The 53,027-nt window shown below is 47.6% G+C and carries 36 protein-coding genes and 3 tRNA genes; 28 read left to right on the top strand and 11 right to left on the bottom strand.

Annotation, left to right across the window (positions count from 1 at the left end; translation table 11 throughout):
- Positions 1-71 precede the first annotated feature (71 nt).
- The 4 genes from IKG78_RS11635 (at position 72) to IKG78_RS11620 (ending at position 3,060) form a co-directional block, all read left to right on the top strand.
- Positions 72-1,094 (top strand): FISUMP domain-containing protein, encoded by a 1,023-nt coding sequence (locus tag IKG78_RS11635; RefSeq protein ID WP_290943597.1) that lies wholly within the window; start codon positions 72-74, stop codon positions 1,092-1,094.
- A 72-nt stretch (positions 1,095-1,166) separates the two neighbouring features.
- The gene (locus tag IKG78_RS11630) at positions 1,167-1,619 is read left to right on the top strand and encodes a nucleotidyltransferase domain-containing protein (RefSeq protein WP_290943595.1); all 453 of its coding nucleotides are present in this window, start codon (positions 1,167-1,169) and stop codon (positions 1,617-1,619) included.
- Entirely contained in the window at positions 1,612-2,019 is a 408-nt protein-coding gene (locus tag IKG78_RS20395) for a DUF86 domain-containing protein (protein WP_366075308.1), read from the top strand. The genes IKG78_RS11630 and IKG78_RS20395 overlap by 8 nt, the downstream gene beginning before the upstream one ends.
- A gap of 120 nt (positions 2,020-2,139) precedes the next feature.
- On the top strand, positions 2,140-3,060 hold the full coding sequence (locus IKG78_RS11620) for an NAD(P)-dependent oxidoreductase (RefSeq protein ID WP_290943590.1): 921 nt from the start codon (positions 2,140-2,142) through the stop codon (positions 3,058-3,060).
- A 203-nt stretch (positions 3,061-3,263) separates the two neighbouring features.
- Here the strand turns inward: IKG78_RS11620 and purF are convergent, their stop codons facing one another.
- On the bottom strand, positions 3,264-4,649 hold the full coding sequence (purF, locus tag IKG78_RS11615) for an amidophosphoribosyltransferase (protein ID WP_290943588.1): 1,386 nt from the start codon (positions 4,647-4,649) through the stop codon (positions 3,264-3,266).
- A gap of 301 nt (positions 4,650-4,950) precedes the next feature.
- On the opposite strand from purF, the gene IKG78_RS11610 reads away from it, so the two are divergent.
- Positions 4,951-5,385, top strand: a complete 435-nt coding sequence (locus IKG78_RS11610; RefSeq protein WP_290943585.1) for a dUTP diphosphatase — start codon at positions 4,951-4,953, stop codon at positions 5,383-5,385.
- 5 nt (positions 5,386-5,390) lie between these two features.
- Here IKG78_RS11610 and IKG78_RS11605 read toward each other — a convergent pair whose 3' ends face one another.
- Positions 5,391-8,351, bottom strand: a complete 2,961-nt coding sequence (locus IKG78_RS11605) for a DNA methyltransferase (protein ID WP_290943582.1) — start codon at positions 8,349-8,351, stop codon at positions 5,391-5,393.
- 202 nt (positions 8,352-8,553) lie between these two features.
- On the opposite strand from IKG78_RS11605, the gene IKG78_RS11600 reads away from it, so the two are divergent.
- From IKG78_RS11600 to IKG78_RS11585, 4 genes are all read left to right on the top strand, one after another.
- Complete coding sequence (locus tag IKG78_RS11600; RefSeq protein WP_290943580.1) at positions 8,554-9,537, top strand: diaminopimelate dehydrogenase; 984 nt, start codon at positions 8,554-8,556, stop codon at positions 9,535-9,537.
- 290 nt (positions 9,538-9,827) lie between these two features.
- Positions 9,828-10,328 carry a hypothetical protein gene (locus tag IKG78_RS11595; protein ID WP_290943577.1) on the top strand — a complete coding sequence of 167 codons (501 nt, stop codon included), beginning with the start codon at positions 9,828-9,830 and terminating at the stop codon, positions 10,326-10,328.
- Complete coding sequence (locus IKG78_RS11590; RefSeq protein ID WP_290943575.1) at positions 10,328-11,104, top strand: hypothetical protein; 777 nt, start codon at positions 10,328-10,330, stop codon at positions 11,102-11,104. The genes IKG78_RS11595 and IKG78_RS11590 overlap by 1 nt, the downstream gene beginning before the upstream one ends.
- A 67-nt stretch (positions 11,105-11,171) precedes the next feature.
- Positions 11,172-17,021, top strand: coding sequence for a DUF3320 domain-containing protein (locus IKG78_RS11585; protein ID WP_290943572.1), 5,850 nt, complete (start codon positions 11,172-11,174; stop codon positions 17,019-17,021).
- 20 nt (positions 17,022-17,041) lie between these two features.
- Here the strand turns inward: IKG78_RS11585 and IKG78_RS11580 are convergent, their stop codons facing one another.
- From IKG78_RS11580 to dnaA, 3 genes are read right to left on the bottom strand one after another with little or no spacing between them, the layout of a single operon-like run.
- Entirely contained in the window at positions 17,042-17,479 is a 438-nt protein-coding gene (locus IKG78_RS11580) for a hypothetical protein (protein WP_290943569.1), read from the bottom strand.
- Complete coding sequence (locus IKG78_RS11575; RefSeq protein WP_290943567.1) at positions 17,463-18,131, bottom strand: DUF3990 domain-containing protein; 669 nt, start codon at positions 18,129-18,131, stop codon at positions 17,463-17,465. Before IKG78_RS11575 ends, IKG78_RS11580 begins: the two co-directional genes overlap by 17 nt.
- Positions 18,132-18,148: 17 nt before the next feature.
- The gene (gene dnaA, locus IKG78_RS11570) at positions 18,149-19,474 is read right to left on the bottom strand and encodes a chromosomal replication initiator protein DnaA (RefSeq protein WP_290943564.1); all 1,326 of its coding nucleotides are present in this window, start codon (positions 19,472-19,474) and stop codon (positions 18,149-18,151) included.
- Between the two features lie 307 nt (positions 19,475-19,781).
- Between dnaA and IKG78_RS11565 the strand changes: the two genes are divergently transcribed.
- From IKG78_RS11565 to IKG78_RS11540, 6 genes are all read left to right on the top strand, one after another.
- Complete coding sequence (locus tag IKG78_RS11565) at positions 19,782-20,258, top strand: hypothetical protein (protein ID WP_290943562.1); 477 nt, start codon at positions 19,782-19,784, stop codon at positions 20,256-20,258.
- 410 nt (positions 20,259-20,668) lie between these two features.
- A complete protein-coding gene (locus tag IKG78_RS11560; protein ID WP_290943559.1) occupies positions 20,669-21,757 on the top strand; it encodes a squalene/phytoene synthase family protein in 1,089 nt (362 codons plus the stop codon).
- Between the two features lie 236 nt (positions 21,758-21,993).
- Positions 21,994-22,572 carry a signal peptidase II gene (gene lspA / locus IKG78_RS11555; RefSeq protein WP_290943557.1) on the top strand — a complete coding sequence of 193 codons (579 nt, stop codon included), beginning with the start codon at positions 21,994-21,996 and terminating at the stop codon, positions 22,570-22,572.
- 43 nt (positions 22,573-22,615) lie between these two features.
- Positions 22,616-23,893: an RluA family pseudouridine synthase gene (locus IKG78_RS11550; RefSeq protein WP_290943555.1), complete on the top strand. Its 1,278-nt coding sequence runs from the start codon at positions 22,616-22,618 to the stop codon at positions 23,891-23,893.
- Positions 23,894-23,967: 74 nt separating this feature from the next.
- Complete coding sequence (locus IKG78_RS11545) at positions 23,968-25,014, top strand: hypothetical protein (RefSeq protein WP_290943552.1); 1,047 nt, start codon at positions 23,968-23,970, stop codon at positions 25,012-25,014.
- A gap of 53 nt (positions 25,015-25,067) precedes the next feature.
- Positions 25,068-26,495, top strand: a complete 1,428-nt coding sequence (locus tag IKG78_RS11540; RefSeq protein ID WP_290943550.1) for a Mur ligase family protein — start codon at positions 25,068-25,070, stop codon at positions 26,493-26,495.
- A gap of 318 nt (positions 26,496-26,813) precedes the next feature.
- On the opposite strand, the gene IKG78_RS11535 is transcribed toward IKG78_RS11540, so the two are convergent.
- Positions 26,814-27,815 carry a GGDEF domain-containing protein gene (locus tag IKG78_RS11535; protein WP_290943547.1) on the bottom strand — a complete coding sequence of 334 codons (1,002 nt, stop codon included), beginning with the start codon at positions 27,813-27,815 and terminating at the stop codon, positions 26,814-26,816.
- Between the two features lie 62 nt (positions 27,816-27,877).
- Between IKG78_RS11535 and IKG78_RS11530 the strand changes: the two genes are divergently transcribed.
- From IKG78_RS11530 to IKG78_RS11515, 4 genes are all read left to right on the top strand, one after another.
- Positions 27,878-29,140 (top strand): amidohydrolase, encoded by a 1,263-nt coding sequence (locus IKG78_RS11530; protein WP_290943545.1) that lies wholly within the window; start codon positions 27,878-27,880, stop codon positions 29,138-29,140.
- A 415-nt stretch (positions 29,141-29,555) separates the two neighbouring features.
- Positions 29,556-31,271 carry a family 43 glycosylhydrolase gene (locus IKG78_RS11525; protein WP_290943543.1) on the top strand — a complete coding sequence of 572 codons (1,716 nt, stop codon included), beginning with the start codon at positions 29,556-29,558 and terminating at the stop codon, positions 31,269-31,271.
- Between the two features lie 245 nt (positions 31,272-31,516).
- A complete protein-coding gene (locus IKG78_RS11520) occupies positions 31,517-33,568 on the top strand; it encodes a family 43 glycosylhydrolase (RefSeq protein WP_290943541.1) in 2,052 nt (683 codons plus the stop codon).
- Positions 33,569-33,621: 53 nt separating this feature from the next.
- The gene (locus IKG78_RS11515) at positions 33,622-34,200 is read left to right on the top strand and encodes a hypothetical protein (protein ID WP_290943539.1); all 579 of its coding nucleotides are present in this window, start codon (positions 33,622-33,624) and stop codon (positions 34,198-34,200) included.
- Between the two features lie 160 nt (positions 34,201-34,360).
- Here the strand turns inward: IKG78_RS11515 and IKG78_RS11510 are convergent, their stop codons facing one another.
- Both IKG78_RS11510 and IKG78_RS11505 read right to left on the bottom strand, forming a co-directional pair.
- A complete protein-coding gene (locus IKG78_RS11510) occupies positions 34,361-35,956 on the bottom strand; it encodes a bifunctional anthranilate synthase component II/anthranilate phosphoribosyltransferase (protein ID WP_290943536.1) in 1,596 nt (531 codons plus the stop codon).
- A 130-nt stretch (positions 35,957-36,086) separates the two neighbouring features.
- On the bottom strand, positions 36,087-37,541 hold the full coding sequence (locus IKG78_RS11505) for a chorismate-binding protein (protein WP_290943533.1): 1,455 nt from the start codon (positions 37,539-37,541) through the stop codon (positions 36,087-36,089).
- A 524-nt stretch (positions 37,542-38,065) separates the two neighbouring features.
- Between IKG78_RS11505 and IKG78_RS11500 the strand changes: the two genes are divergently transcribed.
- Both IKG78_RS11500 and IKG78_RS11495 read left to right on the top strand, forming a co-directional pair.
- Complete coding sequence (locus IKG78_RS11500; RefSeq protein WP_290943531.1) at positions 38,066-40,201, top strand: HD domain-containing phosphohydrolase; 2,136 nt, start codon at positions 38,066-38,068, stop codon at positions 40,199-40,201.
- A gap of 30 nt (positions 40,202-40,231) precedes the next feature.
- Positions 40,232-40,304: transfer RNA gene (locus IKG78_RS11495), tRNA-Arg, on the top strand.
- Positions 40,305-40,395: 91 nt separating this feature from the next.
- Here the strand turns inward: IKG78_RS11495 and IKG78_RS11490 are convergent.
- Both IKG78_RS11490 and IKG78_RS11485 read right to left on the bottom strand, forming a co-directional pair.
- The gene (locus IKG78_RS11490; protein WP_290943529.1) at positions 40,396-40,983 is read right to left on the bottom strand and encodes an L-threonylcarbamoyladenylate synthase; all 588 of its coding nucleotides are present in this window, start codon (positions 40,981-40,983) and stop codon (positions 40,396-40,398) included.
- 236 nt (positions 40,984-41,219) lie between these two features.
- Positions 41,220-42,155, bottom strand: a complete 936-nt coding sequence (locus tag IKG78_RS11485) for a tyrosine recombinase (protein WP_290943527.1) — start codon at positions 42,153-42,155, stop codon at positions 41,220-41,222.
- A gap of 90 nt (positions 42,156-42,245) precedes the next feature.
- Here IKG78_RS11485 and IKG78_RS11480 point away from each other — a divergent pair.
- From IKG78_RS11480 to IKG78_RS11470, 3 genes are all read left to right on the top strand, one after another.
- A tRNA-Lys gene (locus IKG78_RS11480) sits at positions 42,246-42,318 on the top strand.
- 129 nt (positions 42,319-42,447) lie between these two features.
- Positions 42,448-42,520: transfer RNA gene (locus tag IKG78_RS11475), tRNA-Lys, on the top strand.
- Positions 42,521-42,722: 202 nt separating this feature from the next.
- Entirely contained in the window at positions 42,723-43,646 is a 924-nt protein-coding gene (locus IKG78_RS11470; RefSeq protein ID WP_290943524.1) for a sugar phosphate nucleotidyltransferase, read from the top strand.
- Between the two features lie 256 nt (positions 43,647-43,902).
- Here IKG78_RS11470 and IKG78_RS11465 read toward each other — a convergent pair whose 3' ends face one another.
- Positions 43,903-46,314: a DUF748 domain-containing protein gene (locus IKG78_RS11465; RefSeq protein WP_290943522.1), complete on the bottom strand. Its 2,412-nt coding sequence runs from the start codon at positions 46,312-46,314 to the stop codon at positions 43,903-43,905.
- Between the two features lie 52 nt (positions 46,315-46,366).
- Here IKG78_RS11465 and IKG78_RS11460 point away from each other — a divergent pair, with 52 nt between their 5' ends.
- From IKG78_RS11460 to IKG78_RS11445, 4 genes are all read left to right on the top strand, one after another.
- Positions 46,367-48,136 carry a glycoside hydrolase family 9 protein gene (locus IKG78_RS11460; protein ID WP_290943520.1) on the top strand — a complete coding sequence of 590 codons (1,770 nt, stop codon included), beginning with the start codon at positions 46,367-46,369 and terminating at the stop codon, positions 48,134-48,136.
- A gap of 328 nt (positions 48,137-48,464) precedes the next feature.
- The gene (locus tag IKG78_RS11455; protein ID WP_290943519.1) at positions 48,465-49,199 is read left to right on the top strand and encodes a thioredoxin domain-containing protein; all 735 of its coding nucleotides are present in this window, start codon (positions 48,465-48,467) and stop codon (positions 49,197-49,199) included.
- Between the two features lie 110 nt (positions 49,200-49,309).
- Entirely contained in the window at positions 49,310-52,471 is a 3,162-nt protein-coding gene (locus tag IKG78_RS11450; protein WP_290943516.1) for a carbohydrate binding domain-containing protein, read from the top strand.
- 215 nt (positions 52,472-52,686) lie between these two features.
- Positions 52,687-53,027, top strand: a 341-nt coding sequence (locus IKG78_RS11445; RefSeq protein WP_290943514.1) for a hypothetical protein, incomplete at its 3' end; no start/stop codon positions are given.

Genomic DNA, 53,027 nt, shown 5'->3' with positions numbered 1-53,027 from the left:
TTGTTCTTAAAAAAGGAGCTTTTATGCATTGGAGTGAGAAGTTACGTGTTTTCGCATGTTTGTGTGTCCTTATGACTCTGTCCGCCTGCGGCGACGACAGCGGAACATCTGCAAACGATGATGATTTGTCTTCAAGTAGTGTCACCCTGAGCGGTCGCTCGTCCGACACTGTCATCCCGGACTCTGTTCCGGGATCGGCATCTAGCTCTAGTAAAAAAGCTGAGTCTAGTTCTGGTCAAAAGGCTGTTTCGTCCTCTTCCGTCAAGAAGGAATCCTCTTCTTCTGTCATCCTGGACTCCGTTCCGGGATCGGTTTCTAGCAGTAGTAAAACTGATTCCGGCACTTCGGCCGGAATGACAAGTAGCAGTAATACACCCTCCTCCAGTAGTGAGTATGTTCCGTTCGATCATTCAAAGACGCATGCGGCTAGCTGGGAAATAGGAGAAAATCGTTATAAGACTTTTGTTGACCCGCGTAATGGCCGGAGTTACTATTACATAACAATAACTTCTAGCAAGACGGGAAAATTCGTAACTGTAATGGCTGAGAATTTAAATATCGGTGAAATGGTTCTTGGTGAAAATAACCAAAATGACGATACTAAAATTGAACGCTATTGTTATAACAACGATACGACGAAATGCGACGAGTTCGGTGGATTATACCAGTGGGCTGAAATGATGCAGTTGCCAAGCCGTTGTAATACTGAAAGTTGTGCTGATTTAATACAAGAAAATCATAGAGGAATTTGTCCTGAAGGTTGGCGCTTGTTTACATGGGACGATTATGTCGTGGTAAGAGGATATGAAGATAAATACAATGATGGCGTAAAAGGTTTGCGCTCGATGTATCGTTTTCTTGGAACCAATCAAAGTGGATTTTCTCTTACTGGGGCTGGATATAGAGATTCTAGAGGGAAATTTAAGCAACAAGAACAGACTGTTTCATGGTATTATCCTGAAGAACATGAATATGATGTTGATTTGTATGCTCGTGCTAATTATGTTTCTGCCAATACGAGTCATGCTCCTACAAGGGATGATGGTGATGAAAAAACGAATGGTTTTTCAGTCCGTTGTACAAAATTAGAGTAAAACGCAAGGCTATTATTGAATGTCTTGTAATGCGGGCAAAAAAATGTATATTATTGAAAAATAGAGGATTACATGTCCCAATCGGTTGCGGTAGATTTGCAAGGTTCGTCCATACAAGACAAGGCTAAAGAGAAGCAGGCAATTGTTTCCCTGCTTTCGGATTATTTTGCCAACCGTGACGATATTGACGCTGCAATCCTTTATGGTTCGTTCGCAAGTGGGAAATTTCACGCTAAAAGCGACATTGATATTGCAATCCACTCAAAATCGCCACTCTCTTACGATACCATTGCAGAAATTCAGGTGGCATTGAGTTTACTTTGCCACAGAGAAGTTGATGTTGCCGACCTCGCCCGTGCAGAAGGGCTTTTCTTGCACCAAATCATGACTAAAGGTGAACGCGTCAAGTTCAATCACGATGTCTTTCACAAGTACATCATGAAGGCCCTTTATTTTTACGAGGATTATTTACCCATTCAGCGGGCATGCCGTGCCGAAGCCATCAGGAGAATGTTTCATGGATAAGGATTTACTGCAAACGAAGTTGCAAATGCTCTCGCGTTGTTTGGAGAGAATTAAATCGCAGCATGTTGAATCGCTTGAAGATTTGGAAACAAATCTTGACAAACAAGAAATTATTATCCTGAATTTGCAACGTGCGGTCCAAGTTTGCATAGACATTGGAAACCATATACTGCTTGATTATTCTGTAACGCCTGCAACAATGGCGGACACTTTCAAGTTCATGTATGAAAAGGGGTTGATAACGGAATCCTGCTCTATAAATCTTGCACATGCGGTTGCTTTCAGAAACATTGCTGTACATCAGTATGACGTTCTGGATAATTCGATAATCTTTTCGGTAATCAAGGAGCATCTTTCCGATTTTACGGACTTTGCCCAAAGCGTGTGTAAACATGCGTAAAATCCATAAAAAAATAAAATTACAGTTCTAAAGGGCGAAAAAAGCAAATAAATAAGAGAAATTTTTTTGCGATGCATGTTGATATAATCTATATTGAAAGTACGCAAAAAAGGAGATCTTATGCGAGTCTTTGTAACGGGTGGTACAGGCTTTATTGGTCATTACGTGGTCAAGGCCCTTTTGGATAAGGGGCACGAGGTTGTCGTTGCGACGCGCCATCCGAACAAGATGCCAACTTTGAGAGCGAACCCGAACGTCTCGTTTGTCGAAGCGTCCTTGACGGATTTCGAGAAGATGGGCGAGGGCTTGGTAGGGTGCGATGCTTGTATCCATATCGCTCTTGGCTGGGGCGATACTCCGACGGCGATGCTCATGAACGATACGCGTGCGACGGTTTCGCTTTTGGAAATGTCGGCTCGTGTCGGTTGCAAAAAGTTCATCATGACGAGCAGTACATCGGCGATGGGGCGTGTCCGTTCCGAAATGCGGGAATCGACAAGCAATCTGCCCATTGATTTGTACGGGGCGACCAAGGCGGCTGGTGAGGCGTTCGTGCTCGGGTTCAGTCACGGCTACGGGAGCCAGTTCTCCGAAGTCAAGATGAAGCGCAACATCATTCGTCCGGGCTATACGTTTGGAAATCCGGCGTTCCCCGATGGTTGTTCGCAGCCGGACCGCAGGTTCTTTGACATGGCCTACGCCGTCAAGGAAAATCAGGATATTCACATTATCAAGAACGACGGTACGCAGTTTATCCATGCTGCCCAGCAGGCTGAAATTTATATGAAACTTCTGGAATCGGACTTGAACGAAGAAATTTTCCTCGGGCTTGGTTCGGAATGGATTAGCTGGAAAGAAATCGCCGAGAAAATGATTGCCTTGAAGCCGGGCTGCACATCCAAGATTGTGGAGACGGATATGGGCTGGGGCGAAAATCCGATGCTTTACAGCGTCCAGAAAATCAAGGATTATTTCGGTTTGGCATTTGACGCTCACGACTTTTTGGATGACCACATCCGCTGGACGTTTGAAAACGTTTGATTAGTTGATGGTAGAGTGGTTAGGCATTGGGCAATAGAAAAAGGCGGGCTTATGCTCGCCTCTTTTGTCTGACGCATTTGGCGTCTCTCGTCTAACTTCACTGGATCCCCTCCCTGACGGTCGAGGATGACGGCTTCGAGGGCCGTGGCTGCGACGTCACCCCTTCCTACCGCCTACTTCCTACTGCGGCAACGCCGCCGCCCTTACCCGCATCGAGTTTTTTCGGCGTGTGCCCCGATGTAATCGGGGTAGTTGTTGTCGAAGCAGGCGGCGCAGTAGTTTTCGCCTTCGCCGGTGCAGTTTTTCATGCCTTCGACGCTCAGGTAGCCGAGGCTTTCGACTCCGAGCATTTTTGCGATTTCGTCGGGAGTCATGGAGCTTGCTGCAAGTTCGCCTTGGCTCGGGAAGTCCATCCCGAAGAAGCAGGGATGGGCCACGGGTGGCGATGCGATGCGGATGTGCACTTCGAGGGCACCTGCGTCACGCAACATTCTGGAGAGAATGCGGAGCGTGGTTCCGCGAACGATGGAGTCTTCGACAACGCAAACGCGTTTGTTCTTAAGCACGCCTTCGATGGGGTTGAACTTGAGGCGGACTTTTTGTTCGCGGACGTTCTGGGTCGGGTCGATGAAGGTGCGGCCCACGTAATGGTTGCGGAGTAGCCCGATTTCAAAGCGGATGCCGCTAGCTTGTGCGTAACCGAGCGCGGCGGTCGTTGCACTGTCCGGCACGGAAATGACGATGTCTGCATCGACGGGGCATTCTTTTGCGAGCTGCTTGCCCATCTTGCGGCGGATCTTGTCGCAACTTTGTTCGAAAATCTTGGAGTCCGGGCGGCTAAAATAAATGTATTCGAAAATGCAATGGGCGAGCCTGTCTTTTTGCGTAAAGCGTTCGGAGTGGAGACCGTTTTTCGTGACGGTTAAAAATTCGCCGGGCTGGATATCGCGAACGTAGTTTGCTCCAAGCAAGTCAAAAGCGCACGTCTCGGAGGCGACGCACCAGGATTTCCCCATGCGGGCAATTGAAAGCGGACGGAATCCGTAGCCGTCTCGGGCGACGAACATCGTGTCTTTGCTGAGGAATACGAGGCAGAAACTCCCCGTGAATTTTGAAATGGCGATTTTAATGGCTTCGCCTAGCGAGTCCGCCTTGGTGCGTGCGATTTCGTGCAAAAGAATTTCGGAATCAGATGTTGTCTGAAATATGTGGCCGTCGGCTTCCATTTCTGCACGGAGTTCTGGGGCGTTCGTGATGTTTCCGTTGTGCGCTACTGCGAGTTGCCCCCATTTGCAGCTCACCAAAATTGGCTGTGCGTTGGCGAGAGTGCTTGCACCAGTCGTACTGTAGCGGACATGGCCGATTCCTGCGAAACCTTGCAGTTCATCGACATTGTAATCTCTCAGGAGTGTGGAAACTAGACCCATGGATTTGCGGACGCGGACTTTGTCTCCGTCTGTTACAGCAAAGCCGGCACTTTCCTGGCCTCGGTGCTGTAATGCGTATAGTCCCATGGTAACATTGCGGACAACATTATCGCCATTGTAAATTCCGATGACGCCGCATTCTTCGTGCAGTTCTTCGAGCATAACGCCTCTTTGAAATGTGGACTTCCCGTGCCTCGAAGGCCATAGCCCATCCGTACGGATGCAAGCGGGGAAGCGGACGTGCAAAATATAGGAATAGGGCGTTAAAGTTGCTAGTTGTTTTTAAAAATTTTTTAAGGGGTAAATGCGCTGAATCCCTTGATTTATAAGGGTTTGAACGGGTTTGTTTTTACAAAATTTGTAATTTTAAGAAAATGCGTTACAGAAAATGTAAATGCTGTTGCGTTGGTCTTTTTATGAAGTTTGCGTACTTGGGTTCTGTTAGGTTTTATATATTTTTTTCATGAGCAACAAAAAAATAAAAATTCAGTACCTCGACGATTCAATTTCTAAACTCACTTATGTGGGAGGCAAATCCGATTGGATTGATTTGGCGGCTGCTGAAACCGTGACGCTTAAGGCGGGGGAGTTCCGCATGATTCATCTAGGTGTTGCAATGAAGCTTCCGGATGGTTACGAAGCGCATATTGCTCCGCGCAGTTCTACATTCAAGAACTTTGGAATATTACAAGTAAATTCTGTAGGCGTGGTGGATTCGAGCTACTGCGGTGCGAATGATTGGTGGAAAATGCCTGTTTATGCCACCCGTGACGTGGTAATCGAAAAGGGAAGCCGCATCGCCCAGTTCCGCATCATGGAAATCCAGCCGCGTCTCGAATTCGAAGAATGCGTGTTGGACGGTGCCGACCGCGGCGGATTTGGAAGTACGGGGATTTAGGGAAATTATTTCGTAAGTTCCTCGTACATCTTGAATAGTTCTGCCACGATTTCGTCTTCGGTCATTTTGAGGTTGAATCCGTATGCTTCCATGACTGCACGGTCGTTTTCGGCGTGCACCTTGCGAAGATCGGCGGGCATTGTCAAATCGTCGTAAAGGTCGGCAAGGCTTGCGTCAGGATATTTTGCGCGAACATCGAGAATCGCCTGTGCGGTTGCTTCAATTTTTGTTTTTTGAGTATCGCTTGGATTGCTCCATGGGAAATTGTTATAGACGATGGTGTTGCTATAACGATATCGCATTTCAAGGCGACCGCATACCATTCTCATCCATGCATTGTGAACTTTGGATGCTAGTATTCCAAAATGATAAAGAGTGGCCCTTTGCATGACAAAAAGATTATCGCCGGGAATAATTTTATGCGAAAGAAAATCAATTGGAATATACTGTCGTTTTTCTGAAGAAACTTTTGGAATGGCGATATAGTCACTTTCGCATTCAAAAGGCGCTCCAAATAGATACGGCATTTCAGCGGCTCGTAACGTACTTGAACGGTCGCTTTTGAGACGGAATTCCCTAACCTTTTCGATTCGCTTCATAATTTCGCGATTTTTGCGAAATTCAGCGGGATTTGCACCTTGTAGCCAAATACAGTAACGAGGTTTCCTGTCTATAAAGTCCTTTCCCATCATGTAATGACGAATGAATTTTGCTATCTGCGAATCTTTTTTGATGATTTCATCTTTTTCTTCTGACGTTAAAATTAGATTTCCATCATCAATTGGTTGCCCTCCTAAGCAAATTTGTGGAACGTCACAAATGGGTTTGGAGCGTTTTTCAATGAAAGTATTCGGAGCGTCAAGCAAATAACCGTTGATGTTTTTTGCGATGGTTACTGAACCATCGGAACTGTAGATATGCTTAGGAACTGAGGATTCTTCGACAGAACATCCGATAATGACACAATGAACATGTGCCATAGAATTTGATTCGGATGCCCAACGGAAAGTGCGATACGCAAAATCAATGCGTAGATTGTCTTTTTCAAAGAGAGGCTTCCATAAGTTGCTTACGGAACCACCTTGAACAATTGAATTTGTGGAAACGAATGCCGTTTTTGTATGTCCATTTTGCAATAACGGTGCCGCTTTTTTGTACCATGCGCATACAAAATCCAGATCTCCAACACCTTGCCATTTTTTCCCAAATACGGAAATTAGGTCATCCTTTTGATCTTTGCTCATGTACCTTGCACCCACGAACGGCGGGTTGCCCATGATGTAATCGTAATGGATTTTTTCAATCTTTTGAGGTTCTAGTTTACCTTGTTCCACCTGTTTTGTGGCTACGTGCAGTTCGTTTGGTGCTTCGTACTTCGCGGATGCTTCGTGCAGATTACTTTTGTCGAAATCTTTTGGGACAATGTAGTATTTTAATTTATCTGTGTAGAGCAAATCAAGGTGTGGTTCATCGCTCAGATATTCCCAATCCATACGGAGAGCATTACCCTCCACGATGGTCGCATGATTTTTGAGAGGCAGGAAATCAAGTGGACGATTCAAAATTTCGGCAGTTTCTTCCATCATCTGGCATTCGGCAATCCAAAGAGCCGCTTTCGCTACCGCCACGGCAAAGTCGTTTATTTCGATTCCGTAGAACTGGTTGATGGACACTTTTACGGAATTATCAAGCAGATGAATCGCCAACTGACCATTATTCAAGAAACGTATAATATCGTTTTCGAGATGGCGTAGCGAAATGAATGTTTCGGTAAGGAAGTTGCCTGAACCACAGGCGGGATCAAGAAATTTTAAAGAAGCTATTTTACTTTGAAGTGTTTGAAATTTTTGGTTTTGAGCTTTCGAGTACGGCATACTCCTGATGGTCTTGAATTCTTTTCGTAAATCATCCAAGAACAATGGGTCAATGACCTTGTGGATGTTCTCGATGCTGGTGTAGTGCATGCCGCCTTTACGACGTGTCTCGGGGTTCAAAGTGCTTTCAAATACAGCTCCGAAAATGGTAGGACTGATTTCACTCCAGTCAAAAGGAGCGCAATAGTTCACGATGACATCAACGATTTCCTGAGAAAAATTTGGAATTTCAATGTCTTCATATGCGAAAAGTCCGCCGTTTACGTACGGAAATGGATTTAATTTTGTGTCGTACTTGTCGCGATTCTCGATTTTTGTATCGAGAGCCTTGAACAACTTGTAGATCCCGTCGCGAAGATTTTCAATCTTGAAACTTTGGATATAATCTTCGAATGCTGTTTTTGTTTCGAAGAGTCCGGCGTCTTCGGCATAGAGGCAGAATACGATGCGGACGCAAAGAATGTTCAAACTGCGTAAGCTGTTGTCATCTGGATTGATGTATTCCTTGTAAAGTGCGTCGTAGAGCTTGCCTACGAGTTCGCCGGCTTTTAAGGAAATTTCTTCTTCGCGGTTGCTATGCTCGTTTTGTGTATCGACCAAAAATTGGAGTCTGTAGTGTTCCTTTTGCAGGTCCTTTAGAAAAATTTGTTGTGGTTCGCCATCAGGGCGTTCCATGTCATAGATCAGGAACTCGTCAAAATTGCAGGTGACAATCCAGCGGGGACGCTTGGAATAGGGCAAGTTGGCCGAATTGTTCTTTGCTTGCTGGAACGGGGTAAGGAATGCTCCGTCTGACTGTTTATTCAGTTCGTGTAAGTCTTTGCCGCTCGACTTTTGCTCAATTATAACATGTGTCGAGGGAATGTAGGCGTCAATAAAGTTTGTGACTATTTTGGCTTGTTTTGTTTCATTTTCAACGAAATATTTCTTGACCTGTTCCTCGAAAAGTATAAAGCTTGCAAAATCTTGAATGCCGAACACATTGCATAGCAAATCAATCCAGAATTTCTGGCATTCGCCTTTCTCGTAGCCTTTGCCGGACCATTCCTTGATGAACTTTTTTGCCGCTGCCTGTCGTTCGATTTCCTTCATCAACTTCTCCAATTCATTTTTCTCAAATATACAATCTTAAAATGGCAGAAAGTGTCGTACATAGTTTGCAATTTGAAAATAAAAAAATAACACAACCTACTAATTTTACATGAAATTCTTTCGTCTTTCTAACCACTAACCACCAACCACTAACCACTTTTCCTATATTTTCCAAGCAAAAAATTTTAACAAGGACATTGTTATGGCAAAGATTGCTATTCTCGGTTATGGGAACCTCGGTCGCGGTGTGGAATGCGCTGTGAAGCAGGCTCCGGATATGGAACTCGTCGCTGTTTTCACTCGTCGTGACCCTTCTACGGTCAAGATTCAGACGGCTGGCGTTCCGGTGTTGAACGTTTCTGAAATGGAAGCTTGGAAGGACAAGGTGGATTTGCTCATCATTTGCGGTGGCTCTGCTACGGACCTGCCGGTGCTCACTCCGAAGTACGCTTCTATGTTCAACGTGATCGACTCTTTCGACACGCATGCCAAGATTCCGCAGCACTTCGCTGCTGTTGATGCTGCTGCCAAGGGTGCTGGCAAGATCGCTATGATTTCTGTCGGGTGGGATCCGGGTATGTTCAGCTTGAACCGCGTGTATGCTCAGTCCATCCTCCCGGAAGGCAAGGACTACACGTTCTGGGGCAAGGGTGTTTCTCAGGGCCACAGCGATGCTGTCCGCCGCATCAAGGGCGTGAAGAATGCTAAGCAATATACGTGCCCGGTCGAAGCTGCTCTCGAAGCTGTGCGTAGCGGTTCCATGCCGGAACTCACGACTCGCCAGAAGCACACTCGTCTCGTTTACGTTGTTGCCGAAGAAGGTGCTGATAAGGCCTACATCGAAAACGCCATCAAGACGATGCCGAACTACTTCGATGAATACGACACTACGGTCAACTTCATCAGCGAAGAAGAATTCAACAAGAACCACAGCGGGCTTGCTCACGGTGGTTTCGTGATTCGTACCGGCAAGACCGGCATGAACAAGGAACACACGCACGTGATCGAATACAGCCTCAAGCTCGATTCCAACCCGGAATTCACGACGAGCGTTCTCGTGGCTTACGCCCGCGCGGCTCTCCGTATGAAGGCTAACGGCCAGACCGGTTGCAAGACCGTTCTCGACGTTCCGCCTGCATACCTCAGCACTTTGAGCGACGAAGACCTCCGTGCTCATTGCTTATAAGACCGCTCGCGTCTAGAATCATATAAAATATTGTGATTGACGCTCGCTCTCGCCTTCGGCGACTCGTTGATACGAGTCGTCTACGGCTCACAGCTTGTAATTGAGCTGGCCCCGGAACAGAGTCCGGGGTGACATTGTAAAAATTTGCCTCGGGTAAAACCGGGGCTTTTTTTGTTTGTATTGGTATAGTTGTAGATAAATTGTTGTAATTTGTTTTGTTACAAAATGTCGAAGTTGGAAAAATGTATTATATTATGTTAGATAAACGATTTTAAGACTTTTGAAAAATAATGAAATTGCGTAGAAATAAATTCACAACATTTTTGCTGCTTGCGTATGCGTGGCTGTGTTGTTGTTGTATGGATTGTCCTTTTGATGAGGGATATGGTTTCTTTCAAGGTGTTGAAGCTCGTAAACCTGTTGGCGTCGATTCTTTGGAAATGCGGGTGATGTATAAGGATTCTTTGCTTGCAAAAGAGTTCAGCCGCCCTATTGAGAATGGGGATGCTGCTTATTATGATTATAGCGTGTGTGATAGTTTGGTTTTCGATGAAGTATGCAATTTAGATATAACCATTTCGTTCTATTGTGGAGGCAAGAAAATTGAATTGCCTCCCTATACGGCTCAAATCAACGTAAATAAAAGTGGTTCTTTGGATTATATCTTGTTTGTTTTCACTGAGTTTGACGAACGAAATATTAGTGGTCATTATTCTGTTGAAAAATTCCTGCCGCCACAAGATACTTCGTGTGGCAAGTTCGTAAATTATGCTGTACTTAAGGTGGATTGATGTTGTTGCGTGTTGCATTCTTGATACTTTGTTTGGTCGTGTACTCCATAGGGGCTGTTAGCGACTCAACCCAGCAAACCAAAAGAAAAAGGTCTCGTGCACGTAATATCGTCTATCCGTATTTTGAATTGACCCTTGGTGGTATGTATTCTACATCGGAGTACAAGACGAAATCAGAAAAAAATTTTTATCACGATTTAGAACGTGGTGAAATGGTTTATGATAAGGGACTTTATTATGACCTCTATTCTTTTGATGGCGGAGGACCATCGATTGATTTCCGTGCAGGAGTTCTTTTTGTAAAACGATTTGCCATATTTCTCGATTTCGGTTGTTTTTGGTCAATAGGAGATTATCGCTATAAATATTATTCGCTTGACAAAGAAGAATTTGTTGAAAAAGCTGCTAGGACGAGAATCCAGTATGGTTTTGGTTTTCGGGTATATCCGTTTGCAAATGAACTGTCTAAAATGTATGGAACCTTTATTGGCACGACTATAAAAGGTGTTGAATTACTAAATGACGAAGATGCGTGGGAAAAATATGGAATGACTTATGTCGGTTCGGAATCGGGTTTGCAATTCGAGATGGGGAAGGTTTGGAAATTATCGGAGCATTATTTTATCGGTGCTGCGTTGAATTTTATGTTCTGCTGGAGTGAATATCAAAAAGAGGACAAGGATGTTTTTCGTATAGGGGAAAACCCGCGCCGTGAAGATGATATTACGCTAAATAGCCTACATTTTGGTCTTGCTGTTACGATTGTTCGAAAATAGGACCGTACAATCTAATTTCTTGAACCGTTCTTCCCTGCATTGTTATATATTTCCTATTGAGGTTTTTATGGGCAAGCTAATAGATGTCAGGGCTGATTTTTCTAGTGTCGTGAATTTTGCAATGCAGCAGAACGGTGTTCCGGTAATCAGTTCATTGCAGATTGCGAACAAGACGGGAGAATTGTTGCAGAATGTAACGGTTGAAATTTTTGCAAAACCGGAATTTTCATCTCCAGCGAAATATACGATTGACTGTCTTGGTGCTTGGCAACAGGTGGATGCCACACAGCTCGACGATCGGCTGACTTTTTCGCAGGTCGCTGACTTGCATTTGGATCCCAATTTTTTCATGGGCATCACGGAGCGGTTTGCTGGGCTTCTCGAAGTTGTGGTCTCTGTGAATGGCGTTGAAGACGAACGCTTTGTGCATGATATTAATTTACTTGCGTACAACGAATGGGCGGGCGATGTGGTGTTGCCAGAATTGCTTGCCGCTTATGTCACTCCGAATCATCCGCTGGTGGCTCAGGTGTTGCGTCGTGCTTCGGAAAAGCTGGAAGGGTGGACGGGTGATGGCTCGTTGTGCGGCTACCAGCGGAAAAGCGAAAATCATGTGCTGAAGCAGATGGCCGCTATTTTCGCTGCGTTGGAAGAGCTGGATATCCATTACTCCATGCCTCAGCAGGGCTTTGAACTTGTCAGTCAGAAAATTCGTACCTGCGACGAAATCGCTACGCAAAAATTGGGAACTTGCCTTGACCTTGCAATTCTTTATGCGTCGTGCTTGGAACAGGCGGGCCTCCACCCGATTGTCGTTTTGATGAAAGATCATGCGTTTACGGGGTGCTGGCTTATTGACGAGACGTTCCCGAGTGCGGTTCAGGACGATTCGAGTCTGTTTTCGAAACGGTTTAGCGATGATGTCGGTGAAATATCTGTTGTCGAATGCACTTTGTTTGCACAAGGGACGATGGTAGATTTTGAAACGGCTGTAAATGCTGCGAAAAATAATCTTTTGAAAGATGATGATTTTCGATTTTTTGTCGATGTCAAGCAGGCTCGCCTTGGAAATTCCATTCGCCCAATTCCTCAGAGAAAATATGATGCGGAAGGCAATTTGGAAAAGTTGCCGGAATCGGATGAAGAACAAGATAAGACGACTTGGAGCGCTCCCGAAGAAATTGATATTGCTGCGAAAGACGAAAGTGAAGGTCCTGTAAAGCATAGCAAACAGCGGCTTTGGCAAAATAAACTCCTGAACATGACTCTCAGGAATTCGCTTTTGAATTTTAAGCCGACCGGCAAGTCTATACAGCTGATTAGCAACAACCTTGGAACGTTGGAAGATGCTCTTGCCGCCAAAGAAGAGTTTAGAATTGTCGAATTCTTTGATGGACGTAAAAAGGATGTCGAGGACAACTTTGTTTCTATCGCCAAGGATGCGGATGTCGATGAACTTCTGGAACATGAATTTCAGAATAAACGTCTCCGCACGTTTATGGGGCAGAAGGAAACCGAAGATAAAATTTTGGCCTTGTACCGTGCCGCTAGGGTGAGCCTCGAAGAAAACGGCTCCAATACGCTTTATCTTGCACTTGGATTTTTGAAATGGTACGAAACGGACTTGAGCGAGCGTGCTCTTTATGCGCCGCTTGTTCTTTTGCCGCTTGAAATTGTGCGAAAGTCGGCCCGTCAGGGATTTGTCATTCGCGAACGAGACGAAGATCCTCAATTTAATATTACGTTGCTTGAAAAACTGCGTGGCGAATATAATCTTGTCATTAACGGTCTGGATCCGTTGCCTATTGACCAAAGCGGTTTGGATATCAAGAAGATTTTTGCAACAGTCCGCCATGCGGTCAAGAATAAAAAACGCTGGGATGTTGTCGATTACGCTTTTATCGGGCAATTCTCGTTTTCGCAGTATATCATGTGGAATGATATTGGACAACGTAGCGACGAGCTTGCTAAAAACAAGATTGTCAAGGGGCTTATTGACGGCGTGTTGCCCGAAGTTTTGCCGGAACTTGTAGCGGCGGAAACTTTGGACGCTTCTTTCAAGCCTTCGGATTTGGCGATTCCGTTGAGTGCGGATTCTTCGCAGATGGCCGCGATTTGCTCTGCGGCGAAAGGTTGCAGCTTTGTGCTGCATGGCCCTCCGGGAACGGGTAAGTCGCAGACGATTACGAACATGATTGCGAATGCGTTGTTCCATGGAAAATCGGTGTTGTTTATTGCCGAAAAAATGGCCGCACTTTCTGTTGTTCAAAACCGTCTCGAAAAGCAAGGGCTTGGTGCGTTTTGCTTGGAACTCCATTCCAACAAGGCGAATAAATCTGCGGTGATGGCTCAGCTGGAATCGGCGTTGGAATTTGGAAAACGACGGGAACCCGAAGAATACAAAGCTGAGGCGGAAACGCTTCACAAGATGCGTGTCCACCTGAACGACTTTATGGAAAAGATCCATAAGGTTCATGATTCGGGCTATTCGCTTTACGATGTGATTGGAATTTTTGAAGAACACCCAGAATTTGTGGGGAAAATTCCTGTTTGTGTCGATATTGCTAAAAATGCCGATGCTGAAAAATTGAAGGAATGGTTCTCGGCGTGCGAACGCTATAGCGTCATGGCGAAACTTTGCGGTGACATTTCGAAGCATCCTCTTTTGGATTGGATGTGCTGCCAGTATTCTGAAACGGAACGCGAAAAGTTGTCGAATCTGCTGAATCAGCTGGATGATTGTGATGTTCGACTTTCGGGGATTCTTTCTGAGTTGCGTCAAAAATTTGCGACGTTGAATGTAAATTCACAAGAAAAGGCCGAAGCTCTAGCATCTTTGAGCGATAATCTTGGAAATATTGATGTTATCCCTGAATCGCTTTTCTTTAGGGATGATGGTGATTTTGGAAATGTTCTTGCGGATGCGTGCAAGAATGGGCAACGTAGAAATGAACTTCAGGAGAAAATTGATGGCGAATTTGAACCTGAAATTTACGATGTCGATGCAGTTTCTTTGCGAGGCGAATGGAAAGAAGTTTCTGTTAAATGGTTTATCCCCAAATTCTTCGGCCAGCGTAAAGTTTTGTCTGCGTTGAGGCGGTTTGCAAAAAATCCGCAAGTCGATAAGGAACGCGTGGGTGGAATTCTAGATAACTTAGTAGAATTTAAACGGACTTCGAAAGTTGTTGACGAATCTTCATTGAAACTTTCGAATGCTTATGGCAACTTTTGGAAATCGTACAAGAGCGATTGGAGTCTGCTTGAGACGCAGTACCAATTGGGAACAACGTTGTATGCTCTGATGTGTCGCCTGTATGATGAAAAATGCGATATTGCGTCATCTTGCAAGGAAATTGCTGATTTGAGGACGTTCCGCGAAAGAAATATCAAGGTGCTTGCTGATTTTAAACGCACTTTTGGCGAAATGCAGAACCTCTGGAAATCTATCCAGGCTATAACGCTGATGGAAAATAATATTCCGTTTGGCGATAACTGGACTCAGAAACTTTTGGATAATGTCAGATTGTGGAAAATAAATCTCGATGGCTTGCGTGACTGGTGCAATTACAATGCTTGCAAGAAAACGCTTGTCGATTTCGGTTTGGATTGTGTTCCTCAAGCGGTCGAAAAAGCGAACGTTTCTGTTGATGATGTTGCTTGTGCATTTAAGACAAATGTTGCTTACCGGTTGATTGTCCTTTACATCGAAGAAGATTCGGAATTGGGCAACACTAATGCAAGTCTCCTTGAACATGAAATCAAACGTTACAAACAGTCGAGCGAAAAGTTTGCAGAACTCACTCGCAAGGAACTTATAGCAAAACTTTCGGCGAATATTCCTTCTTCGGCAATGGTGGCCGCTTCATCGGAAATCGGCATTTTAAAGAAATGCATCGCAAGCAAATGCAAAGGCAAGTCCATTCGCCAGTTGTTCGATTCCATTCCGAATTTGTTGCGTAGGCTTACTCCGTGCATGCTGATGAGCCCGATTTCTGTGGCTCAATATATCGACCCGAAATTCCCCAAATTTGACTTGGTCATTTTTGACGAAGCGTCGCAGCTGCCGACGTGTGAAGCGGTCGGTGCGATTGCCCGTGGCGAAAATCTCGTTGTCGTGGGCGACCCCAAGCAAATGCCGCCGACGAGTTTCTTCAAGAAGGGCTATACCGACGAAGACAACCTCGACAAGGAAGATTTGGAAAGCATTTTGGATGATTGTCTTGCAATCTCCATGCCCGAAATGCATTTGCTTTGGCATTACCGCTCCAAGGACGAAAGCCTTATTGCGTTCAGCAATTACAAGTATTACGAACATAAGTTGTTCACATTCCCCTCGCCGAGTGATATTGAGGGTAGCGTAAAATTCATTCCGGTCAAGGGTGTATATGACAGAAGCAAGAGCCGCCAGAATCGTGCCGAAGCCGATTTGGTTGTTGCTGAAATCGTCAGACGCTTGAAAGATACGTCAGAACGCAAAAAGAGCATAGGCGTTGTCACGTTCAGCGTGGTCCAGCAGAACCTTATTGATGATTTGCTGGAAGCTGAATTCGCCAAAAATCCAAAGCTGGAAGAATGGTCGAAAACTTCGGGCGAAGAAATCTTTATCAAGAATCTTGAAAGCGTGCAGGGTGACGAACGCGATGTGATTATTTTCTCGGTGGGGTATGGCCCGGACCAGAATGGAAACGTTTCGCTCAATTTCGGCCCCATCAACAATGTGGGCGGATGGCGTCGCTTGAACGTGGCCGTTTCGCGTTCGCGTTACGAAATGCTTGTGTATTCGACGTTGCAACCGGAACAGATTGATTTGAACCGTTCTTCGTCCGAGGGCGTTGCAGGCCTTAAAGCGTTCTTGACGTATGCGAAGTACGGCAAGAGTTCTCTCCCAGTATCGCATGTTGCAGGTGGAACGTCTGCGAAAGATTTCTTCAAGATTTCGATTGCGAATGAATTGAAAAAATTGGGCTATAGCGTGGAACTGGATGTCGGCTGTTCCAAGTTTAAAATGGATTTGGCGGTTGTTCATCCCGAAAACGAAAAGAAGTTTATTTTGGGCATCCTTTGCGATGGGGCGAATTATCGAAAAGCCCGGACGGCAAAGGACAGGAACGTTTTGCAACAAAGTATCCTTGAAATGTTGGGATGGAATGTTGTCCGCTTGTGGTCCTTTGAATGGTTCATGAATAGGGAACATCGCGACCGCATTGTGCAAGGGATCAAGCTAGAAATTGACCGGATTCTCGAAAAGGAAAAGCATCCCGTCGAATTAAATGAAGCGGAAACCGTCACTCGCCCGGAAGAGCCTGTGATGCCTGCTAGCGAAGATGTGTTCAAGCCAGCGGACGATTCGGATGGACTTAAAACGTTCCAGTCCATGTTCAAGACGTATGAACTTGCGGAAGTTGCTCGTGTGCCGAAGGGAAGTGACGTTTATGACATGTCGTGTACGGAACTTTTGAAAAGCCAAATCCAGAAAATCGTGATGGTGGAATCGCCTGTTTCTGCGGCGGTGCTCGACGCTCGTTTATCGGATTTGTGGAACGCCAAACGCACTCAGAAATTTGTGAACCGGATTCATGGCGTTTGCAAGTATCTGCATTTTATAGAAAAGCAAGAAAACGGCAAAACGTTCTTCTGGAATGCGGAGTGCAATGGGCCTGTCGAATTCAGAGTCCCGTCGGATGGCTTTAAACGCAACGTGGACGATATTTCGATGCAAGAAATTGCTTATGCGGTGAAGGCTATTGTCGATAGCCAAATGAGTATGGAACTCGAAGAAATGGAACGCCTGATGGCGAAAGTCGCTGGCTTTACAAAATGCACTTCGCAAATGAAGGATGTTATTGACAGGGCCATCGACTGGGCTGCCAATATGAAGCTTATCGCAAAGGACGGCGAACGGATAGCGACGATGTAGGGGCTTTACTAGTGGATCTCTTAATCTTGTGCAGAAATAATTTGTTCTGCAATTTTTGAGATATCCGCTTCGTGCATTAAGTGATAATCAGAAAGAATTCGTTCTAGGGGATAATGTTCAAGAATGGACTTGAATGTTTTTCCTGATTTCCACTGACAATAGGCGAGAACCATGCCGCTCCAGTATTCTGCTTGTGGGTAAAAAGGTTCTGCAATCGCTTTGTTTAAAATTTCATCGGTGAATGTATTTGGGAATGCGAGTATCGCAAGTTCGTAGCCGGATTTGCCGCATAGAAAGTCTGGATTTCCGTATTCAATTTGCGTTGGAACGTCAGATGCAAGGAATTTGTCTTGCACTTCTTTTATGGATAAGCCCGATTCGCGGAGAGCTAACTGGAAAAAGAAGCCTAGATTTTCTTGCACTGCGGCGAGATACATTTCTTCATAGGGAAATGTCATTGAGCAACTCCGGATTTCGGACAAGGTCAATTAAGTAAATGGATTCGCTTGGCTGTGTGTGTCGCAGACTTTCGAAATACGATTTTCTTGCAGATGAATCGCGCTCTTTGTACTTGATGTAATAGGTTTCTTTGTCAGCTTTTTCGGCTTTTTCAAAAGTGAGCTGCAAAAAGCTTTTTCTTGATTTCAGTACAGTTTGCAAGCCGAGACTTCCAAGTTTCATCGAATTGGCGAGGCATTGTATTGGAATGATATTTTCAAGAAAATCACTTGCGAACGAAAAATAGGAATCGTTGGCTCGATATCCACGGATTATATCGTATTCTTCATAGTCTAATTGAAATCGTTCTGTCAGAAATTGCAGATTTTGTTTTCCGATAGGCGATTTGGTGGAGAATACTCGGTTCTGCATCAGTATGGTAAGCCAATGCAATAAGCTGAATTTGTCTTCGGACAAATCTAAAATGCGAAGCCCGTCTGTATTTAGTGAGTATGCGTTTGCGAAACCATCGACATTTTTTTGACAAGCCCATTCTTTAGCTAAATCTTGCGACTCCGTGCAATAGAATCCCAGCCCGTAATCGTTTTTGGGATTGCCTTTGCCCCATTCGGGAACTGGAATTTTTTTTTCGGAGCCGTGGTAAAGTATCATGGCTGAACCGCTTTCGTCTAGTCGTGTATGGCGTTCTTGAGACTTTCAATCAAACGGGCGAAACTCGGGTCGGTCTCCATTTCTTTCTTGACGCTCTTGATGGCGTGCACGACGGTGGAGTGGTCCTTGCCGCCAAAGCGAGAGCCGATGCTCTGCAAGCTGATGGGGGAGAGTTCGCGCATGAGGAACATGGCGACTTGCCTTGCTTTAGAGATTTCCTTGGTGCCGCGGCCCGGTTCGATGAGCTTTGTTTCGGGGACTTCGTAGTGCTGCGATACGGCGTGGAGCACGGAATCGAGGCTTACGCGGCGGCGGAGCGTCGGGGCGATTTCGGTGACGACCTTCTGTGCGATGTTCATGTCGATGTCGTGGCTCATGAGGCTCGACTGGAGCGTGAGCTTGATGATGGCGCTTTCGAGGCAACGCACGTTGCTTGCAATATTTTCAGCAAGGTAACGTATGACTTCGTCGCTGATTTCGAGGTGGCGTTCTTCGGCCTTCTTGTGGAGGATGGCTTCGCGTGTTTCCACGTCTGGCGGCTGGATATCGACGGTTAAGCCCCACGAGAATCGGCTCACGAGGCGGTCGGAGAGGTTCTTGACTTCGGCGGCAGGTGCATCGGAGGTAAGCACAATCTGTTTGCCTGCTTGGTGCAGTGCGTTAAAAATCAAGAAAAATTCGTTTTGCGTTTCGTACTTGCCCGTCCAGTTCTGGATGTCGTCAATCAAAAGAATATCGACTTCGTTGCGGTAGAAGTCCGACATTTCGGTGATGCGCTTTTCTTGCAGGCACTTCATGTACTGCTGCGAGAAGTCTTCGGATGTGAGGTAAATCACGCGCTTGGTCGGATCTTCTTCGAGAATGTAGTTGCCGATGGACTGGAGCAAGTGCGTCTTGCCAAGGCCAGAAGACCCATAAATAAATAACGGGTTATATTGCGTACCGTCCGGATTCCTTGCAACAGCGAGTGCCGCGTTGTATGCGAGCTGAGCCTTGTCGCCGGGGACGAAGTTTTCGAAACGGAAGCTGCCCGAAAGCGGGACGCTTGGCTTGATGAATTCGCGGAAAGAATTTTCCGTAGCCCTTGCTTGCGGCTGATAGACATCTTGTGGCTGGAAATCAAATTCAATCGGGGAGTCGTCGTGCGAAACATCTTTCCATGCAAGGCGGATCAAATCCTTGTAGGCTGCATAGACTTTGACATCGAGTCCAGGAGGAACAGCGATAACGGCGTGTCCCGTGGTCTGGCTTACGAGCTTGGTCTGTGCAAAATATGTCTTGAATACCGTATCCGACAGCATTCCATGGAGGTAGTTCAAGCATCTTTCCCATTCAACCTGCATTTCTCAATCCTCGTCCTGTGAGTTCGAAATCTATCAACAACTTGGCGTTACAATTTAGCTAATTTGGCGGACGTGTTGATAGGTTCATACGAAATTAAGTTAAAAAAAATATTTGTTTGAACGTAACTAAATTTTAACAAATGATTTTTGCCAATGTAAAGTCGCTATTGTCCTTAAAAAAATTGCAATTTTTCTATTATTTGATACAATGGATGTGAATTTTTTTCTGGAATATTTTTTCTGGCTCCCGGTGCTTTTGTGGGTGGGGCTCCATTTTTGGTTTAGGAATGTCTCGTATGTCGTTTTTATGAAAAAACAGGTCAATCGAGGCGAAAAATGGGCCTACGTTTCGGAAGGCTTTGTCAAGCATCCTGAACGTGTGAAGCTTTTGCGTTTTTGCGATATCTTGTTTACGCTCGTCGTTTCAGCTGCGTCTTCGCTTGTCGTTGTGTGGCTCTTGAAGAAGCAGGGGCTTGAGACGTACTCTAATTTGGGATTCTTGTCGGTGATTATCTTTGCTATTGTGGCGTATTTGATGGTGCGTCGGACGGAACTCAAGCTCACGGACTTGTTCCAGTCGGCGTTTTACTTGGAATACCGCTGGGTTCGCTATGGGATAGACTGTAAGGGGATTATGATGTCAGAAGAGAATGTGCAGGACCGTGCGGGATTGAGTTATGCGCATAAGCTTCGCAATGCTGAGGATCATCACCGCTTTTGGAGGTACGTGAAAGCGATGGCCAAGTCCAAGAAAGTCCCCCCGGAAATGTTTGAGGTGTATTAGTAGGTAGTAGGAAGTAGACAGTAGGCGGTAGGAAGTTGGAAGTGGGATGTGGGCGGTGTCATCCTCGACCAAGCGTAGCGCGGGAGGGGATCCAGTGAAGTTAGACGAAAGACGAGAGAACGCCCTTCGGGCTACAGACGAAAGAGGTTTGTTAGGTGATAGGTTTTAGGTGATAGGCAGTAGGAAGTAGGTGGTAGGAAGTTGAAAGAGGAAAGTGGGCGGTGTCATCCTCGACCAAGCGTAGCGCGGGAGGGGATCTAGTGAGGTAAGACGAGAGATTCGTTGGAAGTAGATAGTAGGCGGTAGGCAGGAATGAATTTAGTGGTTAGTAAGCAGGATGTGTAATAGGATCGTTTCCTTTACATCTCTAACCACTAATCACCAACCACTAATCACTAGAAAGAGCAAGTATGATAAAAAAATTGGATGGATTATACAAGGTTGAAGAAGTCCTCGAAGGCAAGGCGGCGTGGAAGTACGCCGAGGATGTTTTGCAGCTTGTGTCTCGCACATTTGCTCTGAACATTCAGGTTTTGCGAGGCAAGTTGCATCGCAGTATTTTGCTCGCGTACCTTTATTTGCGTATTGCCGATACGGTCGAAGACGATCCGGACATGAAGGCGACTGAAAAAGATCGCGTGCTTGCGCTGTTTGCCGATGTGTTCAAGACGGGCGAACTTGAAACCGAGAAAATTCGCACGTTCGTGGCCGCGCTCCCAGATTCTTGGCATGGCTCCGAAGACCCGAACAAGGATCTTTGCTCGAAGTCCGAAGTCGTGGTGCCGCTTTTGAAGTCTCTCCCGGATGCTTACAAGAAGCCGGTTTGCGATGTCGTGATTGAAATGTGTGGCGGAATGGCGAAGTTCGCTCTTCGTCAGGAGGCGGCTCTTTCGGCGGGCTGGTTCACGCTTGAAAACGTAGGCGAACTGGACGAATACTGCTACTATGTGGCAGGCATTGTCGGCAAACTTTTGACGAAGCTATTCTCTGCCGATACATGCTTGATCAGCAAAGAACGCGAGGCGGAACTTTCGAAGCTGGACGTGAGTTTTGGGCTTGCATTGCAGGTCACGAACATCGTGAAGGACTGCGTTGAGGATTCTGGCCGCCGCGTGTGCTTTATTCCAGAAGAGATTTGCCGCCGTCACGGTTTTGAACATTCGAGCGATTTGTTCAAGGCGGGGGCGGATCCGCAAAAATGTGGAGCCGTGCTTGCGGAACTTGTTCAAAAGGCGTGGCGACATTTGGATGATTCGATTGCATACACGAAGCTCATCCCGAACATCAAGATGCGCACGAGGCTATTCTGCCTTTGGCCGCTCTTTATGGCGGCAGAGAACTTGAGCTTGATCGGGGATGGCGTGTCGGTGTTCACTTCGGACAAGAAGGTGAAAATCACGCGCGATACCGTGAAGCGGATAGTCAAGGAAACGTCGATGCACTTCTATTCGGACAAGTGGATTGATGAAGCTTACGCGAGAATTAAGGGGCGTGGTTAGACGAAAGACGAGAGACTAGAGACGAAAGACGAGAGTGGTTCGACATAGTTCGACAGGTTCACTAACCGAGCTCACCAACCGATTGTCATCCTCGACCGTTAGGGAGGGGATCCAGTGATAAAAGGATTGATATTGTCATTGCGAGCCCAAGGTCACTGTGGTTCGACAGGCTCACCAACCTTAAGTCGAAGTGGGGGCGAAGCAATCTATACAAAAGGAATTTTATGCAAGATAACATGAAGTTTTATAACAAGTGGCCGTTCCATGTGGCGGTGATTATTTTTAGCATTATTTCAGACCAGTTGACGAAGCTGTGGGCTCTCTCGCGTTTTACCGATGAAGCCGGGAATATGACGTACGAGAAAATTCCTGTGATTGGAGAACTTGTGCGGTTTCAGCTGGTGTTCAACAAGGGCGCTGCTTTTAGTAGCAGGCCGCAGGACTTGATGCCGTTCCTGCCGCCGTGGCTGTTCTTTTTGCTGATTTCGATTGTCGCGGCTGTTGCTCTCGCGTGGTTTTACAAGTCCATCGACAAACGCGATTACTTGAGCCGCTTGGGCGTGGTGATGATTCTCGGCGGTGCTGTCGGTAACTTCATCGACCGCATGCGCATGCAGCAGGTGGTAGATTTTATCGATTGCGATTTTCCGGACTTTATCATGACCCGATTCCCGACGTTCAACGTGGCGGACTCGTTCGTGACCGTCGGCGTTGCATTGGTGATTTTGTCTCCCGTGTTTTTGCGCAAGTTGCATAAGCAAATTAAGGAAGAAAAAGAATCTAACAATCAGTCGGAAGTAGACGGTAGGAAGTAGACAGTTCTACTTCTTACTTCTTACTTCCTACTTCCTACTAAATATGAATTACATCGTAGAAGAACAACATAATGGTGAACGTATCGACAAGTTCCTTGTTGGCGTTATGGAAAATGTCTCCCGCACGGATGTGCAGAAGCTGATTGAAGCGGGCGAAGTCAAGGTCGGCGGTGGTAAAGTATCCAAGAACTTCCGCGTAGAAACGGGGATGGCGGTTGTCGTTGAAAAGATGATCGAGAAGGAATCTTCGACGCTTGAACCCGAAGATATTCCGCTGAATATTGTTTATGAAGATGACGATATCGTGGTCATCAACAAGCCGCGCAATCTGGTGGTGCATCCGGGTAATGGTATTAGCAAGGGTACGCTTGCTGCAGCGCTTTTGCATCACTTTAAGGAAAATCTTTCATCCGTGAATGGTCCGCTCCGTCCGGGTATTGTTCATCGCTTGGACAAGGATACGCCGGGGCTTATGGTGGTCGCGAAAAACGATGCCGCACACAGGCATTTGGCGCACCAGCTCGAAACGCGTACGCTCCATCGCACGTACAATGCACTTGTGTGGGGGTGCCCGCGTGACCTCGAAGGAACGATTGACGCTCCGATTGGTCGTAACCCGAAGAACCGTCTCAAGATGGCGGTGGTAAAGGGCGGCAAGGAAAGCCGTACGCATTATGTGGCGAAGCAGTTCTTTGCGATTGCGACGCTCTTAGAATTGCAGTTGGAATCTGGCCGTACGCACCAGATTCGCGTGCATAGCCGTTACACGGGCCATCCGGTTGTAGGCGATCCGCTTTACGATGGTCGCGACGAAAGTTTGAATCGTGTGCCGCCTCTGATGAAGCCGGTGGCCGAGAAGGTTCTTGAAATTGCTCCGGCGCAGCTTTTGCAGGCCGTGAAGATTGAACTCATCCATCCGCGTACGAACAAGAAGCTTACGTTCAAGGTTCCGATGGAAGAGCCGTTTGCAAATGTGCTCAAGCTCTTGAAAAAGGAATGCCCATCATCGGCGCCTGTGTATGACGAAGAAGAAGGCTTCCGCGATTTCGATGCGCAGATTCGCTTTGACGAAGATGATGAATTTGACGAATATGCAGAACCGCTGGAGATTTCGCCGGATGAAGCCGCTCCAGTGAAGGAACGCAAGACACGCGCCCAGCGCCTTGCCGAAAAGGCTCAGACCGCCGCGAAACGCCGTGCCGTTGCTGCCGAACGCAAGCTCATCAAGCAGATGAAGGCTGCTCGTCGCAAAGGAATCGCCCCGGAAGATTTCGTCGAACCCGGATACGAACCTACAATTGATCCAGAGTTGCTGGGGTAAATGAAAACGTGTCATTCTGAGCGAAGCGTAGCGGAGTCGAAGAATCCGGTAAAGTTCTGAATTGCTGTCGTTGTATGAAACTCTTTTTTATTTGCTTTTTTTCTGCATTTGTGATGTTCCTTGCTTCTTGCAAGGAAACTTCTGTGCAAGAGAATGCTAGTGTTAATGTAGAAGAAGAAACGAAGCTTGTTGTTGATGTAAAAGATCATTTTTCCCTTCGAGTTCCCAAAGATTGGTTTGTCAAAAAATTCGATACGAAAATGGATTTTGTAACATACAACATTGATGGACAGTCTGGTCACATCTTCTTGTATATTGGCAATCATCCTCAGTCTCATTTGTATTGGAATGGATCTCTTAGCGTAGGTAAAGTTGTTTCTGTTGGAACCAGGGATGATTTTGATTTTGGGGGTGCTAGCGATGCTCCTTACAAAGTACATATGATGGCTATGGGAACTACTTCTGTGAATTCTGTACTTTATTTTGAATTTTCGTATAATCCGCAAAATAGTGATACGGTAGCTTGTGAAAAGGTTATAACCTCGCTTCAGTATTTGAAAGAGGCTCCTGCAGATGCGGAGAATGTTATTGATGTCATTCAATATGGAAGGCGTGATAAGCTTGCAATGAAAGATATTCTTTGTGATAGTTGCACCTTGCAGGATTCGCTTGATGCGAAGAATAATCGGCTAGCTTTTTTTGAATGTTCGTTCGAAGATGTTGAATATCGTTTTGTTTCGGATGCTTCCGCAAAATGGGATACGCTGACAACGATTGAATTTAATAGAAAAAAAGACTCTTCTTTGAAAAAATGCAAGGCTCCGGTTCTTTTAAAAAATCGCGTTTCTGTAGGTGCAAAATTATCGGATTATGAGAAGATTGACTTTGTTGATTTTGAAAAGGATGGAAATCACTGGCTTTTGAATAAAAAAGAAAAATATTATTGTTCCGATTATGATTGTTATCATTGCTCAGATAATGACAAGGATTGTGCTCGTATGAAAAGTATTTGTGAAATACGCCGCCCAAAATGTGATTTGAAATATTTTGTGGAACATACAGATTTATATTTTTTGAACGACACGTTGTCTCGGGTTATTTATTCCTGGCGAAGACTATAGATTAGTAACCACTGACCACTGTCTACTTCCTACTTCTAACTTCCTTCTTAAATATGAACGAATCTTACTTCTTTATCGGTGTTGCTGGCGTGGGCATGAGTGCCATCGCGCAGTATTTGGTGGGCAAGGGCGTTGCCGTGAGCGGTAGCGACCGTCAGTTCGGCGAGTTCCTGAACGGAAATGCCGAGAAGCCGCTTGTCATGAGCCAACTCGAAGATTGCGGAATCAAGTGCTTTGCGCAGGATGGTTCCGGCGTTGTCGAAGGCCTTACCGCAGTCGTGGTGAGCACCGCTATCGAAGATTCGAATCCGGATTTGAAGCGCGCCAAGGAACTTGGCGTCCCGGTGATGCACCGCAGCGAAATGCTTGCGAAGATTTCGAAGGAAGCGCGCACGATTGCGATTAGCGGCACGAGCGGAAAGTCAACGGTGACCGCGATGGTTTACCACATTCTCGATTACGCTGGACTCCAGCCGTCCGTGATGACGGGTGCTGGCCTCGTGAACTTGCAGGCTCAGGGCAAGATTGGTAACGCTGTGAGTGGCAAGGGGCAGTGGCTCGTTGCCGAAGTCGATGAAAGCGATGGAACGCTTGTTCGCTATGAACCGGAAATCGGTGTCATTCTGAACATCGATAAGGACCATAAGGAAATCTCCGAACTCGAACAAATTTTCTTGAAGTTTAGCCAGAACGTCTTGAGCGCAGGGCACATCTTGATTGTGAACGATGCTCATCCGCTTGCAAAGAAGTTCAGCGCTGGTCGTGAATTTGACTTTGGCTATGAAAGCTATGTGAGCGTTCAGGGAATTGACTTTAAGTCGGTCGGGACGCATATCCAGTTCCGCGTGCGCCATGGCAACGAACTTGTGAAGTTCGAAATTCCGCTGCCGGGCAAGCACAATATGGAAAATGCTTTGGCCGCAACCGCAGCCGCTCTCCGCGCGGGCGTCTCGCTCCACACATGCGCCGATGCGCTTGCAACATTTCCGGGCGTGTTCCGCCGTCACCAGATTCTTGGAACGTTTAACGGAGTCACGCTTGTCGATGACTTTGCTCACAATCCGGCAAAAATTGCCGCAAGCATCAAAAGCGCTCAGGACTTTACCGAGGGTCGCGTGATTGCTTGGTTCCAGCCGCATGGCTTTGGCCCGACACGATTCTTGCGCAAGGACTTGGTGGACTTTATCGCCAAAACGCTCCGCCCGATGGACATGGATTTTGACCGCAAGAACGATGTGATGTTCTTTAGTGAAATCTATTACGCTGGCGGAACTGTTACGCGTGACATTAGCGCAGGCGACCTTGCGGACGACTTGATTCTCAAGGGCTGCGAAGCGATTTACATAGCCGACCGCAACGAGTGCGCAAAGAAAATGCTCGAGTACGCCGAACCGGGCGACACAATTTTGCTGATGGGTGCTAGAGACCCTAGTTTGCAAGAATTTGCATTTTCCGTGAAGAAAATGTTAGAAGAACGTTAAGCTCCTATCATCAGCATAGTCTCTTTGGACTAAGGTCCCTCTTGCCAATCTTATGCCGAAGGGCTGTGGCTGGCTTACACGTTCCCCTTTAGGAAAAAAGAAAAAACGTTAGTTTTTTCACAATCCGTGTGGCATCTTGACACAGTTCTATTTGCGTACACGGTTCTCTTTACAAATTCGTTCTCCCTTCGCGTTGTCTTTCCTGACTTGTTCGGGGAACTCCTTACACTGTACTAACCGCAGATACGATACTCACTGCATAATAATCCAAAAAGGCTCCTCAAAAGAGAAGCCTTTTTCTCGTGTTGTTCGCTAGTCTTATCTCAGCAATTCGAATTTCCCTCCGCCGCAATTTTTGCTGACGCAGTTCCTTCCGTTTTCCTTGGCATAGTACAGCGCTTTGTCTGCTCGTTCTATGAGCGATTCTACAGTGTCGTTATCGATTCGTTCTGCGTAGCCGATACTTACAGTCACTTGCAGAATAGTTCCGTCGTTCAAGGTCACACTCATGTTTTCTATGTTGTTGCGAATCCGGCTTGCAACGATTTTTGCTTGTTCGTCGGTTGCTCCTGGAAGGAATATCGAAAATTCTTCGCCGCCATAGCGTACGGGCATGTCTGAAGGTCTTAAACTGCGGATAAGCGTCTGAGCTACCGAAATAAGAACAAGGTCTCCAGCTAGATGTCCGTAAGTGTCGTTTACTTGTTTGAAATGGTCGATGTCGAGCATGAATGCAACAAGTTTGAAATGACCTATGTTGCTACGGTTTATTTCTCGCGTGTACATGTCTTCTAGCCAACGACGGTTGTGAAGTCCTGTCATCGGGTCTATTTTTGCATTTTCCTCGATGCAACGGATGTGATGTTGTTCTTCGCAGACGATTATGTTGTCTCTGCGGAGACGCTGGCTCAGCATCAGCAAAAAATTCAAGCAGAGTTCGTGTGAAAAACGCACCATTGATAGTACGGTGTCTGCCGGAATGTAAAGAATTTTGCTTTTTTCTTTTGCGATGATTGTCGCGCAGGGGGTAGTGTTGTCTAAAACGGACATTTCTCCGACACATTGGCCGGGTTCAACGGCTAGGGAAAACGTTCCTCCTTTTTCTGATTCCACGGTCATTTGAAGTAGGCCGCTGATGAGAATATAAACAGCCTTTTGACGGCTTGCGGGGGAGAGAATGGTTTCTCCGTTGTCGAAATATTTAACGGAACATTTTAATAGAAATCCAGCGAGTTGCTCGAACTGAATGTTCTTGAAAATATGTATCTGGGAAAATTCATTCCTTGAAATGGGCAAAGTTTCTGGACAATCGTAATTCATATTATTATAATATAATCAAAAATGGCGAAATACTTTACTCATTTTGCAAAAAGAAGGTGAAAGTGAAAAAAATTATATTGAAATCCGTTCTGTTGCCGAACAAAAAATCCGAAGATGCTCGTACCGACATCTTGATTGTTGGAAATGTTTTTGATAAAGTATCTCGTCCATTGGAGCCTGTGGATTACGAAGGTGCTGAAGTCGTCGATTGTTCGAATTTTGCAATTATGCCGGCGTTTTATAACGGTCATACGCATGCGGCGATGTCCTTGCTGCGAGGCTTTGCCGATGACATGGAACTTGGCAAATGGCTCAACGAATATATTTGGCCGACCGAGGCGAAACTTACGCCTGACGATATCGCTGTTGGGAGCCACCTGGCGATTCTCGAAATGATCAAGTCGGGGACGGTGTTCTTTGCAGACATGTACTGGCATCGTGAACAAACGATGCGTGCCGTCGAAGAAATGGGGATCCGGGCGGCTATTGGCGTTACTTTTGCAGAACCGCTGATGTCATCGGAGGCTTGGGCTGCGAATGTGGATTTTTTGAAGAATCATACGGGCGAATCGGAGCGTGTACAGCTTGTGGTGATGCCTCATGCAATTTATACGGTGGGCGAGGAGAAAACCGCTGAGTTGATTGAACTTGCTCATGATGAGAATTACAAAATTCATACGCATTTGTCTGAAACGATGACCGAAATTAAGAATTGCATGGAACAGTTCGGCTGCACTCCTGTGGAATTCTGGAAGCGCTTGGGTGGCTTGAATTCGAACTTCTCTGCGGCTCATTGTACGCACTTTACGTCATCGGACCGTAAAATTTTTGCGGAATCGGGGGCGACGGCTATTTTGAATCCGTGCTCTAACATGAAGTTGAACAGCGGAATTCCGCAGGTGGCTGAAATGCTCAAAGACGGCATGAAGCTTGGACTCGGCACGGACGGCGATTCGTCGAACAACAACCTCGACATGCAGGAAGAAATGAAAACGATTGCGCTTTTGGCAAAGTATCTCGGTACGGCGGAAACGCTTCCGGCAGAAGACGCTTTGAAAATGGCGACGAGCAATGTGGCAAATTTCTTTGGGCTTAAGGCTGGCCGCATCGAAGAAGGCTATCTTGCGGATTGCTTGCTGATCGATTTGAACAACGAACGCATGGTGCCTCGCTACAACATCTATAGCAACTGGGTCTATTCGGCAAATTCAAGCGCAATTGATTCCGTGATGTGCAACGGCCAGTTCGTGATGCGTGGCCGCCATGTCGAAGGCGAGGAAGAAATTATCCGCGAAGCCCGCGAGTGTGCAAAAAGGTTGGTGTAAATAGCTCTCAAGAAAACCAAAAACTTTCACCTAAAATTAATTGCCGTATTCAAACTGTGGACTTTTAATTCTGAAATAGCCTGTTTCTGATGCTTTTCCTCCCGAAAAAATGAATGTAGTATTCTCCTGTTCCAATATCAAAATGCAGGATGCTAACGACCAGTGACTAATGACTAACGGCCAATGACTAACGACCAACGACCAAAGACTAATGACCAGCCTCTAACACAGTCACTGGATCCTTCGCGTTGCTCAGGATGACGCCCGCAAGCATTCCTCTAACCACTAACCACCAACCACTAACCACTGCTCCACCATCCATAAATCATAAAAAAATATGTGGACTTTTAATAAATAAAAGTATATATTTATTGTTACCGGGCTTTTAACGAGTGTGGATGTATGGGAGAAGTCTATGGAATCAAAGGGTTTGGAGTCTTTGACTAGACGGAATCGTGCCGTAAAGGGTGCGGTCTGTTCGGCTATTTGGGGCTTGTGCGTTGCCGGACTTGGTTCGGCATCTTTTGCGGCGAACCCTTTGACGACTGATTTTTATTCTGCGGATGCCGCTGCCCTTGTGCATGACGACTCGCTTTTTATTTTTGCGGGGCACGATGAGCAGGGGCCGCAGGGCAATAACAATAAATCGTTCATTATGAATGATTGGCACGTGCTCGTGACCGATGATATGGAACATTATCACGATTACGGGGCGGTTCTGAGCGTAAAAACGTTCAAATGGGCGAATGCGAGCGCTTTTGCGGGCCACTGCGAATACCGAAATGGCAAGTTTTACTGGTATGTGGCCGTCCATCACGGGACCATCAAGGAAAACGGGAGTGAAGGTTTTGCGATTGGCGTTGCCGTGGCGGATCATCCGTCCGGCCCGTGGAAAGATGCGATCGGGCAGGCGCTTATCACTGACAATACGCCGAACGATGTGAAATTGAACATTGACCCTGCGATTTTCTATGATGGCGACGACATTTGGATGTATTGGGGCTCGTGGAATGCGGGTCGCCGTGTGAAGCTCAAAGAGAATATGATTGAGCTTGCAAGCACGCCCGAAGACATCAAAATCAAGGACTTTTTCGAAGCTCCGTGGATGCATTATTTCCGTGGCAATTATTACTTCAGCTATGCCTCGGGGTATCCATCGACGACGAATTATTCCATGTCGCCAAGCCTGAACGGACCGTGGACGCAAAAAGGCGTCATCAACGACAAGATGGACAATTCCGAGACGAACCATCAGGCGATTTTCAAGTATCTCGGGCATTGGTATTTTATGTACCACGGTGCGAATTCTCCGGGCGGCTGGACATATCGCCGTTCCGTAAACATCGACTACCTCTATTACGATCGTGACGGAAACATCCAGAAAATCAAGCATACGAATGGCGTGGATCCGGTCAACAACGCGCTTATCGAAGATGGCGGTTACCGCCTGACGGTTTCGCATAGCAATTTGGCGCTCGAAGATCGCGATGGTATTGTGGTGCAGCAGACTGCGGACGAACAGAACGATGCTCAGCTTTGGGTGCTTGCACGCGGAGATTCCGCACGTTATTACACGTTGCAGAACTTTAAGACAAAGAAATATTATTGCCCTTCCAAGACGCTTTTGGATACCGTTTCAACGAAATCGACACCTTGCGAAATCCGCATCGAGAATGCGTCTGTGCAAAAGGGGTATTTCCTCTTTGCGGATTACGATAGCGATTACTTGGCCGACGTGCTGAATGTTTCCAAGGACGTGGGGATGCCGCTCATCACGTGGGTTCGCACGGGAACGGACAACCAGAAGATTAAGCTTGTGAAAGCGGAACTTCCGAAAGTCGAGCCACCGACAGATTCAATTCCGAACGATTCGATTCCTGCGGATTCTGGAGTGGGTGATAAGACGGGATTGGAATTGTCGCGTGTGGGAACAATGCCTGCTCGTTTCGCGGTTTACGATGGCGCCGCACGTGTGATTCGTTTGGACCATGAAACAAGATGGACTTTGCTTGATGTGAATGGTGTTGTAATGGATTTTGGTTTTGGTTCTGATATTCGTGTGAAAACGTTACGTCCGGGGATGTACTTTGTCCGCATTTCCCGCGCAACCGCAAAGGTGATTGTAAAGTGAATGTTGGCTTCTCCGTCATCCTGAGTGTAGCGATAGAAACCAGTGCTGGACTTTACTGGATTCTTCGTCACGTTGTTCCTCAGAATGACGTTATTGATCGTCATCCTGAGCGAAGTGTAACGAAGTCGAAGACTACTCAGAAGGCGAGTGTTGCAAAAATGAGTTCACTCATTTTTATAACCGAGCCAAGGAGTAGGGGCTTTGCCCCATCCAGTGAAGGTTTATTAGATTGAATTTTAAGGAGTATGGAAATGAAGGTTTTGAATAAAGTTTCATCGGCGATGACTCTCGCTATGGTTGGTGCTTTGTGCGTCTCCGCGGTGTCGGCTGCCGATTGGTATGCGAAGGATAATTTGCAACCGGGGCACGACCCGAGCATGGTGCGTTTCGAGGACGGTTACGCCCTCATGAGCACGAACAACAATTTGCAACTATGGACTTCCGAAGACGCTTATTCTTGGCAAAACCACAAGTCAACGGTGAGTGCAATTCCGCAGTGGGCGTATCAGTACGCTCCGGGCACGGAAGGCATCTGGGCACCTGACATTTACTACATGAATGGCGAGTTCCGCGTGTATTATTGCGTGTCCGTTTTCGGTAAGCGCTCGTCTGCGATTGGCTACACTGCGACGACTTCGATTGTTCCGGGTACAACCGGTTACGGCTGGAAAGACCATGGCCACGTGATTCATACGGTCACAAGCGACAAGTACAATGCGATTGATGCAGACGTTGTTCGCGATACCGAGGGCAATTACTGGATGGCGTTCGGCTCGTTCGGTCTTGGAATCCAGCTGATAAAACTGGACGGTAAGACGGGTTACCAAGCCAGTGACGACAAGACAATTTATAACATTGCACGTCGCACGAGCAAAGCGAGCAATGGTGCTGAAGAAGGACCGAGCCTCATAGAACATGGCGGAAAGTATTTCTTGTTTACGGCGTGGGATATTTGCTGCCAGCAAGGTAATGATATTGAAAAGACAACTTACAAAACGGCGTATGGACGTGCTGATAAAGTAACTGGCCCGTATAAAGACCGCAGCGGTGCAGATATGGCGACTGGCGGCGGAACGATTCTTATGGAACGTTATGGGCGTTACGTGGGGCCGGGCGGCGGCGAAGCTTTCCAAGACTTGAACCGTGTGCGTTTTGTGCATCATTACTACGATCTCAATGGTGACAAGTTCAACCACATCCATATTCGCGATGTTGTCTTTACTGATGACAACTGGGTCGAAATGGGGCAGCCGTTCCTCGGGCGTTATTTGAGTGCCGAAGTCGAACATGGCGTGCTTACGCGTGCGGTTTCGGGCGACCTTGCGATTACGCGTAGCAATACAGCTTCGAATGGAGAATATCTTGCGTATGTCAATACGGCAGGTTCCAAGATTCGCTTGCCGATGAACATCATGCCGGCAGGCGAGTATTTGCTGCGTTACCGCTATGCAAACGGCGGCGATGCAGCTGCTACGCACAAAGTCACGGTCAATGGCAAGTCGCAAACCGTGACGCTTCCGCCAACAGGTTCGTGGGGCACGTTCCCTGAAAAGTCTATCGTGATGGTTCCGGCAACGCTCAAGCGTGGCGGCAACTTTATTGAAATTGAACCCTCGCCGAACGGTAATTTCGCGGAACTCGACCGCATCGACTTTTTGCGTGTGATTCAAGATACGATTCCGGCAAATGGCTTTGACAACGGCATCCGCGTACGCCTCACGGACAATGATGAATTTGCTATCAAAGACGGCGGTTACGCTATTTTCGAAAACGTTGTGACGGATTCCATCAAATCTACGGAAGTGGCTATCGAAGTGAAGAATCTTACTGGTGGCAAGCTCAGCATTCGCGACGGCAAAAAGGACGGAACCGTTCTTTCGGAATGCGAACTGGTGGCAGCCAACGCGAAGTCGGTTGCTAACGGCTGGACGACGGTGAATTGCTCAAACCTCAAGAGCATTGGCGGCGTGAAGGACTTTTACTTGACGGCGTCTGGCGTTTCGGGCGAAGCGATTGTCAGGAACATTGTGTTCGCGAGTGCGTCGTCGGAAATTGTTTGCAACAGCCCTTCGACAGGCTCAGGGACCGATGGGTGCGGTGATCCGATTTCTAGCTCCGGCGGCTTTTCGAGTAGTTCGGGAACCTTAATGGAATCGAGTTCTTCGGGAAGGACTGCAATTCATGACGTTCGTCGTGCGTTTATTGGGACTGATTCGCAAAATTCCACCCGGAAGAGTTTCCACGATCTCAAAGGACGCCGATTTGATGATCAAATCCCGTACCGCATGATGTTCTAGTTATACAATAAAATGTATATTCCTTCTAAAGCACCTTGTTTCAGGAGAGTTATATGAAAAAAATATTCATCCCAATCTTCATTGCGTTAAGCATTTGCTGGGTCGGTTGCAACAAAACTGAAGAATTTATGACAGAGGAACAATGTGTTCGTTCTCTGTGCACTAAAGACCAGTGCCTTATTTGGAGTGCTACTCTCAATCGTTGTGGAACCGCCGATGCACTGAAAAAGGAAGAAGTACGGCTAAAGAAAATTTCGGAAAAGGCTGAAAAGAAGGATTCTGTTAAAGTCGAGATTCCGAAAGCTGTGCGTGATTCTATAGCAAAGATTAACAAGGCGAAAAAGAACGTTTTGTCTGAAATCGGTGTTTTGAAGAAAAATATTGATTCATTACGTGTCGCAGATTCTCTAAGTGGAAAGACGCTTTCTGCTGAGGCTTATTTAAAAACTAAGTTAGAAGAACAGAAAAAGGCTTTGGATGTAAAGTACAAAGCTTTGCAGGATAGCATTAATGTGTTGAATTTGGTAAATCACAAGCCTATTACTGCGGTTCAATGGTTGGAATACAACAAAAAGAAAAAATCCACCAAGGTTGAACAGCTTGATAAAAAAATCCAAAAGTTGAAAAAGTAATTTTTAGGTTGTAAAAAACGCTCCGAATCTCGGAGCGTTTTTGCGTTCATATCCCAAAGGGCGTAGCCCGCGCTCACTCCCCAGAGGGAGCGGAAGCGACCTATACAAGACTTGCCAATTTATTGGCTTAGTCGTTGTTATGCCCTATGGGTAGACCTCATTACCCGTTCGTCGCGACCTTGACTTCCTCAATCTTTTTCAAGACAGAACCATCTTCCATCGCCTTGATTGCCTTGTCGAAGCCTTCCTTGATGCTGGCGGCCTTTTTGCTGATGTAAAGCGCAGCGCCCGCATTCAAAGCACAAGCGTACTTGATGCCCGGGCGGCCCTTGCCGTTCAGCACGTCGAGAGCGAGGTTGAAGTTATCGACACCCGTACCACCAGCGAGGTCTTCGGGATCTACCGCCGGGACGCCGAAGTCTTTCGGGTCGATGCGGTATTCGCGATACTGACCGTCTTCCAAGATTTCTGCAATCGTCGTCGGAACGCACGGAGAAATTTCATCGTAGCCGTCATCGGAAATGGCAACCATCACGCGCTTGGCACCGAGGGATTTAGCAGCCTTGGTGAACGGTTCCAAAATCGACTTGCTATAGACACCGAGCATGAGGTACTTGGCTTCTGCCGGGTTCGTGAGAGGTCCGAGCAAGTTCATGATGGTTTTAACGCCGAGGACTCCGCGAACCGGGCCCGCAAATCGCATGGCACTGTGATAGACCGGAGCCATGAGGAACACGAAGTTCGTCTTGTCGATGACGCTGGCAGCCTTTTCCGGAGTCATGTCCAGCTTGAAGCCTGCTGCCGTGTAGAAGTCGGCGGCACCGGACTTGCTGGAAACGGCGCGGTTGCCGTGCTTGGCTACCTTGGCACCGCAGCTTGCAGCGATAAGGCCGGAGAGCGAGCTCACGTTGAAGCTTCCCTTGCCGTCGCCACCGGTACCCACGATATCGGTGAGTTCATCGCCGCTGTACGGGAACTTGCGCTTCTTGCTGCTGAGCACCTTGGCACAACCTGCAATTTCTTCGGTCACGGGACCCTTGCTGGAAAGGGCGGTAAGGATGGCGGCCATCTGGCGTTCGTCCATGATGCCGTCCGTCAGGTCTTCCATGAACATTTCGGCGGTTTCGCGGCTCAGGTCTTTGCCTGCGGTAAGCGTGTTCAAAATTCCGCGTACGTCGAGCGGTTCACGGCGGTAGTTGAGGAATGCCTTGAAGAATTCGTCGGCACGTCCGCTTGCAATGGATTCCGGGTGGAACTGCACGCCTTCAATCGGGAGCGTCTTGTGGCGAATGCCCATGATGTCGCCGTCGGTCGCACGGGCGGTCACTTCGAAGTCCGGGGAGAGCGTCGCTTCGTCGATGACGAGGCTGTGGTAACGCGTGAAGATGTTCTTTTTGCCGATGGTGCGGAAAAGGCCCTTGCCGTCGAGGTCGATTTCTTCGGCGATGTCGTGCTTAATGAACTTGGCCTGCACAATCTTTGCGCCAAAGGCGTAACCGATGACCTGGTGGCCGAGGCACACGCCCAAAATCGGGAGCTTGCCTGCAAAGTGCTTGATGGCTTCCACGGAGATGCCTGCATCTTCCGGGCGGCCCGGGCCCGGGCTTACGATGAGGCGGCTCGGGTTCAGTTTTTCGATGTCTTCAACGGTGCATTCGCGGCTGCGGAGCACGCGGATTTCTTCGTGAGTGATTTTTGCAATGGCCTGATAGACATTGTAAGTAAAGGAATCGTAGTTGTCGATAATGACGATCATAGTAAAACTCAGTGGTTAGTGATTAGGTGTTGTTTTACAGTAGGAAGTTAGAAGTAGGAAGTCGGAAGTGATATAATCGCGGCGTAGCCGCCTAATTTTAAACTGTCTACTTCCTACTGCCTACTGTCTACTAATTTTCCCCCTCCAGTACTGCTCGCACGGCTCCGAGCTTTTCATTCGTTTCTTCAAATTCGCGGTCAGCGTTGCTGGCCGCGACAATGCCGCCACCGGCCTGCAAGCTAATCGTCTTGCCCTGCTTCAAGCAGCAACGGATGGCGATGCAGAAATCCAAATCGCCGTCGGATTCGATGTAGCCCACTGCACCTGCGTAAAAACGACGCTTGACCTTTTCAAGTCCAGAAAGAATTTCAATCGCGCTGATTTTCGGAGCGCCGCTCACCGTGCCTGCCGGGAAGCTGGAGCGCAAAACTTCAATCGCCTTCTTGCCGTGTGCCACCTTGCCTTGCACGTCAGAAACCAAATGAATCACGTGGCTGAACTTTTCGCATTCCATGTACTTGGTCGTTTCCACTGTACCGGCTTCGCAGACGCGGCCAAGGTCGTTACGGGCCAAATCCACGAGCATCAAATGTTCGGCGCGTTCCTTCGGGTCGCCCTTCAAGTTCTTCATCAAGGCTTCGTCTTCTGCGTCATCCTTGCCACGGCGGCGGGTGCCTGCAATCGGGTGGATGGTGGCAATGCCTTCACGCACGCGGATCAAGCTTTCCGGAGATGCTCCGATGAACTGGTGCGTGCCGTAATCGAGGAAGAACATGTACGGAGACGGGTTCACCGTGCGGAGACGGCGGTAAATGTCGAGTGCTTCGATATCGCTTGCGAACTGGATACGGCGAGACGGGACTGCCTGAACGATATTGCCTGCCACAATGTGCTTCTGCAAGGCGGCGACTTTTTCCACGTATTCCTTGCGGGACTGTTCGAGGTCGGTCATCGTGATTCCCTTGCTGTACTGCTTTTCGGGGGCGAGATAGCTAAAATCGAGGTCGGCGAGGCGAGCTTTAACCTTTTCAATCGCTGCCTTCAAGTCGATTTTATGTTCTTCGTAGTTCAGTGCGAACAAGTGAAGCTTTTCGGTGAAGTGGTCGAACACAATGTAGATGTGGCCAATCAAAAATTCAGCTTCGGGAATGTTGAGCTCATCGACCTGCGGTGCAAGGCGAATCGTATCGCAACGGGCGCAGAATTCGTAGCCGAGATAGCCCACGCCCGAAGACGGAATCGGAATCTGGTTAGGCGGCACGGTGTTTTCGGCAGAAATCAACAGAAGCGCATCCAAGATATCTCCTTCGCCTTCTTTCAAAAAGACGCTTTCCTTGCCATCGACGATGATGCTCACGTCCTTTTCGTTTTGACGCAGGCGGAATCCTTCATCGACCATCAAGGTCGAATAGCGGCTGCGACCGTGGTCAAAGCTTGCCGATTCGAAGATGGCCTTTGCGCCGAGCTTCTTGCCGAGCGAAAACGGGGTGTAGCGTTCACCGGGAAGTGCCACGTAAATGCTGTCTGTACGCGGTTCGTATCCTTGGCGTTGAGTAATGTGATTAATCTTGGACGAGTTCGTCATGTTTATCCTCTGGTTTAAAATTCGTTTGCCTTTTCAGGTTCTGCAAAGACTTTTTTATCCCGGAGGATTTCGTCAATTTTTGGAAAAAAGGAAGGCCTCCGTGAGTCCGGAAGCCTTTGCTAAAAAATCTTGGGTGATTTGTAACAAATACCGGGCTCTATGTTAGAGTCCGCGCCACCAACGACGATTCATAGTTGCACTTGTTACGAAATTCATCATATCACAAAAATATCAAACAAAAATTCCCTTGGCAAGGGGTCAAAAAAAAATTTTTGAAAAAAAATAACGACCAACAACCAATAACCAATAACTATTGACTAATAACCAATGACTAATGACTAATGACCAAACATCCCTTTTTACTCTCTTTTTTTCAAGCTTAGCGTATAAATTGCAATTTTTTTATTTATTTTATGTAAGAAATATGGAGTAAATTGGGTATGAGAATGTATGTTTCTGAGATTAGGTCTGCACTGCGGAAAGCCTTAAGGTGGTTTACTGTATTTTGGTCGCGTTCAAAAAACGTGATTCTGTTGATTGTAATCGGGCTTCTTTTGAACGTAATTCCGGCACAGTTAAGGCTGGAATTTGGCGTTCCGCTTTATTTGGATTGCCTGGGGACCGTGCTGACCGCCATGCTTGGTGGGTATCTGCCTTCTGTAATTGTGGGTTTTGGCGTGAATGCGTACAACGGCATCACCCAAGAGCCTGTAGCTATGTATTACGGCGTTCTGAGCATCTTTATCGCAACGACTGCAACTTATATGTACCGTCGTGGGTTCTTCAAACGCATTTGGAAGTTGCTCATCGTCATTCTTGTGTTAGCTTTGATTGGCGGCGGTCTGGGTTCCATTTTCACATACGCTTTGTACGGATTTAATTTTGGCGAAGGAATCTCGGCTCCGTTTGCGATAGCGTTCCATGATGTTATGCACTGGGACCGTTTTACGTCGCAATTTGTTGCCGATATTGTCATTGACATATTTGACAAGAGCGCTATTGTGCTGCTTTCTGCTTTGATATTCCGCTTTATTCCAAAAGCGTACAAGGAAAAGCTGAAAGACAGCTATTTCAAGCACAACAATCCGTATGAAAAAAAGACAGTCCGAAATCCGCTGTTGAACAAAGTGGTGATGATGGTAATCGTTGCTGAGGTGCTTTTGGGCGGACTTGCAAGTACAATCGGATTTCTCCTTTATCGCAGCAATTCCATCAATAACTTTATAAGTATCGCGCAAGGCGTAACCAAGGCCGCGTCTATTGCCATTGATGCCGAAAAGGTCGATGACTATATTGCACGGGGGTTCGAGGTCGAAGGGTATAGCCGTGTGAGGGATGTGCTTGAAGATGTTCGAGAAAGCTTTTCTCAGACAAAGTTCCTTTATGTTTATAAAATATTAGAGGATGGTTGCCATGTCGTCTTTGACTTGGATACCGATGGCGAACCGGGTGGATCTCCTGGGGATAGGATTGATTTTGACCCGTCTTTTGAACCGTATCTGCCTAATCTTTTGGCGGGCGAAGAAATCGAACCGATTATTTCGGACGACCAGTTTGGTTGGCTTTTGACTGTCTATAGGCCTCTCAAGAATGCTGCCGGGAAAACGGTAGCATACGTGGCGGCGGACATTTCCATGGAATCAATCGTTCGCGACGAGGCGATGTTCTTTATCAAGTTGCTCTCGCTGTTCTTTGGGCTTTCGATTATCATCATGATGATTGTTATTGAACTGATGAAACGCAACATTGTGATTCCTGTGAACAAGATGTCGTTTGCGACCATGAAAATTGCAGGCGAAACGATGCGGGCTACGTTTGCATTCGAAATGGGGAATGTTAATTTAACCCGAATCCGCGATGCTGTCGAAAAGGTAAAAGAACTTGATATTAAGTCGAACGACGAAATCGGGCAACTGTACGAATACTTCTGCGATATGACTCGCGATACGTACAACTTTATCCATCAAGTGCACGAGCAGAATGACCGAATCCAGCGTATGCAAGAGGTCATCATTATGGAATTTGCGGAAATGGTCGAAGCTCGCGACAAGAGCACGGGCGATCACATTAAAAAGACCGCTGAATACGTGGAAGCGATTGCGAAGGAATTGCAGAAAGAAGGCAAGTTCAAGGGCGTGTTGAATGACGCTTATGTCCACAAGCTTAAACAGGCGGCCCCGCTCCATGACATCGGAAAGATTGCCGTGTCAGACTTGATTTTGAACAAAAACGGCAAGCTGACGGACGAAGAATTTGCCATCATGAAAAGCCATACGACAGAAGGCGGCAAAATCCTTAAGAAGATGGTGGAAGATGCTGGCGATACGTTCGATGCCAACTACTTGAACGAATCCATCGAAATGGCTAGCTTCCATCATGAAAAGTGGGATGGCTCCGGTTATCCGAATCGCCTCAAGGGCGAAGAAATTCCTTTGTCCGCAAGAATCATGGCAGTGGCCGACGTATTCGACGCTTTGATTGCTGAACGCGTCTATAAGAAGGGCTTTAGCTACGAAAAGGCGATGGACATTATTACCGGCGGTGCGGGAACGCATTTTGACCCGGTCGTGGTGGAAGCGTTTACGCACATTTCCAGAAGCCTGTACGATGCGAGAACGAGGCTTGCATCCGAAACTGAACCGCCGGTTGAAAAAAATTAAGTATTTTGTTATATTTGCTTGCGCTAAAAAGCCTGGTTAGTTCAGATGGATAGAACGAGTCCCTCCTAAGGATTAAACTCGCGTTCGACTCGCGAACCGGGTATAGCAAAAGGGTCGCCCATGCGTAATTGCTTGCGGCGGCCCTTTTCTTTGTTGTGCCCGCTATCGAGCGGGTGCCTCTATTGTAGCGTTTTCTAAATCAGTTCGCCACGGATAACGTCGATGGAATCGCCGACGAGGCTTACGATGTTCGTCGGGTTGATTTCGATGTTGCCGCAATCGACCATCATGTCAACAGAATGCTGGAACGTTTTCCAGATGTCGTCCGTTTCGTACATGTCCTCGTCGCTGAGCTTGGCGGCTGTGCTGAGGATGGGCTTGTCGAAGTGCTGGAAGAGCTCTTTAAAAAACGGGTGCGTCGGAATGCGGATGCCGATTTCCGGGCGTTTTACGTCGAGTTTACGCGCAATGTGCGGATCGGCAGGGAGAATGAAGGTGTATGGCCCAGGAACGCGCTGCTTGATGATGCTGAACGCAAAGTTGCTCACGTGGGCGTAGCCGGTCGCGAACCGGATGTCGGGAACGATGAGTGCCATGAAGAATTTTTTCATGGGCTTCTTGAGGGCGTAAAGCTTGTGGATTGCCTTGGGGGATTCCGCGTTGCAGCCTATGGCGTAACCGGATTCGGTGGGGTAGAGTACAAGACCGTCGTCTTCGAGAATCTCGGCGGCTTGCTTTACGATGCGTGCTTGCGGGTTTTCTGGATGAACTTCGATTCGCATATTGGTCGCTTTGCTTGTTATTTGAATTGCTTCAAGCGTTTTGACCCGAAAATATATAAAATTTTGGATGGTGGTTATTGGTTAATAGTTGTTAGTCAATAGTCAATGGTCATTGGCTACTGGTCATTGGTTGTTTTGTTCGAGGTTCTTTGTTACAACTGTCATTTTGGAGCATCGTAGATGCGATAAAATCCAAGAACTTTAATCTCTCGTCCCTAATCCCTAGCCACTAACCACTAATCACTAACCACTACTCTCTCCCTCGGGTGATGTTCTCGGTGTTCCCGCTTGATGAATTCTTTGTCGATGTGCGTATAAATTTGCGTGGTGCTGATGTCGGCATGGCCGAGCAGTTCTTGCAAAACGCGCAAGTCCATGCCCGCTTCAAGGCAGTGCGTGGCAAAGCTATGGCGGAACGTGTGCGGCGAAACTTGCTTGCTCAAGTGCATTGTATGTAGTTGCACGATTTTCCATGCACCCATGCGGCTCATCGGCTTGCCGTGTGCGTTTAGAATGATGTTGTCTGTAACTGGATGCGTGAGCGGGCGGCCTTCTTGAATCCATGCACGGAGATTTTCTTTCGCCTTGCTGCCGAGCGGCACGAGGCGTTGCTTGTTGCCCTTGCCAATCGGCGTAAGCCATTCGTTGTCGAGGTCGATTTGCGAAAGTTTGATTCCGAGTGCTTCCGAAATTCGCAGCCCGCCGCTGTACATCAGTTCGAACAAAGCTGTGTCGCGAAGTGGGTTCTTGCCGTTTGCGGCACTCTCGAAAACGCTATCCACTTCTTCGCGGGTCAGGTACTGCGGAAGGTAATGCCCTAGCTTTGGTGTTGCAAGCATGGATTCCGTGCTGTAGTCGTATTCGCCCTGGTTCTGCATGTACTTGAGGAACCCGCGCAAGCTCGAAAAATGCCTTGCGACCGACGTGGGGGAGTATTCCTCCTGCCCGGCGGTGAGCGTCAAAAAGTCGTCCAGCTTTTCGGGCTTCAAGTCCTTGAGGTCGATTCCATTGTCGTCTAGCCATGCAATAAAATGCCGCAGGTCTTCCTGGTAACTTTGGATTGTTACCGGGGAGAGGTTGCGTTCTACACCCAAGTGCGAAAGGAATGCGTCCAGACGATTGGAATTAATGCTCATGAGCAAGAATATAGAACTTAGATTTTTGAATTCCATGCTTTGTTTCAAAAAAAAGAAAAAAATTTCTTTTCCCCCTTGCCAATTTATTCAGATATTTCTAAAATTGAGCGCGTCCAAAGCGACTATGGATGATTAGCTCAGTTGGTAGAGCAGCTGACTCTTAATCAGCGGGTCGCAGGTTCGACCCCTGCATCATCCACTAAGCACTCAACCGCAAGGCGAGGTGCTGCAAATACAAAAGCGTCAGGCAAAGCTAAGCGTCCAACGAACTTTGAAACTGCGACTTTTGATTTTTGCAAAGACATAGCTGAAAGGCGACCAGATTTTTGGATGATTAGCTCAGTTGGTAGAGCAGCTGACTCTTAATCAGCGGGTCGCAGGTTCGACCCCTGCATCATCCACTAAACTCCATCTGAAAAGGTGGAGTTTTTTTATTTGCTTCAGGGGTGGTGTGCTAACTGGTTGAGAAAACGTGATTTAGAAAACATTGTAAAGTAAAAATCCATCGAATTCAGTACAAATACTTTTTTTTGATTAAAAATTTTTTATCTTTTAGATAATTGTAAGGGTGTTTGAAGAATTTACTCAAAAAAGGGATTTTAAATGAAAATAGTTCTTCCTGTTGCTGGTAATGGAGTTCGTCTTCGTCCATATACAGAAAATCTTCCTAAGTGTTTACTTCCTGTGGCTGGTAAAACAATCATTGATTGGATTGTTGATGATACCCTTTTTTTGAAACCTTCCGAGACTGTTTTTATTACGGGTTACAAGGCTTCCGTTGTTGATGAGTATTTGAAGCAAAAAACGGAATGGGGGAACGTCCGCACTGTTGTTCAGGCCAATCCGCAGGGGCTGGGGGAGGCTATTAGCCTTGCTCTTCCGTATGTAAACGATGATGAACCGCTTTTGATTATTTTGGGTGATACGCTGTTCGAGGCTGATTTGTCCCTTTTGGAAAATGCTACGGAAAACGTTCTTTATACTTTCAAGGTGGCGGATCCTAAGCGTTTTGGCGTTGCTGTGAAGGGAGCGGATGGGCTTATTGAACGTCTTGTGGAAAAACCGCAGGAGTTTGTTTCGGACGAAGCGATTGTCGGCATCTATTACATCAAGGATGTCAAGGCTCTCAAGGAATCTTTGGACTACCTCATGAAGAACGACATCCGCACGAAGGGCGAGTTCCAGTTGACGGATGCTTTGGAACGCATGATTCAAGCTGGATGCAAGTTCCGTACGGCCCCGGTCGAAAAGTGGCTGGATTGTGGTCTTGTCGAAACTTTGCTCGAAACGAACGCCCATGTTCTCCAGCGTACCGCAAAGCCGGTTTCTCAGCAGTTCGAAGGCTCCGAAATTGTCATGCCGTGCCACATCGGCAAGAACGTGGTTATCAAGAATTCTAAGATCGGTCCGAACGTGTCGGTTGGCGATAACTGCGTCGTCGAAAATTCCGAAGTGAGCGATGCGATTCTTTGGGCGGGCGTGAATGTTGCGAACCAGAAGGTTGCAAACGCTGTCATTCATGAATAAGTTATAAAGGGGCTTGGGCTTTTTGCCCTGAGCTGAGACTTAAATGTTATGCCCACTCAACGTGAGTGGGCTTTTCTTATGTTAAAATAGTAACTGGATGGGGCTTTCCCGCATCCAGTCATTTTTTATTGCTAATCAAGACTTTACTGGATCCTTCCCCTTACAGGGTCAGGATGACGACTTCGAAACTGGATCTTATCGGCTGGCGCCTCCAGGATGACGCTTTCCAACTTCCTACTGCCAACTAACCACTAACTTACTGCACATCCACATCGACTTTATACATCGGTTTGTCTTTGTACTTGCGGAGAGCTTCTCTCGGGGCGGTGATGACTTTCAAGTTCTTTTTCGTGATGCCGGGCTGAGCGCGTAGCACTTTGAGAAGGTCGGCGTTGCGCTTGTTTGCCATTTGCGGGAGCGCCTTCATCATGTAGTTCTTGTCGATTTCGTCGGCATGTTCCTTGACGTAAGCCTTGTATTCATCGTTATCTTCGTCCATCTCGTCGATAGCTCTGTGGTCCAGTTCGTTCAGCACAGTCTTGTTGTTCTTTAGCTTGTAAAAATCAATCTTGAGCTGCTTGACCTTGTATTCCTTGGCCGTCTTGCGCGGATTGTAGTACTGTGTGAACGTGAGCATCAGTTTCGGGTCTTTTTGAATTAATTCCGTCATCTTGATCGCTTTTGCGTACTGTTCGCTGGTAAACGTTTCGCTATTCGCGTCGATCACCACTTCGTTGTTCTTGCCAAGGTCGAATCCAAGCGCGTTAGCGCCTGCGATGGCGAGGTTTCCGACGAGCCGGAACGGAGAGACTGCGACTTTGACGAGCAGGTTCAGGACGGTTTTCCAGATAATTCTGCCGTAGGAGAATTCTGGGTCGTCGAGGTTTCCTTTCACAGGAATGTCGAACTGGATTTTGTCGTCCTTGTCCTTCAAGATGTAAAGGCCGATTTTCATCGGGACGGTGTATTCGGGCTTGATATCATCGACTTTGTTGCCGACCGTGATGTTGTAAATGTCAATCGTGTTCTTGCTGTTCAAGTTGCGATCGACGATCTTGCTATCGCTTGCGAAGGCGAGCGTACCTGCCTTGAGCGGGTAGGCCGTGTAATGCAGCGAATAGTTCGAGAAATGCTTGAGCGCGAGATTTTTCACGCTAATGTAAACGTCCATCGTCCTCAAGTTGCTGAGCGCACCGTGGTACTTGAGCGAGAGGCTTCCGCCTTCGGGGAATGCTGCCGTGACGTTCACGTTGCAGGGCGTGTCGTAATTGATGTTCTGACCGCTTACAGTAATGCCGCTTACGGTGTAGTTGAATGGACGGATAATGGTGTGGTCGGTTGCAGAAACAGAGGTGTTCTTGACAAGGAGCTTGTTGATTTTTGCCTTGAGCTTTTTGGCCTTGGCGGACTTTGCGTCGTTGCTTGCGACACTTGCGGAATCGGTTGCGGTGGACTGCGTCGTTGCATCGGCTGCGGGTTCTGGCTTTGGTTCTGGTTTCGGTTCGGGCTTTGGCTCTGGTTTCTGCGATACGGCTGCTCCAGCGGGTTTGTCCGTTGCGGTGTCCGTAGCCCCATCTGCCGGAGCAGCTTCGGCTGCGGCAGAATCTGCCTTCGGAGCGTTCTTGTTCATCGGTGCTAGCAGTGCGTCAAAGTTTGTCTTGCCGCTTTTATAGAGATCAACGCGTGCGTATGCGCCATCGACAATAACGGAATCAATGAGGTATTCGTTATCGACGAGGTTTGCCTTGTTGATGCCGACGACGACGTTGTTTGCACCAAGTTTGCCACCAGTGTTTTCGGTGAGATCGACCTTGTCGAGCGTGACCTTGCCTTTGACGTTCGAGGCGAGAATCTTATTTATATTACCGCTGATGGCGAGGTTCGCCGAGAGTGCTCCTGCAAAATCCTTGTAGCTGATGTAATCGTTCAAGTACGGCTTGATGCAGGAAAGTGCGAAATTGTGCAAGTTGATGCCGAGCTTGTAGTCGTATGTCGCCATGTTGGCATCGACTTTGACTTTTAAATCTCCGCCATCTGCAAACCTGAGGGCCAAATCGACATCGGTAGATTTGTCTTCCAAGTAAATCATCGGGATATTGATCGAGAAATCCTTGAGATGGAACTTGGAGCCGATTTTGGTGTCTTGGTAAATGATGTTGCCTTTTTCAAAAACGATGTCCCGGAGGCAAAGCCTGACAGGGAGGCCGGCTGCGATTTCTGCAGCGCTCTTGTTCTCTTGGGCTTTCTTTTCTTCGGGGTGCTCGGCATAATAAATACTGTCTTTTTGGGCGAGGTGGTCCAGAATACTTGAAAAGTTGAAGCGTTCGCCATGCTGATTGACGCGGACGTAGAGCGCTTTCATGTTGATGTCGCTGATGTCCAGCGTTCCTGTCAAGAGTTTGAGCGGGTTGATGTTGATGCTGAACTTGTCGAACCCGACAAAACGTGTCTTGTCGTCTGTTTCCATGATGGCAAGCGTGTCGATGTCCATTTCGTAAGTGAACGGATTGAGGAAAATATCCTTGATGGTGATGGTTCGACCAATCATTTCCTTGGAGTGGTTTTCGATGTAGCTGCGGGCTATCTTGGGGGCCACAAGGAGTGCGATGAAATAGAGGAGGATCAGTGATCCTAGAACGATGAGGGTGATTTTGATTGGCTTTTTCATAGTATGAAATCTAAATATAAATGTGAGAAATGTGCAAGAAAAAATAAACGAAATGGGAAACTTTTTTGTTCCCTCTAGTAAACGTGATTTTTGTGTTTTTATTTCGCTTGCGAATAAAAAAAGTTATTCTTACGGCATGGATGTGAAGATTCATTATTGTCATTTGGGTTATGCCCCCTCCGCGTCAAAGTCTTTTTTGATCGCTTTTTCGGAAGATATTCCGGCCAAAGCTGTCAAGTTCAAGGTTTTGGACGTATCGTCTCATGCGGTTTTTGAAGGCGAGGCCGAGAAACTTTGTTATCTCGATTACACGGACGAGATCCTGTTCAATGGTGATTTTTCTGCGGTGCGTGTCCCGGGGCAATATCGGATTGCTTTGGACGGTTTTGACGTGCAGTCGCATTTGTTCGATATTTCGGGCAATTGGCTGGCGGACCAGTTCAAGGCGAACATCAAGTCGTTCTATTTGCAACGGAGCGGTATGGAATTGCCGGAACGCTTTGCTGGAGCGTGGATGCGGCCTGCGGCCCACTTGGACGCGGTGCTGGACTTCCATCCGACAATGAACCGTGAAGGCGTCTGGAACGCTCATGGCGGCTGGTACGACGCTGGCGATTATGGCAAGTACATTGTGAATGGCGGCGTGAGTGTTGCCACGTTGATGCTTGCTTGCGAATTGCGGAAAAATTCCGTATTCGTTGGTGGTACTGCGTTCAAGGAATCGTTCGAACAGCCGGCGAGCTTGCTGGATGAAGTTCGTTTTGAACTGGAGTTTTTCTTGCGGATGCAAGATGACGATGGCGGCGTGTTCTTCAAGGTGACTCCGTACCGCTGGGACGGCTTTGTTTCGCCTGCGGAATCGGATGCATCGCAAAAGCGTTACATCCTGGGGAAATCGACTTCATCGACGTTGAACTTTGCGGCGGCTCTTGCACAGGCTCATCGCGTGTATCAAGATGTCGATGCGGATTTCGCGGCAAAATGCCTGGTGGCTGGCGTTCGCGCTTATTTGTGGGCTGAAAAAAATCCCGAAGTGGATTGGCCGCACAATACGGAAGGTAGTGGTGGATATGGAGATCCTGACTTAGGCGACGACTTTTTCTGGGCGCGCGCAATGCTTTATCGCGAACTGAAAAAAACAGGTGGCGTGAACGCCGTTTGCGAAAATGCCACGTCGTTAGCGAAGTTGAACATCGCGGAACTGCTCGAACGGATTGAAAATCAGCTGCCGACGGATATGGACGCGTATTTGCCGACGTACGGTTTGCAGTGGCGTTCGACGCAGAATTTGGCGTGGTTTGCACTTGCTACAATGGATTGCGAGTGGACGCAAAAAGCGAGAATGGCATTCAAATATACCGCAGATGAAATGCTTCGTTTGCAAGAAGAGGACCCCTATGGTTTGTCGATACGCAAGTTTATTTGGGGCAGCAATGGCGATATCGCGAACCATGCGTTGACTCTTTATTTAGTTTATATGTGGTTTAGCGATGAAAAGTACCGCGTGGCGGCAATGGAGCAGATTGAATTTATTTACGGCCGCAATCCTGTCGATGTGAGCTTTGTGACCGGGTCCGCGTGGAGTTCGCCCAAGCATCCGCATCACCGCATTAGCCACTCCGACGGTGTTGAAGAACCTGTGCCGGGCCTTGTCGTTGGCGGAATAAACGAGGACCGTCAAGATGTTCACCGCGATCCGCATTACTTGGGTGAATCCCGCGGAATGTCTTACGCGGACGAGCAATGTTCGTTTGCAAGTAATGAAGTCGCGATAAACTGGAGCGCCCCGTTGACCGCCGCACTACTACTGCTTTGCGAATAAGCACGACGCGTTGTCGCCCTTGTGTTCTTTTGTGTAGCACTCGCGCAGTCGAGTCTTTCGCTGCAAATGTAAATTTTTTGCTTGCGTTTTTTGCAGGGACGGTTCCTGTTTGCTTTTTAGTAACTTATTGTCCATCAGATAATTACAGTTTTTAGTGCAGGTCAAAAATGAATAAATTTCATATTTTACAATTCTTTTTTCATGGTACGGATAATACGTTTGTGTATGTTTTTTTGAAGTTTTTCTCAAATCAAACTAAGTTTTCATTATTATATTTTTCACACATCGTGGGCTTGCCGGCCCTCAAGTTTTAACTCAAAGGACAAATATGAAACGTCTCTCTCTTATTGGTATGGCTATTTTGGTCTCCAGCTTCGTCGCTTGCAATCAAGCTTCCGCTGGCGGTTCGTTCAACCAGCAGGCTCGCTTGGACAGCCTCGAAAAGGATTTCAAGCAGGTCAAGGAAGAATTTGAAATCATCAAGTATGCCCTTGACAAGCGTGGCATCTCCCTTGAAGCGGCCCGTGCCGAAATGGAAGCCGACAACAAGGTTTGGGACATTCCTGACGAAGATAGCCCGGTATTTGGCAACACCACGAACCCGAAGCTCACGATTGTGGAATTCACCGAATTCCAGTGCCCGTACTGCTCTCGTATCGCTCCGGTGATGCAGGAACTCAACAAGAAGTACCCGGAGAAGATCAAGTTCGTCTATAAGCACTTCCCGCTCAGCTTCCATTCCAATGCTAAGGCTGCAGCAGCTGCTTCTATCGCAGCTCAGAAGCAGGGCAAGTTCTGGGAATACCGTTATGCGCTCGCTTCTCATTCCCGTGAACTCGGCGACTCCATCTACGTCGCAGTCGCTAAGGATGTCGGCCTCAACATCGACCAGTTCAAGAAGGACATGGTTCTCGATTCCGCTATGAGCGCTCGCATCGACAAGGACTTCCAGTTGGGTGTCAAGGTCGGCGTTCAAGGCACTCCGAACTTCTACATCAACGGCAAGCGTCAGGACCGTTTCAGCCCGGATCTCGTCGAAAAGATGCTGAAGGAAGCCAAGTAATTCAGTTTTCAGGCGTGCACGCTAAAAATCACAGCGTGTACGCTTTTTGTTTTTCAAGTTTGTAATTTAAAGTTTAAAAAAGATCAAAAAACAACAAAAGGATGCACAATATGATTAAGCAATCATTGAAAGTTGCCTCGCTGGCAGTCCTCGGACTCAGCGTCACAGCTGCAATGGCTCAGCCGAAAAGACCGCATCTGGCTGTGTATAAGTTCTTCGATGAACAGTACCGTCCAGGTGGATACGATTACTCTTACGGCGGCAAGAGCAAGGGTGTCACCATCACGAAAGATGGCGGCTACAAATCCAAGGCAGCTCTTAACATCAAGCTGGACCCGAAGGAATACTCCGGTGCGTCCATCTGCCTTTACAATGAATTCTTCGACTTGAACAAGTACATGCTCGACTCCAAGGTCGAGTTCATGATTAAGGGCAAGCACGGCGGCGAAGCCGTCAAGGTCGGCCTCTTGGACGAAGAAGTTTCTGACGGCAAGAAGACTCAGGTCGTGCTTCCGATGAACAAGTACATCGAAGGCGGTGCCGTGACGACGGATTGGAAGAAGGTTTCCATTCCTCTCGTCGATTTCCCGGACCGTGGTCTCTACTGGGACAACACCCGCAAGTCCGAATTCCCGTCTCGTATCGACTGGGACAAGATTGCGGAAATCCGTTTCTCCATTGACAAGAGTGCAGCAAGCGAATTCGAAGTCTGGGTCGATAACATCGAAATCGTGAAGGGCAACAAGAAGGCTGCCCCGAAGAAGCAGATGGTCTATTGGGATGAAAACAACGACGTCATTGACGGCCCGAAGAACCCGGAAAAGCTCGACGGCAAGGCCAAGACGCTCGCTACGTTCTATGACAACCAGGTCAAGGGTTTTGCCTATAGCTACGGTGGTCTCTCCGCTCAGCGCGAAGCCGATTCCAAGACTCCGGGCAACAAGAACGTGCTCGCCATGTACATCGACAACAACGACTGGTCTGGTGTGACTTACTCTCTCGGTGAAGGCAAGTACATCGACCTTTCCAAGGTCCGCAACAAGGGCGGCCTCTACTTCTGGATCAAGGGTAAGCTCGGCGGCGAAAAGCTCTATGTCGGTATCCTCGACAACCAGGGCAACGACGTGAAGAGCCAGACCAAGCTTGGCCTCAATGACTGGATCAAGGTCTCCAAGGATTGGCAGCTCGTCAAGATTCCTCTGAAGCGCTTCATGGACAAGGGCAAGGCTTGGGACGCTAACAAGCAGGCCGAAGTCGCGAAGGACGTGCAGTGGAACAAGATTCAGGAAATCCGTTTCTCTGTCGGCAAGGGCGAAAACCAGGGTGAACCGGGCAAGCCGGCTCCTGTGACCGTCTTCGTTGACCAGATTACGTTTACTGAAAACATCGACTGGGTTGACCCGGATCTCAAGTGGGATTCCTTCAAGTCCAACGCTCCGGATCTCGTCATTACGGATTTCGAAAGCAAGTATGCTAAGGACAAGTGGGAACCGTCCATGGGTCCGAAGTCCCAGCTCCGCTTCAAGATCGAAAACTGCCCGGAATTCAAGAGCAACTGCTTGAATATCGAACACTACCTCCTCGCCGACTGGGTCGATGTAGTGTTTGACATGAAGAAGACTGGCCGCCCGGCAACGGATCGCGACTGGACCAAGCACTGGGGCGTCATGTTTGACGTTTATTCCGAAAAGGCATGGCAGTCCATCACCGTCCAGGTGCAGGATGCCGGCAACGAAATCTTCGTTTCCAACGTCGGTGCTCCGAAGGGCAAGACGACCCTTCTCGTTCCGTTCCGCACGTTCGGCAAGTTCCCGTACTACCAGCCGCCTGAGGCTGTCGAAAACGGCATCTTTGACCTCAAGGGTGTTGTCAACCTCGACTTCAAGCCGAGTGGCGAAGGTACTGCCGGTGGCTTCAAGATTGACAACGTTCGCTTGACCAACCAGCGCGAAGTGAAGGCCAAGGAACGTCCGGCTGTCATCAAGGTCGTGGTGAAGGGCGAAAAGGATGTCTTGAACCCGAATATCTCTGGTGGCTTGTTCGGTATCAACGCTGCCCTCTGGGATGGCGACATGCTTGACAACAAGAACTTCAAGGTTCAGACTCGCGAATTTGCAAAGCGCATCAACCACGGCATTATCCGTTATCCGGGTGGTCTCCGTGCTGATGACGACCACTGGAAGGAAATCCTCGACAACCATGACTGGATGGTCGATACGGACGAATTCCTCGAATGGTTGAAGAAGACTGGCAGTAACGCCATGTTCACCGTGAACTTCGGTTCCGGCACGGAACAAGAAGCCGCTGCCTGGGTCAAGCACACGAACATCGACAAGAAGGCCGGCATCCTCTACTGGGAAATCGGTAACGAAATCTACGGTAACTGGCATCCGTATTACGAAAAGTATGGTAAGGACGGCGGTACCATCTATGGTAAGCGCGCTCGTAAGTTCATCGAAGCCATGAAGAAGGTTGACCCGTCCATCAAGGTGGCTGTGCTCGGCGTTCTCGAAGGCGACTGGAACGAAAAGGTCCTTGCTGAAACGGGTGACATCGCTGACGGTCTTATCGTCCACCACTATCCGCAGCACTTCGGTGAAGAAAACGACTTCGCCTTGCTCTCCGCTCCGCAGACTCTCACTGCAATCTACGAACGTTTGCACAAGGTTGTCGATAAGTGGACTGCCAAGTTCAACAAGAGCAAGAAGATTGAACTCTGGCTCACCGAATGGAACTCTGTTGACTTCAACCCGGGTCCGCAGACTTTGTCTGTTGAAAACGGTTTGTTCGTCGCTGACTACCTCGGTATGCTCGCTACTGAAAACGTCGATAACGCTCAGTACTGGGACATCCACAACGACATCACTCCGGAAGGCGGTGACTACGGTTACTTGACCCGTTCTGGTGAAGAATGCATGAACTGCCCGCGTCCGAGCTACTGGGCATTCCAGATGGCTTCCGACGCTCTCCGCGGCAAACTCATGAAGACCACCATCAAGGGTGACGAAGACGCTCTCCTCACGGCTTACTGGACCGAGAACGGCAGCAAGAAGCAGCTCCTCCTCGTGAACAAGAGCCCGTACAGCGATTTCGACATCAAGCTCGACATTCCGGGCTTCAAGGGCAAGGCATCCGTCCAGACTCTCGACAAGAGCTCTGAAAAGCTCAAAGAAGGCTGGGCAAATGATCCGTCCAAGAAGGCCAAGGTTGTCGATATCACGAAGGGTATCAAGGTCGGCAAGCGCACCCTTACTCTCATCACTTTGCAGTAAGGAGCAACAACGTCATCCTGGAAGTAATTCTTGGGTGACTGCGTGAAAATGTCATCCTGGAGCGCTTGGCGCGATAGGATCCACAGCTTAAAGCGAACCTCGTCGGAAACGGCGGGGTTCGTTTTTTTGAGAGAATACTTTTATTGTCTGTAATAACAAATTTTTGCTATTTTATTTGCGTTGGATTTTCTGTTTGGATTTTATGGAGGTTTTGTATGACTACGTCATTCCGTCATTCCATCGCAATATTTATACTTACTTTATCGCTTACCGCATGCGGAGATGATAGCGGAACCTCCGCAAAAGAAGAATCGTCCTCTTCGTTTGTCATCCCGGCCGGAGCCTGCCCTGAGTGTGCCGAACGGGTTCCGGGATCGGTCTCAACTTCTAGCAAAAAAGTGTCTTCTAGTAGTCGTGTGAATTCCGTTGGCTCTTCAAGTGTTGGCAAGTCCTCGTCGTCGAGTTCTGTTAAGAAAACGTCAAGTTCTTCTGTATATGTGGAAGCTTGTACAGAAGAGGGACATCTGATTCAAAGATCGATTCGTGGGACTCGTGA

It is taken from the genome of Fibrobacter sp. (assembly GCF_017545445.1).
Classification (GTDB): domain Bacteria; phylum Fibrobacterota; class Fibrobacteria; order Fibrobacterales; family Fibrobacteraceae; genus Fibrobacter.
This window is presented reverse-complemented; position numbering and strand designations above follow the sequence as displayed.

Excerpts from the sequence above, each read along its gene's own strand:
- IKG78_RS11635 (WP_290943597.1), top strand. The coding sequence starts at position 72 with ATGACTCTGTCCGCCTGCGGCGACGACAGCGGAACATCTGCAAACGAT.
- IKG78_RS11630 (WP_290943595.1), top strand. The coding sequence starts at position 1,167 with ATGTCCCAATCGGTTGCGGTAGATTTGCAAGGTTCGTCCATACAAGAC.
- IKG78_RS20395 (WP_366075308.1), top strand. The coding sequence starts at position 1,612 with ATGGATAAGGATTTACTGCAAACGAAGTTGCAAATGCTCTCGCGTTGT.
- IKG78_RS11620 (WP_290943590.1), top strand. The coding sequence starts at position 2,140 with ATGCGAGTCTTTGTAACGGGTGGTACAGGCTTTATTGGTCATTACGTG.
- purF (WP_290943588.1), bottom strand. The coding sequence starts at position 4,649 with ATGCTCGAAGAACTGCACGAAGAATGCGGCGTCATCGGAATTTACAAT.
- IKG78_RS11610 (WP_290943585.1), top strand. The coding sequence starts at position 4,951 with ATGAGCAACAAAAAAATAAAAATTCAGTACCTCGACGATTCAATTTCT.
- IKG78_RS11605 (WP_290943582.1), bottom strand. The coding sequence starts at position 8,351 with ATGAAGGAAATCGAACGACAGGCAGCGGCAAAAAAGTTCATCAAGGAA.
- IKG78_RS11600 (WP_290943580.1), top strand. The coding sequence starts at position 8,554 with ATGGCAAAGATTGCTATTCTCGGTTATGGGAACCTCGGTCGCGGTGTG.
- IKG78_RS11595 (WP_290943577.1), top strand. The coding sequence starts at position 9,828 with ATGAAATTGCGTAGAAATAAATTCACAACATTTTTGCTGCTTGCGTAT.
- IKG78_RS11590 (WP_290943575.1), top strand. The coding sequence starts at position 10,328 with ATGTTGTTGCGTGTTGCATTCTTGATACTTTGTTTGGTCGTGTACTCC.
- IKG78_RS11585 (WP_290943572.1), top strand. The coding sequence starts at position 11,172 with ATGGGCAAGCTAATAGATGTCAGGGCTGATTTTTCTAGTGTCGTGAAT.
- IKG78_RS11580 (WP_290943569.1), bottom strand. The coding sequence starts at position 17,479 with ATGACATTTCCCTATGAAGAAATGTATCTCGCCGCAGTGCAAGAAAAT.
- IKG78_RS11575 (WP_290943567.1), bottom strand. The coding sequence starts at position 18,131 with ATGATACTTTACCACGGCTCCGAAAAAAAAATTCCAGTTCCCGAATGG.
- dnaA (WP_290943564.1), bottom strand. The coding sequence starts at position 19,474 with ATGCAGGTTGAATGGGAAAGATGCTTGAACTACCTCCATGGAATGCTG.
- IKG78_RS11565 (WP_290943562.1), top strand. The coding sequence starts at position 19,782 with ATGAAAAAACAGGTCAATCGAGGCGAAAAATGGGCCTACGTTTCGGAA.
- IKG78_RS11560 (WP_290943559.1), top strand. The coding sequence starts at position 20,669 with ATGATAAAAAAATTGGATGGATTATACAAGGTTGAAGAAGTCCTCGAA.
- lspA (WP_290943557.1), top strand. The coding sequence starts at position 21,994 with ATGAAGTTTTATAACAAGTGGCCGTTCCATGTGGCGGTGATTATTTTT.
- IKG78_RS11550 (WP_290943555.1), top strand. The coding sequence starts at position 22,616 with ATGAATTACATCGTAGAAGAACAACATAATGGTGAACGTATCGACAAG.
- IKG78_RS11545 (WP_290943552.1), top strand. The coding sequence starts at position 23,968 with ATGAAACTCTTTTTTATTTGCTTTTTTTCTGCATTTGTGATGTTCCTT.
- IKG78_RS11540 (WP_290943550.1), top strand. The coding sequence starts at position 25,068 with ATGAACGAATCTTACTTCTTTATCGGTGTTGCTGGCGTGGGCATGAGT.
- IKG78_RS11535 (WP_290943547.1), bottom strand. The coding sequence starts at position 27,815 with ATGAATTACGATTGTCCAGAAACTTTGCCCATTTCAAGGAATGAATTT.
- IKG78_RS11525 (WP_290943543.1), top strand. The coding sequence starts at position 29,556 with ATGGAATCAAAGGGTTTGGAGTCTTTGACTAGACGGAATCGTGCCGTA.
- IKG78_RS11520 (WP_290943541.1), top strand. The coding sequence starts at position 31,517 with ATGGAAATGAAGGTTTTGAATAAAGTTTCATCGGCGATGACTCTCGCT.
- IKG78_RS11515 (WP_290943539.1), top strand. The coding sequence starts at position 33,622 with ATGAAAAAAATATTCATCCCAATCTTCATTGCGTTAAGCATTTGCTGG.
- IKG78_RS11510 (WP_290943536.1), bottom strand. The coding sequence starts at position 35,956 with ATGATCGTCATTATCGACAACTACGATTCCTTTACTTACAATGTCTAT.
- IKG78_RS11505 (WP_290943533.1), bottom strand. The coding sequence starts at position 37,541 with ATGACGAACTCGTCCAAGATTAATCACATTACTCAACGCCAAGGATAC.
- IKG78_RS11490 (WP_290943529.1), bottom strand. The coding sequence starts at position 40,983 with ATGCGAATCGAAGTTCATCCAGAAAACCCGCAAGCACGCATCGTAAAG.
- IKG78_RS11485 (WP_290943527.1), bottom strand. The coding sequence starts at position 42,155 with ATGGAATTCAAAAATCTAAGTTCTATATTCTTGCTCATGAGCATTAAT.
- IKG78_RS11470 (WP_290943524.1), top strand. The coding sequence starts at position 42,723 with ATGAAAATAGTTCTTCCTGTTGCTGGTAATGGAGTTCGTCTTCGTCCA.
- IKG78_RS11465 (WP_290943522.1), bottom strand. The coding sequence starts at position 46,314 with ATGAAAAAGCCAATCAAAATCACCCTCATCGTTCTAGGATCACTGATC.
- IKG78_RS11460 (WP_290943520.1), top strand. The coding sequence starts at position 46,367 with ATGGGAAACTTTTTTGTTCCCTCTAGTAAACGTGATTTTTGTGTTTTT.
- IKG78_RS11455 (WP_290943519.1), top strand. The coding sequence starts at position 48,465 with ATGAAACGTCTCTCTCTTATTGGTATGGCTATTTTGGTCTCCAGCTTC.
- IKG78_RS11450 (WP_290943516.1), top strand. The coding sequence starts at position 49,310 with ATGATTAAGCAATCATTGAAAGTTGCCTCGCTGGCAGTCCTCGGACTC.